General features: G+C 42.7%; 55 protein-coding genes and 1 CRISPR repeat array (1 of these 56 running past the window's edge). Of the genes, 18 read left to right on the forward strand and 37 right to left on the reverse strand.

Going from position 1 to position 57,671, the window contains the following annotated elements; all coding sequences use genetic code 11:
- Positions 1-176: 176 nt before the first annotated feature.
- Genes AC2A4J_RS19145 through AC2A4J_RS19160 form a run of 4 tightly spaced genes read right to left on the reverse strand, consistent with a single transcriptional unit; the run spans position 177 to position 4,736 of the window.
- The gene (locus tag AC2A4J_RS19145; protein ID WP_484177122.1) at positions 177-590 is read right to left on the reverse strand and encodes an FAD synthase family protein; all 414 of its coding nucleotides are present in this window, start codon (positions 588-590) and stop codon (positions 177-179) included.
- A gap of 18 nt (positions 591-608) precedes the next feature.
- A complete protein-coding gene (locus tag AC2A4J_RS19150) occupies positions 609-1,676 on the reverse strand; it encodes a CDP-glycerol glycerophosphotransferase family protein (RefSeq protein WP_484177123.1) in 1,068 nt (355 codons plus the stop codon).
- Between the two features lie 24 nt (positions 1,677-1,700).
- A complete protein-coding gene (locus tag AC2A4J_RS19155) occupies positions 1,701-3,542 on the reverse strand; it encodes a DUF3413 domain-containing protein (RefSeq protein ID WP_484177124.1) in 1,842 nt (613 codons plus the stop codon).
- Between the two features lie 24 nt (positions 3,543-3,566).
- Positions 3,567-4,736, reverse strand: a complete 1,170-nt coding sequence (locus AC2A4J_RS19160) for a nucleotide sugar dehydrogenase (protein ID WP_484177125.1) — start codon at positions 4,734-4,736, stop codon at positions 3,567-3,569.
- 170 nt (positions 4,737-4,906) lie between these two features.
- On the opposite strand from AC2A4J_RS19160, the gene AC2A4J_RS19165 reads away from it, so the two are divergent.
- Positions 4,907-5,224: a hypothetical protein gene (locus tag AC2A4J_RS19165; RefSeq protein ID WP_114410435.1), complete on the forward strand. Its 318-nt coding sequence runs from the start codon at positions 4,907-4,909 to the stop codon at positions 5,222-5,224.
- A gap of 73 nt (positions 5,225-5,297) precedes the next feature.
- Here AC2A4J_RS19165 and AC2A4J_RS19170 read toward each other — a convergent pair whose 3' ends face one another.
- On the reverse strand, positions 5,298-6,134 hold the full coding sequence (locus AC2A4J_RS19170; RefSeq protein WP_484177126.1) for a sulfurtransferase: 837 nt from the start codon (positions 6,132-6,134) through the stop codon (positions 5,298-5,300).
- 120 nt (positions 6,135-6,254) lie between these two features.
- On the opposite strand from AC2A4J_RS19170, the gene AC2A4J_RS19175 reads away from it, so the two are divergent.
- Positions 6,255-7,019: a TlyA family RNA methyltransferase gene (locus tag AC2A4J_RS19175; protein WP_484177127.1), complete on the forward strand. Its 765-nt coding sequence runs from the start codon at positions 6,255-6,257 to the stop codon at positions 7,017-7,019.
- Positions 7,020-7,032: 13 nt separating this feature from the next.
- Here the strand turns inward: AC2A4J_RS19175 and AC2A4J_RS19180 are convergent, their stop codons facing one another.
- Both AC2A4J_RS19180 and lon read right to left on the reverse strand, forming a co-directional pair.
- Positions 7,033-8,412 (reverse strand): MATE family efflux transporter, encoded by a 1,380-nt coding sequence (locus tag AC2A4J_RS19180; protein ID WP_484177128.1) that lies wholly within the window; start codon positions 8,410-8,412, stop codon positions 7,033-7,035.
- Between the two features lie 150 nt (positions 8,413-8,562).
- The gene (lon, locus tag AC2A4J_RS19185) at positions 8,563-10,998 is read right to left on the reverse strand and encodes an endopeptidase La (protein WP_484177129.1); all 2,436 of its coding nucleotides are present in this window, start codon (positions 10,996-10,998) and stop codon (positions 8,563-8,565) included.
- A 291-nt stretch (positions 10,999-11,289) separates the two neighbouring features.
- Between lon and upp the strand changes: the two genes are divergently transcribed.
- Positions 11,290-11,946 carry a uracil phosphoribosyltransferase gene (gene upp / locus AC2A4J_RS19190; protein ID WP_255826066.1) on the forward strand — a complete coding sequence of 219 codons (657 nt, stop codon included), beginning with the start codon at positions 11,290-11,292 and terminating at the stop codon, positions 11,944-11,946.
- An 89-nt stretch (positions 11,947-12,035) separates the two neighbouring features.
- Here upp and AC2A4J_RS19195 read toward each other — a convergent pair whose 3' ends face one another.
- From AC2A4J_RS19195 to AC2A4J_RS19205, 3 genes are all read right to left on the reverse strand, one after another.
- Positions 12,036-12,656 carry a LysE family translocator gene (locus AC2A4J_RS19195; RefSeq protein WP_255826067.1) on the reverse strand — a complete coding sequence of 207 codons (621 nt, stop codon included), beginning with the start codon at positions 12,654-12,656 and terminating at the stop codon, positions 12,036-12,038.
- A gap of 27 nt (positions 12,657-12,683) precedes the next feature.
- Positions 12,684-13,325, reverse strand: coding sequence for a TetR/AcrR family transcriptional regulator (locus tag AC2A4J_RS19200; protein ID WP_255826068.1), 642 nt, complete (start codon positions 13,323-13,325; stop codon positions 12,684-12,686).
- A gap of 458 nt (positions 13,326-13,783) precedes the next feature.
- On the reverse strand, positions 13,784-14,938 hold the full coding sequence (locus tag AC2A4J_RS19205) for a GGDEF domain-containing protein (RefSeq protein WP_484177130.1): 1,155 nt from the start codon (positions 14,936-14,938) through the stop codon (positions 13,784-13,786).
- 110 nt (positions 14,939-15,048) lie between these two features.
- On the opposite strand from AC2A4J_RS19205, the gene AC2A4J_RS19210 reads away from it, so the two are divergent.
- The 3 genes from AC2A4J_RS19210 (at position 15,049) to AC2A4J_RS19220 (ending at position 19,135) form a co-directional block, all read left to right on the forward strand.
- Positions 15,049-16,020: a glutathione S-transferase family protein gene (locus AC2A4J_RS19210; protein ID WP_484177131.1), complete on the forward strand. Its 972-nt coding sequence runs from the start codon at positions 15,049-15,051 to the stop codon at positions 16,018-16,020.
- Positions 16,021-16,202: 182 nt separating this feature from the next.
- Positions 16,203-17,069 (forward strand): glucosaminidase domain-containing protein, encoded by an 867-nt coding sequence (locus AC2A4J_RS19215; RefSeq protein ID WP_484177132.1) that lies wholly within the window; start codon positions 16,203-16,205, stop codon positions 17,067-17,069.
- 149 nt (positions 17,070-17,218) lie between these two features.
- A complete protein-coding gene (locus tag AC2A4J_RS19220) occupies positions 17,219-19,135 on the forward strand; it encodes a beta-ketoacyl synthase (protein ID WP_484177133.1) in 1,917 nt (638 codons plus the stop codon).
- Between the two features lie 38 nt (positions 19,136-19,173).
- Here AC2A4J_RS19220 and AC2A4J_RS19225 read toward each other — a convergent pair whose 3' ends face one another.
- Positions 19,174-20,070, reverse strand: coding sequence for a LysR family transcriptional regulator (locus tag AC2A4J_RS19225; RefSeq protein WP_484177134.1), 897 nt, complete (start codon positions 20,068-20,070; stop codon positions 19,174-19,176).
- A 137-nt stretch (positions 20,071-20,207) separates the two neighbouring features.
- Here AC2A4J_RS19225 and AC2A4J_RS19230 point away from each other — a divergent pair, with 137 nt between their 5' ends.
- Positions 20,208-20,747, forward strand: coding sequence for a YceI family protein (locus AC2A4J_RS19230; RefSeq protein ID WP_484177135.1), 540 nt, complete (start codon positions 20,208-20,210; stop codon positions 20,745-20,747).
- Positions 20,748-20,780: 33 nt separating this feature from the next.
- Positions 20,781-21,659, forward strand: coding sequence for a hypothetical protein (locus AC2A4J_RS19235; RefSeq protein WP_484177136.1), 879 nt, complete (start codon positions 20,781-20,783; stop codon positions 21,657-21,659).
- An 11-nt stretch (positions 21,660-21,670) separates the two neighbouring features.
- Here the strand turns inward: AC2A4J_RS19235 and AC2A4J_RS19240 are convergent, their stop codons facing one another.
- The 4 genes from AC2A4J_RS19240 to AC2A4J_RS19255 all read right to left on the reverse strand — a co-directional run bounded on the left by AC2A4J_RS19240 (position 21,671) and on the right by AC2A4J_RS19255 (position 25,443).
- Positions 21,671-22,087 (reverse strand): hypothetical protein, encoded by a 417-nt coding sequence (locus tag AC2A4J_RS19240; RefSeq protein WP_484177137.1) that lies wholly within the window; start codon positions 22,085-22,087, stop codon positions 21,671-21,673.
- Between the two features lie 36 nt (positions 22,088-22,123).
- Positions 22,124-23,002 (reverse strand): SDR family oxidoreductase, encoded by an 879-nt coding sequence (locus tag AC2A4J_RS19245; RefSeq protein ID WP_484177138.1) that lies wholly within the window; start codon positions 23,000-23,002, stop codon positions 22,124-22,126.
- Positions 22,999-23,778: a TatD family hydrolase gene (locus AC2A4J_RS19250; protein ID WP_484177139.1), complete on the reverse strand. Its 780-nt coding sequence runs from the start codon at positions 23,776-23,778 to the stop codon at positions 22,999-23,001. Before AC2A4J_RS19250 ends, AC2A4J_RS19245 begins: the two co-directional genes overlap by 4 nt.
- A gap of 108 nt (positions 23,779-23,886) precedes the next feature.
- On the reverse strand, positions 23,887-25,443 hold the full coding sequence (locus AC2A4J_RS19255) for a phosphoenolpyruvate carboxykinase (RefSeq protein ID WP_484177140.1): 1,557 nt from the start codon (positions 25,441-25,443) through the stop codon (positions 23,887-23,889).
- Positions 25,444-25,989: 546 nt separating this feature from the next.
- Between AC2A4J_RS19255 and gndA the strand changes: the two genes are divergently transcribed.
- Positions 25,990-27,513: an NADP-dependent phosphogluconate dehydrogenase gene (gndA, locus tag AC2A4J_RS19260; protein WP_484177141.1), complete on the forward strand. Its 1,524-nt coding sequence runs from the start codon at positions 25,990-25,992 to the stop codon at positions 27,511-27,513.
- Between the two features lie 139 nt (positions 27,514-27,652).
- Here gndA and AC2A4J_RS19265 read toward each other — a convergent pair whose 3' ends face one another.
- The gene (locus AC2A4J_RS19265; RefSeq protein WP_484177142.1) at positions 27,653-28,375 is read right to left on the reverse strand and encodes an RNA methyltransferase; all 723 of its coding nucleotides are present in this window, start codon (positions 28,373-28,375) and stop codon (positions 27,653-27,655) included.
- A 258-nt stretch (positions 28,376-28,633) separates the two neighbouring features.
- On the opposite strand from AC2A4J_RS19265, the gene AC2A4J_RS19270 reads away from it, so the two are divergent.
- Positions 28,634-29,422, forward strand: coding sequence for an inositol monophosphatase family protein (locus tag AC2A4J_RS19270; protein ID WP_255826085.1), 789 nt, complete (start codon positions 28,634-28,636; stop codon positions 29,420-29,422).
- A gap of 94 nt (positions 29,423-29,516) precedes the next feature.
- On the opposite strand, the gene AC2A4J_RS19275 is transcribed toward AC2A4J_RS19270, so the two are convergent.
- The 5 genes from AC2A4J_RS19275 to AC2A4J_RS19295 all read right to left on the reverse strand — a co-directional run bounded on the left by AC2A4J_RS19275 (position 29,517) and on the right by AC2A4J_RS19295 (position 33,856).
- On the reverse strand, positions 29,517-30,572 hold the full coding sequence (locus AC2A4J_RS19275; protein WP_484177143.1) for a Gfo/Idh/MocA family protein: 1,056 nt from the start codon (positions 30,570-30,572) through the stop codon (positions 29,517-29,519).
- 115 nt (positions 30,573-30,687) lie between these two features.
- A complete protein-coding gene (locus AC2A4J_RS19280) occupies positions 30,688-31,359 on the reverse strand; it encodes a YceH family protein (protein ID WP_484177144.1) in 672 nt (223 codons plus the stop codon).
- Between the two features lie 8 nt (positions 31,360-31,367).
- Positions 31,368-32,180 carry a sterol desaturase family protein gene (locus AC2A4J_RS19285; RefSeq protein WP_484177145.1) on the reverse strand — a complete coding sequence of 271 codons (813 nt, stop codon included), beginning with the start codon at positions 32,178-32,180 and terminating at the stop codon, positions 31,368-31,370.
- Positions 32,181-32,239: 59 nt separating this feature from the next.
- Entirely contained in the window at positions 32,240-32,629 is a 390-nt protein-coding gene (locus AC2A4J_RS19290) for a DUF1801 domain-containing protein (RefSeq protein ID WP_255826089.1), read from the reverse strand.
- 72 nt (positions 32,630-32,701) lie between these two features.
- Positions 32,702-33,856: a MalY/PatB family protein gene (locus AC2A4J_RS19295; protein ID WP_484177146.1), complete on the reverse strand. Its 1,155-nt coding sequence runs from the start codon at positions 33,854-33,856 to the stop codon at positions 32,702-32,704.
- Positions 33,857-34,192: 336 nt separating this feature from the next.
- Here AC2A4J_RS19295 and betI point away from each other — a divergent pair, with 336 nt between their 5' ends.
- From betI to choV, 4 genes are all read left to right on the forward strand, one after another.
- Positions 34,193-34,780, forward strand: coding sequence for a transcriptional regulator BetI (gene betI / locus AC2A4J_RS19300; protein ID WP_484177147.1), 588 nt, complete (start codon positions 34,193-34,195; stop codon positions 34,778-34,780).
- Between the two features lie 151 nt (positions 34,781-34,931).
- On the forward strand, positions 34,932-35,867 hold the full coding sequence (locus AC2A4J_RS19305) for a choline ABC transporter substrate-binding protein (protein WP_484177148.1): 936 nt from the start codon (positions 34,932-34,934) through the stop codon (positions 35,865-35,867).
- A gap of 77 nt (positions 35,868-35,944) precedes the next feature.
- On the forward strand, positions 35,945-36,790 hold the full coding sequence (gene choW, locus AC2A4J_RS19310) for a choline ABC transporter permease subunit (protein ID WP_484177149.1): 846 nt from the start codon (positions 35,945-35,947) through the stop codon (positions 36,788-36,790).
- 3 nt (positions 36,791-36,793) lie between these two features.
- Positions 36,794-37,984, forward strand: coding sequence for a choline ABC transporter ATP-binding protein (gene choV, locus AC2A4J_RS19315; RefSeq protein WP_484177150.1), 1,191 nt, complete (start codon positions 36,794-36,796; stop codon positions 37,982-37,984).
- Positions 37,985-38,108: 124 nt separating this feature from the next.
- Here the strand turns inward: choV and AC2A4J_RS19320 are convergent, their stop codons facing one another.
- The gene (locus tag AC2A4J_RS19320) at positions 38,109-39,446 is read right to left on the reverse strand and encodes a glutamine synthetase family protein (RefSeq protein WP_484177151.1); all 1,338 of its coding nucleotides are present in this window, start codon (positions 39,444-39,446) and stop codon (positions 38,109-38,111) included.
- A 492-nt stretch (positions 39,447-39,938) separates the two neighbouring features.
- Between AC2A4J_RS19320 and AC2A4J_RS19325 the strand changes: the two genes are divergently transcribed.
- Complete coding sequence (locus tag AC2A4J_RS19325; RefSeq protein WP_255826098.1) at positions 39,939-41,222, forward strand: MFS transporter; 1,284 nt, start codon at positions 39,939-39,941, stop codon at positions 41,220-41,222.
- 32 nt (positions 41,223-41,254) lie between these two features.
- Here AC2A4J_RS19325 and AC2A4J_RS19330 read toward each other — a convergent pair whose 3' ends face one another.
- Positions 41,255-41,863, reverse strand: coding sequence for a LysE/ArgO family amino acid transporter (locus AC2A4J_RS19330; protein ID WP_484177152.1), 609 nt, complete (start codon positions 41,861-41,863; stop codon positions 41,255-41,257).
- Between the two features lie 101 nt (positions 41,864-41,964).
- On the opposite strand from AC2A4J_RS19330, the gene AC2A4J_RS19335 reads away from it, so the two are divergent.
- Both AC2A4J_RS19335 and galU read left to right on the forward strand, forming a co-directional pair.
- A complete protein-coding gene (locus AC2A4J_RS19335; RefSeq protein ID WP_484177153.1) occupies positions 41,965-42,843 on the forward strand; it encodes an ArgP/LysG family DNA-binding transcriptional regulator in 879 nt (292 codons plus the stop codon).
- Between the two features lie 90 nt (positions 42,844-42,933).
- Complete coding sequence (gene galU, locus AC2A4J_RS19340) at positions 42,934-43,770, forward strand: UTP--glucose-1-phosphate uridylyltransferase GalU (protein ID WP_484177154.1); 837 nt, start codon at positions 42,934-42,936, stop codon at positions 43,768-43,770.
- Positions 43,771-43,876: 106 nt separating this feature from the next.
- Here galU and yjfF read toward each other — a convergent pair whose 3' ends face one another.
- From yjfF to AC2A4J_RS19370, 6 genes are all read right to left on the reverse strand, one after another.
- A complete protein-coding gene (yjfF, locus tag AC2A4J_RS19345; protein ID WP_484177155.1) occupies positions 43,877-44,845 on the reverse strand; it encodes a galactofuranose ABC transporter, permease protein YjfF in 969 nt (322 codons plus the stop codon).
- On the reverse strand, positions 44,842-45,900 hold the full coding sequence (locus tag AC2A4J_RS19350) for an ABC transporter permease (protein ID WP_484177156.1): 1,059 nt from the start codon (positions 45,898-45,900) through the stop codon (positions 44,842-44,844). The genes yjfF and AC2A4J_RS19350 overlap by 4 nt, the downstream gene beginning before the upstream one ends.
- 32 nt (positions 45,901-45,932) lie before the next feature.
- Positions 45,933-47,486: a sugar ABC transporter ATP-binding protein gene (locus tag AC2A4J_RS19355; protein ID WP_484177157.1), complete on the reverse strand. Its 1,554-nt coding sequence runs from the start codon at positions 47,484-47,486 to the stop codon at positions 45,933-45,935.
- Between the two features lie 76 nt (positions 47,487-47,562).
- Entirely contained in the window at positions 47,563-48,549 is a 987-nt protein-coding gene (locus AC2A4J_RS19360) for an ABC transporter substrate-binding protein (protein WP_304941365.1), read from the reverse strand.
- A gap of 219 nt (positions 48,550-48,768) precedes the next feature.
- Positions 48,769-49,716 (reverse strand): AEC family transporter, encoded by a 948-nt coding sequence (locus AC2A4J_RS19365; RefSeq protein ID WP_484177158.1) that lies wholly within the window; start codon positions 49,714-49,716, stop codon positions 48,769-48,771.
- A gap of 55 nt (positions 49,717-49,771) precedes the next feature.
- Positions 49,772-50,674 carry a LysR family transcriptional regulator gene (locus AC2A4J_RS19370; protein WP_484177159.1) on the reverse strand — a complete coding sequence of 301 codons (903 nt, stop codon included), beginning with the start codon at positions 50,672-50,674 and terminating at the stop codon, positions 49,772-49,774.
- Positions 50,675-50,806: 132 nt separating this feature from the next.
- Between AC2A4J_RS19370 and AC2A4J_RS19375 the strand changes: the two genes are divergently transcribed.
- Positions 50,807-51,505, forward strand: a complete 699-nt coding sequence (locus tag AC2A4J_RS19375; RefSeq protein ID WP_484177160.1) for a pirin family protein — start codon at positions 50,807-50,809, stop codon at positions 51,503-51,505.
- 516 nt (positions 51,506-52,021) lie between these two features.
- On the opposite strand, the gene AC2A4J_RS19380 is transcribed toward AC2A4J_RS19375, so the two are convergent.
- From AC2A4J_RS19380 to cas6e, 8 genes are all read right to left on the reverse strand, one after another.
- Complete coding sequence (locus AC2A4J_RS19380) at positions 52,022-52,528, reverse strand: hypothetical protein (protein WP_484177161.1); 507 nt, start codon at positions 52,526-52,528, stop codon at positions 52,022-52,024.
- A 220-nt stretch (positions 52,529-52,748) separates the two neighbouring features.
- Positions 52,749-53,726 carry a Fic family protein gene (locus tag AC2A4J_RS19385; RefSeq protein WP_484177162.1) on the reverse strand — a complete coding sequence of 326 codons (978 nt, stop codon included), beginning with the start codon at positions 53,724-53,726 and terminating at the stop codon, positions 52,749-52,751.
- A gap of 154 nt (positions 53,727-53,880) precedes the next feature.
- The gene (locus AC2A4J_RS19390; protein WP_484177163.1) at positions 53,881-54,141 is read right to left on the reverse strand and encodes a GIY-YIG nuclease family protein; all 261 of its coding nucleotides are present in this window, start codon (positions 54,139-54,141) and stop codon (positions 53,881-53,883) included.
- A 411-nt stretch (positions 54,142-54,552) separates the two neighbouring features.
- Positions 54,553-55,130: a CRISPR direct-repeat array (repeat unit 29 nt; unit sequence CGGTTTATCCCCGTGTGCTCGGGGAACGC).
- Positions 55,131-55,212: 82 nt separating this feature from the next.
- Positions 55,213-55,503, reverse strand: a complete 291-nt coding sequence (gene cas2e, locus AC2A4J_RS19395; RefSeq protein ID WP_484177164.1) for a type I-E CRISPR-associated endoribonuclease Cas2e — start codon at positions 55,501-55,503, stop codon at positions 55,213-55,215.
- Positions 55,504-55,505: 2 nt separating this feature from the next.
- Positions 55,506-56,426: a type I-E CRISPR-associated endonuclease Cas1e gene (gene cas1e, locus AC2A4J_RS19400; RefSeq protein ID WP_484177165.1), complete on the reverse strand. Its 921-nt coding sequence runs from the start codon at positions 56,424-56,426 to the stop codon at positions 55,506-55,508.
- Positions 56,426-56,959 (reverse strand): KilA-N domain-containing protein, encoded by a 534-nt coding sequence (locus AC2A4J_RS19405; protein ID WP_484177166.1) that lies wholly within the window; start codon positions 56,957-56,959, stop codon positions 56,426-56,428. Before AC2A4J_RS19405 ends, cas1e begins: the two co-directional genes overlap by 1 nt.
- Before the next feature lie 38 nt (positions 56,960-56,997).
- Positions 56,998-57,249, reverse strand: a complete 252-nt coding sequence (locus tag AC2A4J_RS19410; protein WP_484177167.1) for a KilA-N domain-containing protein — start codon at positions 57,247-57,249, stop codon at positions 56,998-57,000.
- A gap of 34 nt (positions 57,250-57,283) precedes the next feature.
- A protein-coding gene (cas6e, locus tag AC2A4J_RS19415) for a type I-E CRISPR-associated protein Cas6/Cse3/CasE (RefSeq protein ID WP_484177168.1) crosses the window boundary here: on the reverse strand, positions 57,284-57,671 show its 3' portion. Its footprint extends 317 nt past the window's final position; 388 of the gene's 705 nt are visible here — the last part of the coding sequence; its start codon lies beyond the right edge, outside the window — the gene reads right to left on this strand; it ends in the stop codon at positions 57,284-57,286.

Below are 57,671 nucleotides of genomic sequence, written 5' to 3' on the forward strand. Positions count from 1 at the left end.
AGTTCTTTTTTGTTCATTTGCATCTACCTATCCTTAATTCTCAATAGAATATGTTGTGATAGGCAGTTACACAAAATTAGTTACAGTCTCTTCAAAGGGCTCACATTTTGAGCCCTTTTTTATTTAAAATTCTAAAACAGTGTTCGCTTTAAGCATATAAAAAAGCCTCAAAACACTCAGATTTTATCTAAAATCTCTCTCAGTTTGGTGCTTGAGGTATGAGAAGTGTATGAAAAATAATGTATTTCGACATTTAGCTTCTTAAAGTCTTCTTCTAGTTTATTCCACTTATCACTTCCCTTCCAATCATCACCAACAAACATTTTGTCAAATTTTAGATTATTCCAAGCCTCTTCCTTATCGTAGTTAACTTGCGGCACTACCTCATCGACAAACTTAATAGCTTCAACAATTTCCATGCGCTCTTGAAATGGAATAATGGGTTTCTTATTTTTTGCTTCCATACACAATTCGTCAGTTGAGACACCTACGATTAAATAATCACATTCTAATTTCGCTCTTTTCAGAACGTTCAAATGCCCGATATGAAACAAATCAAAAACACCTGTGGTATAACCTATTTTCTTCATATAAAACCTAAAAAATCATTATATTTTTTTCGTTAAGTACTCAACAATTCTCTTACTCGAGCACCCGTCCAGCTTCCCAGCTAATTTCTCAGATAGCTCCAATCTAATTGACTCTAGCTCTTTAGGGTTTTCTAACTGTTCTTCTACCAACAGCTTAAGATCTTGGTATTTTTTAGCATGAACAGCAATTGCAGCATAATCCCCATAATCTTGATCCATACGTCGCTTAAACTTGTATGAAAAAATTCCGCGATAATTCCACCTCAACTTCAAAAAATCACACCAAATCACAGGTTTATTAAGCAACGCAAACTCAAAAAGTGCTGAAGAAGCATCACTAACAAGTACATCAGCCACCTCTAAAAATGGTAACAGTGAATAATCTTCAGTTTTAGCTAAGTAGACATTTTCAAATTTAGACCATCTGTTTAAAAGACCTAGTTGTTTACTATACTGCTTCTTACTAATTGAAAAATAGTGAGGCTTAATAATAACATTATAACCCTGAAAATCAGCAGGCCAGTCCTTTGGAAATTTTTCAATACTGCTAGGATAAAAGGTTGGCGCATACAAAATGGTTAACCGTTGCTTGTTAAGGCCATATCGTTTGAGTAAGTCGTCTTTAGATAGCTCACCATTCAAAATGGGATCCATTTTACAAAAACCAACGTTCATAAATTCATCGTCAGGAAACATACTTTCTAACCGCTTCTTACGATAGTCCCCTTCAACAAATCTTACACTCATGGAACGACTAGATTTGGTATAGTAACTAGCTTTAGGACCAATTCCATGACCTAATTGTGCAGACCTAGAGACCTTATGTAGCCTATCAAGGTAGGAAAAAGTGTTGGCAAAAAATATCCAATCAGCCTGCTCTTTTTCATAAAAATCAATCGCCTCCTCATCACTCTTAACCCATGTAGAAGAAAGACCACTATCCAACGCCAACTGTTTAATAATAGAGTCATGAATCCCTTCATAGAAAACAAATATCGTAGCAATACCAATCGCATTCAACTCTTTATTAACAGGTAGATATTGCGGCAAATAATATAAGCTTTTAGTGTCAAATATTACTTTCATATTTTTTAACCTCTCAATCAAAGCTTATTTCTTTTTAAACCGGCTCAGATGCTCTAAAACATCTTTCAAATAAAGAAAATTTGGCTCTTCATTTTTTTTCGTACGGTTAGATAAATCTAAATACTGATACTGACCACTGGCCCCAACCTCAAGAATACTATCCTTTGTAATCATGGCATAACTAGAATAACTAGAACTTATTAGCCAGTCTCGCCCTTCTGCTTTTTCATCCAATAAGTCCATGCCTGTTGAATAATCTTCGGACTTAATATCCTTACCACCTAGATAATGCTTCATCAATGTAGGAACAACGTCCTCATGTGTCGACAGTTTATCAATCGACATCAAGTCATCGACAGAGAACTTAGGCCCAATTATAGCGAAAGGTACATGAGTCTGAGCAGGCGTAAAATTACCATTATGTCCCCAGTAATTTAATCTATTATCGTTAAACTCCTGACCATGATCTCCTGTAATAACAACAAGTGTATTATCTAATTCTCCAGATCTTTCTATAGCATCTAAAACTGTCTTAGAAAGGTCATCAACAAAGTGAACACTCGTTTTATAACGGTTAAAGAAAGGTTTCGGGTCCATATCATTATCCAATGCTAAATAATTGATATCGTTAAGCATTGGTTCGTAGCGTTTCGGATAGTCACTTGGGAAATCATAACCATGAGGCGCATCATAAAAAAGAAACGAAAAATTCGGCCTAGATGTATCCCGGTCCTGATACCACTTCAACCAATCCTCTGTCAGATTCTCATCTCTTTTTGAAGGAGTGTCACCAGTCGATCTTAACCTCAATTCCTGAACGTTAGAAAAGACGGTGCGGTTAAACTCAGGATCCATTAAAGATGCCGAAGCAAAGACACCAATTTGATAATCTAACTCTTGCAATCTATCCATCAAAATAGGTGAACGCCCATTCGTCAGTATATTTTGCCAATATGTACCAGGCATGCCATAAAACAAGCCAAAGATACCAGTTCTAGTAGAATTACCTGTAGAAAAATGCTGATCGAATACAACTCCATTCTGTGCAAACGACCACAAATGAGGTGTGTTCTCAGCATTAAACGTGTCATAGCGCCATGAATCTATAACTAAAAAGACAATATTGACCGGTTTATTAACCTCTGAATAATTCAATTCTGATAAAGGGTAATGCAAATCACTACTTACCTTAATTGACATCGCCCTCTGCTTTGCTAGAGCTTCCTCATCGATCCAACCATACTTCTGCATTAAGCCATTAGACGTAGCAGGCTGGAAAAGCGGCAGGTAGTTTTTCACGATTTGTACAGGCTGATAAGCATTTGCGGCCGCCCAAATATGAATAAAATTGAACATTAAAAATGACACTATAAAAACAGTCACGAAGTCTTTTTTTCTTATCGGTTTCTGTTGTGCGAACCGCTTTTTCAAGCGAAGCAGGATCATAAACTCGATTAGCAGCATCAATAAAAAAGATAAAGCAGCGATTAACCAAGTTAAAAACGAAAAATCGACAACATCGCCAGACAATACAAGCTTTAAAACCACTTCATTAATGTGGAATCGATACTGTGAAAAAACAAAGGTATCGATAACTAAAATCGATAACATAAGCGAAGCTAAAAAACTCGATAAGAAAAAGAAAACTCGTTGCGGAAGCAGTGTCGTCACCCATCCAATAACACCAATTAAACCTCCTAAAAGAGACATTTGGCCAATAAGACTAGAAACAATAAAAGCTGGCCCTAATACTCCACTAGGAAGCTCAGGTATAAAGAAAAAATACCGGATCGAAATAACAATAGAGAACAGAATATTTATAACTAAAAAGTCTGCATAAATAGACAATTTATTTTTATATTTCATGCAATAACCCTAGAAAAACAACAATTAAGAATCTACGCCAAACAAATCGCGTGTATAAACTTTACCTTTCACATCTAACATATCATCCGTCATTCTATTCGCTACAATCACATCAGATATCGCTTTAAACTCTTCTAAACTTTTAACCACTTTCGAGTTAAAGAAATTATCTTCATGAAGCGCAGGTTCGTAAACAATGACTTCTACACCTTTGGCTTTTATACGCTTCATGACACCTTGAATAGCCGATGCCCGAAAATTATCTGACCCAACTTTCATCACTAGACGATAAATCCCGACAACTTTAGGATTATCTTTCAAGATAGATTCAGCGACAAAATCTTTGCGAGTAGCGTTGGCGTCCACAATTGCTCGCACCAAGTTGTTTGGCACCTTGTCATAATTAGCAAGCAACTGTTTGGTATCTTTCGGTAAGCAGTAACCACCATAACCAAATGACGGATTGTTATAGTGATTGCCAATGCGTGGATCAAGCCCCACACCTTGAATGATTTGGCGGCTGTCTAAATGATGGGATTCAGCATAGCTGTCTAGCTCATTGAAAAATGCAACTCGCATCGCCAAGTAGGTGTTTGCAAACAGCTTAATTGCCTCAGCTTCAGTAGACCCTGTTAACAATACCTCTATATCGGTTTTTTCAGCACCTTGAACAAGTAAATCGGCAAACACTTGCGCTCGCTCAGAAACTTCACCAACGATAATACGTGAAGGGTATAAGTTGTCATATAGAGCCTTACCTTCACGTAAAAACTCAGGTGAAAATAAAAGATTATTGGTAGAAAAACGCTCGCTCGCAGATTTAGTAAAACCAACTGGAACAGTAGATTTCACCACCATAACTGCGTTTGGATTGATACGAATCACATCCTGAATGACAGATTCAACATGGCTCGTATTAAAATAATTCGTTTCTGGATCATAATCCGTAGGCGTTGCAATGATGACATAATCTGCATCAAGGTAAGCTTCTTCCTTGTCTAGCGTTGCAACAAAGTTCAGCTGTTCTTCCGCTAGGTAGCGCTCTATATCATTATCTTCAATAGGTGACTGTTTTCTATTGAGCATATCAACTTTGGCAGCCACAATATCCAATGCAACAACATGATTGTACTTTGCCAATAGCAGAGCATTTGAAATGCCAACATACCCTGTTCCTGCCACTGCTATTTTCATTAGCTTGATCCTTTACTTTAAAGATATAGAGTTTGTGTTGAAAAGAGGCTATTTTACAGTTTGTACCGTAATTAAAAATGCCAAAACATGTCTTTTTTATGAATTACATTAAGAAATACAGCAAATAAAGAACACCACAGCTAATATTAATAAAAAACAAGGAGTTCTATATGAAGTTTGAACTGGTCGACCGTCAAGGCTATATCCCTGATCTTAACTATGGTGCCTCAGGGCAGGAGCTTTCCTGCTTTATTCCGAGTGACTATTCCTTCCAACAAGTGAGCTACAACAATGGTGAAGGCGAAGCTGTCATTGATAAGCACACTTGGCATTTTTTCTTTACTCAAGAGGGCATTGGCATCAAATTAATGGATGGAATCGTAACCCTAAAAGAGGCAGAGCATTTCTTACATGCCGTTAAATCGCATATCTGGGGGGAAACACACCAACAAGTACAAATTTTCATGGCTGGAGCCATACCAAAATAACTAAATTGTATCTAAACCGCTCCCCCTATATCTAAGAGGGAGCGGTTTTATATACAAATAAAAAGTCGCTATTCTACAAAGCCGTCGCTCGCAGCATCCTTTTTGACCATTGACTCCACGATCCAACATAAACCTGCCTAGCCTCTATTCCGGCATGGTTTAAGGCCAAAACATTGTGACAAGCGGTCACTCCAGATCCGCAATAATATACATAGGAATCACTGCTATTAGACAACCAATCTTGCCACTCCACATGCAATTGCTCTGCAGGTTTAAAGCAGCCATTTTCATCTAGATTATCTGAAAAAGGACGGTTAATGGCACCAGGAATATGTCCAGCAACGGGATCCATAGTTTCATTTTCGCCATTAAAGCGATCTGAGGCTCTAGCATCCACCAGCTGAAATTGATTGGTCTCAAAGTTCTCAACTATCACTTGTTCACTAATCGCCCAAGGAAACGAAACCTTAATATTATTAGATGTCGCCGTCGGCGTTACGCACGCCAATGATACTTCTTGCCCTTGTTTTAACCATTCAGGAAAGCCGCCATTTAAAACGCGCACATGAATATTTTGCTGGCTTAGCATCCACCAAGCACGCGCAGCAATTGCACCTCCCATATCGTCATACACAATAACCTGAGCATTAGAATCTATCCCCCAAGCCTTTAATTGTTCCGAAAAAACAAGATCATCGGGCAACGGGTGTCGGCCAGTCAGTTCCGTCTCAGGCCCTGCAAGCTCTTGATGAACATCCACAAAGATAGCGCCAGGAATGTGGCCTTTATCATATTCTGACTTACCTTTAGCATGATCGGTCAAATAGAACCGACAGTCTAAAACAACCACGTTTGGCTGCCCAAGCAGTAGGGCCAGTTCATTTGTATTAATTAGTGTTTTTAATAGCACAGGCTTTCCTCAGACAATCACCAATGGTTGCAACAAGACCTATTCTGTTACTTTTAAATCTACTTTGGTTATTCATTTTTTGCTAATATTCGCGACAATTATCTTACTGCTGAGTTTTCTATGTTACGTATTGACCTAATCCTGACCGAGCAAGGCCTTGCTAAATCTCGCTCTCAAGCACAAACCTTTATCAGTGAAGGACGAGTCTCATACAAACAAAACCAGCAATGGATAACCGCAATCAAACCTAGCTTAAAACTACCATCAGATATTGAGCTAAAGATCACCTCAGACGAAGCCGACAAATACGTTTCCCGTGGTGCTTTGAAACTTGAAGGTGCTCTACTTCATACAAAACTAAATATAGATGGTTTCCTTGTATTAGATATCGGCCAATCTACCGGAGGCTTTAGCGACTGCGCCATTCAACACGGCGCTGCCCATGTTGTGGGCGTTGAAGTAGGACATGACCAGCTGGATCCTCGCTTACGAGGCCATCATAATATAACTTGCTTGGAAGGCATCAATGCTAGAAACCTGAGTGCTGACGATCTAAATGAGCACTTTCCAGAAAACGGCTTTGATCTAGTCGTTATGGATGTTTCTTTTATCTCTCAGACCAAGATTTTGCCACAACTGCCCAGTTTACTAAATAAAGCAGGGCACCTGATTACGTTAGTAAAACCTCAGTTTGAAGTCGGCAAGGAGTTCATCGGAAAAGGAGGAATAGTAAAAGACAAGCAACGTGTGAAACAGCTAGAACAGGACATACAAGTCTTTGTCAAAGAGCTCGGTTTTGAAGTGAAATGCTATATTGAAAGCCCAATAAAAGGCGGAGATGGCAACCAAGAGTTTTTACTTTGGGCAACAAAAAAAGACGCTTAAGACAGAACGTCTTTTACATTATCTCTTCATAACTGTGATTATTAGCAGGCAATATATCACGGGCTTCTTTCTCTTCAAGCTCAGTAATATAGCTTCTGGCCATATAAAAACCTAAACAACCAAATATAACCGACCCAATGGCTTGACCGAAAAGTATCCCCTCTGCCCCCATAAAGAGAGAGAAAATAGTAATAAGCGGCCATGTCCCTAGCGTCGCACGACCAAAGTTCAATAAAGTACTGTTTAAGGGCTTACCCAGATTATTAAAAACAGCAATCGCAATAAACAATAAACTCTGAAAGAAAAAGCTAAAAGACGCAAAAGTAGCAAAAAAACGGATCAGATCAGCACTGCCTTGAGAGGCATGAAAAACAGACACCAGCCAATCCTGCATTTGATAAAGGCAAAAGCACAACACCAAGCAATACCCGAAAGCATAAACCACAGCACTACTCATCGCACTGTGCATTCTATCAAAACGCCCTGCGCCATAATTTTGTCCTAAAATAGGCCCAACAGCACCAGACAAAGCAAATATTCCGCCAAATACCACAGGGATAATCCGACCAATAATAGCGACAGCGGCAACGGCATCATCGCCAAACGACGCAGTATGCGCCATCACAATGGCGTTCGCCAACGGAGAAGACATATTGGTCAGCATGGCAGGAATGGCGATCATGGAAATCGATTTTGCGTCTTTAAAAAAATCGATTAAATCGAATTCACCCAACATTTTATGGATATGAACCACACCATAATACGACACAGCAACCATGGAAAAGCGCGCAATCAAAGAAGCAATGGCCGCACCTTGCACCCCTAAGCCGAAAGCAAAAATAAAGATAGGATCTAATAGCGCATTAACCAAGCCACCAACCATAGTCGCGTACATTGCACGTCGTGCATCACCTAACGCTCGCATAATGCCAGAGCCAATCATGCCTATCATCACAGCGGGCATACCTATCACTAAAATCTGCAAATAACCTGTTGCCAAATCAAGTGTTCGACCTGTAGCACCAATATACAAAAGAATATGAGGAATATTAGGCCATAAAAACCACACAACACCCGTTGAAAAGAAGATGCCAAATGCCAACACATTCACAGCGCGGCGCTTAGCCAACTCAATCTGACCTTCACCAACAGCCCTTGATACCAATGCAGTTGCTGCAATAGAAACAGCGATACTCAATGATATGGTGAAAAACATGATGGTGCTGGCAAACCCTACGGCTGCAACGGCTTCTTTTTCCCCCAACATAGAAAGGAAAAGCATGTCAACTAGATCTACCAAAAACATACACATCAGCCCAAACGCTCCGGTGGCAGACATGCTGACAACATGCTTAAAAGTTGAACCTTCTGTAAGCTTGGCCGGACCAGGCATTTGCTTCCCCTAAAAATGACGCATTGAGCATCTAACAAACAAACGTAAAAAAACGCGCCTTAAAATAAAAAACCGGGCAAGCTTACACTTGTCCGGTTCGGTATTTTCTCATGTATGACGATTTGAGAAAATGCTTACATTGTGGATAACCTAATGAAGATGATTATTTGATCGATTAAAGACAACTTTTTCAACATCGGCAAAACGCTCGGCAAAATGAACGGTCATCCCCTCTTTCACGGATTCAGGCAACTCCTCAAAGTCACGACGGTTTGGCTCAGGTAAAATCACTTCACTAATTTTACTACGCTTGGCAGCGATAATTTTCTCACGGATCCCACCCACAGCCAGCACCTGCCCGGTCAGTGTTAATTCCCCTGTCATTGCCAATCCACGACGAACTGGCTCACCTTTTGCTAACGACAACAATGCTGTTGCCATTGAAATACCAGCACTTGGCCCATCTTTTGGTGTTGCCCCTTCAGGCACATGCAAATGCACTAAACTTTTATCAAAGAATTCAGGGTGTTTCTGATAGCTCTTTGCATGAGAGAAAACATAAGAATACGCAATTTCAGCCGATTCCTTCATTACATCACCAAGCTTACCAGTGAGTTTTAAGCCACGCGTCAGTTCATGGACTTTATTAGCTTCAATAGGCAAGGTTGCTCCACCCATAGAAGTCCAAGCCAAGCCAGTCACTACACCGACACCTTGCAATGTTTTTTCAGGTCGGAAATAAGGCATACCCAATAAGGTTTCAACGTCTTTCACGCCAACATTAATATGCTCTTTTTCTCCCGTCATTAGCTCAACTACACTCTTACGCAAAATCTTTTGCAGCAATTTATCTAGGCCACGAACCCCAGCCTCGCGGGCATAATGCTCGATAATATGACGCAACGCAGCATCGGTAATGTTCAATTTTTTCTTCAGCAGTTTGTTTTTCTTCAGCAATTTCGGCCATAAATGCTGCTTAGCAATTGCCAGTTTTTCATCGCCAATATAACCAGACAAACGAATGACATCCATTCGATCTAACAAAGGCGCTGGAATCGTATCTAGCTGGTTTGCCGTACAAATAAACAGCGCCTTCGACAAATCAATACGCATATCTAAATAGTGATCAAGGAACTCAACGTTTTGCTCTGGATCAAGGGCCTCTAGTAAGGAAGATGCTGGGTCACCTTGAAAAGAAGAACCAATTTTATCGATCTCATCCAACATGATGACAGGGTTTTCAACCTCAACGTCTTTCAATGCTTGCACAAATTTACCCGGCAAAGCACCGATATAGGTACGTCGATGGCCTTTGATTTCCGCTTCATCTCGCATACCGCCAAGACTAAAGCGATAGAACTTACGATTCAAAGACTCAGCAATCGATTTACCAATGGATGTTTTACCAACACCTGGCGGGCCAACCAGCAACAGAATACTACCGCCCATTTCGCCACGGTGCGCTCCCAACGCTAAGAACTCAACAATGCGGTCTTTTATGTCACCAAGACCCGCATGATGAGATTCAAGTACCTCACGGGCTAATTTAATATCTAAGTTATCTTTCGAATGCACACCCCAAGGTAGAGACGTCGCCCAATCCAAATAATTACGCGTCACGCCATACTCAGGAGAACCAGTTTCAAGAATACTGAGCTTATGTAGTTCTTCTTGAATCTTCTCGTCCACTGCTTTAGGTAAGGTCTTGCTTTCTAATCGAGCCTCAAATGTCTCTACATCTGAAGTGCGATCATCTTTCGAAATGCCCAGCTCTTTCTGGATGATTTTCAACTGCTCTTTAAGAAAGAAATCACGCTGGTGCTTGCCAATTTTATCGTTTACTTCAGCACTAATTTCGTTCTGCAATCGCGCAATTTCAAGCTCTTTTCTAAGCAAGGTTAGCGCCAAATGCATACGTGCATTGACTGGAATCGTTGCCAACACATTGTATAAATCTTCTACATCAGCAGAGGTAATAGAGGCCGCAAAGTCGGCTAATAAGCCCGATTCATTAAAAGAGAATCGCCCTAGATACTGCCTTAAATCTTCACTAAACAAAGGGTTTAAACGAATTAGCTCTTTAATCGCATCCAAAATAGCAATGGAATAAGCCTTCGACTCATCATCATTCGACTTCACATCATTAATATAACGAACACGAGCTAGGTAAGGCGCTTCTTCACTAAGCCATTCTATTACCTCAAAGCGTTTTACACCTTGGGCCAAGAAGGTCAATTTGTCATTTTGCTTCTCAGCTTTATGAACTCTTGCGACACAACCTATTGAACGAAATTCATCCACAGAGGGCGTTTTTTTCGTTTTTTTGTCGGCATAAACCAAACCAACAACGGCTTGAGGATGTTCTGCAATTCGCTCTAACGTATCTTCCCACTGCTCAGCATCCACCATAACTGGCTGAACCTGCGCAGGAAAAAATGGGCGGCTTGATACCGGTAGAACAAACAGTGTTTCAGGCAACACATCGTCAGGAAGAGCCAAGCCTTTCGGATCACTTATAACAACTTCCTCTTCCGCTACTTCAACTTGGTCTTCTTGCGCATCTAAGTATTGTTCGCCATCACTCATAATCAACTTCTCAATATATCTATGTGTTTGTAATAAATGGCACTTAAAATATCTGTGCTATTTCTTATAAGCTTTTGCTTTTGATATATCTTATGTAATGACGATATTGCCGAAAACAATGCTCTAAGCCATTTTCCCAAATGCTTGCTCACTTGATGAAACAAACTAACTCATTGGACAAGATTAGTTATTTGGCCTATTCGGACTTAGTGTTATTATAGGCCCATGAAAAAGATATAATTTGCACGATTTCACACTCTCGACTCAGAGTTACAAAAAAAGGAAAGGCTAATGACCCGCGATGAACTCCTTAAGGCTTACAACGATATATTTGTGATCAAACACCCTTTTGTTAAACACAAGTTAACCAGTCTTCGCGATAAAAACACCAGCACTCGTGAATTTCGTATGCTAGTAGAAGAACTAGGTACGCTTATTGGCTACGAAGCAACACGTGACCTAGAAACCATGGATATTGAAATCGAAACCCCCTTAGAAAAAGCCATGTGCCCTGTACTAAAGGGTAAGAAGCTTTGTATCGTAACGATAATGAGAGCGGGCAATGGGCTTGCTGAGGGTGTACTGAAACTATCGCCTAGTGCTCGAGTTGGTCACGTTGGTTTGTATCGTGATCCAGAAACAAAGCAGCCTGTTGAGTACTACTTGAAAATGCCACATTCAGTAAATGAGCGAACCATTATTGTGGTTGACCCAATGCTGGCTACTGGTAACTCAGCGATTATGGCCATCGAAAAGATGAAAGAGATGGGCGCAACAGACATTCGTTTCATCTGTCTATTTGCTGCACCTGAAGGGATTCAAGCATTTAAAGAAGCGCATCCAGACGTTGCTATGTATATTGGCTCAATTGACCGCGGTCTTGATGAGCATGCTTACATACGCCCAGGCGTTGGTGATGCTGGCGACCGCATTTACGGCACACGCTAATACTATTATAAATCTATAAAAAACCGTCTCTTGATGACATCAAGAGACGGTTTTTTTATTAAAAGACAGCAAGATTTATAGATTAAAGACTAACCCTTTAATGCAAGAAAAGCCCCTGCGCTTGCCATTATTCCACCAGCTGTCTTATTCAATGTTTTCATAGAACGCTCTGACTTCATGAAACGCCTAGCCTGAGAAGCGCCCACTGAAATAATCGTTAACCCCAGTAACAAGGCAACAAAAGTAAGAAACGCAGCTAACACAATATCCGACGCACTTAAAACGGTTAGATCCATAAATGTCGGTAAAAAAGCGATATAGAAAAGTATCACTTTTGGGTTAGAAGAAGAAATCATAAAGCCTTGGACAAAGCTCGCCATCTCGTTATTTCTCTCTTGCAAATGACCGTCTGTGGGAACAGAAGAGACAGGAGCCTTCCACATTTTCCAACCCAGATAAATAAGGTATGCAGCACCAGCGTAACGTATAACTAAAAACACCTCTTCCCAAGCCGACGCTATTGCCGCTAATCCATAACACGCCATGACCAAATAAGCGATGTCACTCATTACCATACCAAGGCATAGAGAGAAACTGGCGCGCGCGCCTTTAGCAATACTTCTCGCCAAAATGGCAAAAATCCCAGGACCTGGGGTAATGCCAAAAATAAAAATAGCGATAAAAAACGTGATTCCACTTTCTAACGTCATACTTAGCTCTCCGCTAATTACCAACAATCACTCAACAACACCACAACCCGCTAATACCATGCGAGTAATAAATTGCTTTGCCTCTTCATAGTCATTTTCTTCAAGCTCATCTTTCTGCAGCATAATCTTTACTTGAGCATCAAAATCAGCATAAGTCTGGGTCATTGCCCAAATACTAATAAAGAGATGCTCTGTTGAAACTGGCTGCATTAGCCCTTTATCAACCCATACCTGAATCGTTGCTTTTTCACGACTTAGCTCAGTAACAAAAAGACTTCTAAGGTAATCTAAGACGAAGGTTTCTTCGCCAATTAAAGCCATTGCAAAAATCTTTGACGCATTCTTATTCGTGCGCGATTGGTCTATTTTTTCACTAATATAACGGGACAGATTAAGCTTCGGCCCTTCTTCAGCGTTAAATTCGCTGACAGAGTCTAACCAAAGACGAAGAATACGCTCTAAGACGGCTTCTAATAAATCTTTTTTTGAGCGGTAATAATAATGAACATTTGCTTTCGGCAAACCCGCCTCATCAGCAATCATTTGAGTCGTTGTCTTAGCCAAGCCTTGTCGAGCAAAAACACGCTCTGAGGTCTCTAAAATAAGGGTTTGGTTTTGAGCACGAATATGCGCTTTCAATTGGTCTTTTGGTCGTTTAACTTCGCTCAAGGATTGGCCTCGCTGATCACAACATAACTAAAGGGGGAAGTATTTTTATATCGGCTTACCATCCTGTGCGATATGCCCGAAGAATATCATTCTTTACAATAGGCACGAAGCCTTAAGAAAAATTTCCATAAAAAAAGGGAGCCGAAGCTCCCCATTTCCCCTCGCAGCAGAGACGTTAATGACTATAGGCATTCGTCATTAGGCTAACTGCTACACCACGTTGGCTCTGTGATCAAGGCGCAATCATATCAATCACGACCCTCAATGTTTTTGTACAGAGGCGATAACCTAATATCTACCGCCCGGTTACTAAATCAGTAAACCGAAAAGACCCTACCACTTTCAAACAAGCGAATACGACCTTTGATGTAATCTAGTAATAGATTATAGACAGGTGAATCAGCAGTGCAATAGATGAGAGCAAAAAAACTGATCGATCGGTCAGTTTTTTTGAGACTTTAAGTATTTTTAGGGGATGGTGACTTAGAAACGCGATTTCTTCCTTTCTTCTTCGACTGATATAAAGCTTCATCCGCCCGTTTTAAGACAGAATCTGGGGACTCACCAATAGCAGCAAAAGCCACACCGACGCTAGCGGTCACGTTAACAGCTATCTCTTGCTTCTTTTTAGGATCAAACACGTCGACCAAAGCAGATTCAATACTTTCACGAATCAACTCTAAAACCTCTTCAGCATCACCAACACGCTTCCCTCGAAATACAATAGTGAATTCTTCACCACCAAAACGAAAGGCCTTACCTGGACTGGAAAATTGCTTTAACTGAGAGGCAACACTTTGCAACACTTTATCGCCCATATCATGACCATAAGTGTCATTAAATTTTTTGAAATGATCGACATCAATCATAGCAATGGCATAGTGCTTAGACAGCCCAACAAGTTGTTCATTCAAAGCACGCCTACCTGGCAACTTGGTCATGTCATCTAAATAAGCCATGCGATGGCTTTCCATCAGCAAGAACCAAATCCATAATAAAAATTGTGCGGATAGCAGAGCATCAAACTGAATATCAGAAGAAACAAACTGACTAGCAACCAGCAAACTAACAATACTAACCAGGCCGCTTGCTCGAAATGTGTCGCCACTTAACCACCATGCAAAACCAATGGCCGAAGTGCTAATAAACAAAACACACCACAATAAAACAGTCGACCAGCTTACCCTGCTACTTAAAGCTGCATGATCTAGAAATGCAAAAGACACCCAGTTGCGCTCAATGGCATAGCACCAGCAGACAAGCATCAAGACAAATAAAATACGATTCACAGCAAAGCGATTGAAAAAACCACGCTCAGGTACAAACCCCAACAAAGCAATGCAGAAGCAAGTCACAACCAAGTAAGCCGTCAATGATGCAGCCTGATCAGAGTCTCCATATAGCTTTGGAATCAACAAGAGCAAAACAAGAATCAGCACTCGACCTTTATTAAAGTGCCAAGCCAATAAAATTGCGATACCAGCAAAAATAAGGGGAAGCAATGGTAGCAAGCTGAACCACAAAGGTGGCAACAAACCGACATACAAACTAGCATAGATGCTAACTAGTAAAATAAAACATGGAACCAACAATGAACTCAGACGTTCAGACATAAAGATAACAAACCCATCGAATCATTCGATTAAATACGACCAATATATTGCCCCGAAAACGATTCAATTTCATTAATAATAACACTGAACCTAAATTAGAGGAAAAAACAATGGGATTACTTGTAGACGGTCAATGGGTCGATCAGTGGTATGACACCAAAGCAAGCAAAGGAAAGTTTGTTCGCAGCGAGTCAGAGTTCAGAAACTGGATCTACCCAGATAGCGAATACCAATCCAGTGACCCAAGTCATTTCCCCGCACAAGCAGGACGCTACCACCTGTATGTTTCACTTGCCTGCCCATGGGCACACAGAGCGTTGGTTTTTATTAAATTAAAACAATTAGAAGACATCATAAGTATTAGCTGCGTGCATCCAGACATGCTAGAAAATGGCTGGGAATTTAAGCAAGATGATAAATTTAAAGACCCTAATATTGATATTGGAGATCCATTACACCAGTTCAATTTTGCTTATCAGCTGTACACAAAAGCCAAGCCAAATTACAGCGGTAGAGTAACCGTCCCCATTTTATGGGACAAAGAGCGCCAAACCATTGTATCTAACGAATCTTCAGAAATTATCCGCATTTTCAATCGTGCATTTAATGAAATGACAGGAAATACGTTAGATTTCTATCCAGAAAACAAAGCTAACGATATTGACCAATTAAATGAGCGCATCTATAACACAGTCAACAACGGCGTCTATAAATGTGGCTTTGCGACGACCCAAGACGCCTACGAAGAAGCTCTAATACCACTTTTTGATACCCTGGATTTTTTAGAAGAAAGATTAACGACTCGTACTTATTTATTAGGAGAGGGACAAACAGAAGCAGACTGGCGTCTTTTTACCACGCTGATTCGTTTTGATGCGGTCTACTTTGGTCATTTTAAGTGCAACCTTAAGCGAATCTTAGACTACCCTCACCTTAATGCTTATTTGAAAAAACTTTACGACGTACCCAACATTTCAAGCACCGTAAACTTACAACACATCAAACGACATTATTACTACAGCCACAAAACAATCAACCCAACTCAAGTTGTTCCGGTAGGCCCAGCTAAATTATTTCCTTAAACATCAATTAACTAAAAAAGGAATTAAGGCAAATTAAAGAAGCCTGAGTTAAAGTCTATTAAAGTGAGCCATTTTTAAGGATAATAGGCTCACTTTTTTTATTTACGCCCCCTTAGTTGTTCGCTATTAGTTAGAAGCAAACGTCGACTAAAAATATAAATACTTGAGACTTGTGGTTTTTTATGGAAAAGAAAATACTCTGGATTATCTCTTTTGCTCTGATTTTTATTCTATGGGTAAAAGTTGGTCCATTTAAAAGTGATTTAAACGATACTCAGGATGAGTTATCTGAAACAAACAGCCTTCAAGAAGAATCAGGCGAAGCGACGCCGGATGAAAAAAGCTACTTTAAATCCCACCCGATTAACAAGAGCAGTCCTGACTTTGCGGCAATAACCGATGTAAAAGAACGTAAAAAAGCCTTCTTTGACTATCTTACCCCTTTTGTAAATGAGAAGAATAATCTCATTTTAAAAGATCGTGAGCGCTTAAATACCCTACTTAACAGCAACAAAAAACTTTCAGCAAAAAACAAAAAATGGATTTCGTCCCTTCGTCAAAACCATAAACTAAAAAAACTTGAAAGCTATACAAAAGAGGATATTAAAGCACTACTTAATCGCCTAGACATCATCCCAGTATCACTCGTTTTAGCACAAGCGGCGAACGAATCAGCCTGGGGCACCTCTCGATTCGCAACTCAAGGCAACAATTATTTTGGCCAATGGTGTTTTAGAAAAGGCTGCGGTCTTGTACCTGAATCTAGAAACGAAGACGCTGATCATGAAGTTCGAAAATTCAACGACGCTCGTGAATCTGTTTTTGCTTATATTGACAACCTAAATACCAATAGAGCCTACAAAAAGCTCAGAGCCACCCGAGCTCAACTACGTCAAAATAAAGAAATCGTCACTGGTCTAGCTCTTGTACATGGTTTAGAGCACTACTCTGAACGAGGTCAAGCCTACGTAGAAGAGATTGAAGGCTTGATTAATTACAACAAACTATGGCGTTTCAATAGAACTCAACCTAAACCAGAGCCACAATAGGTAACAGCGCTTTTCTAAAAGCAAACTAAGATAAATGTAATAGAATGCAATTTATTGTTACGAAATTACTTTATGTGGGGTGGCTAAGCGCCACCCCCTTCATTACAATACCGTAATATTTCACCCACTCATCAAACGAGGAAATTCAATTGGCCCGTTTACCTGTTATTGTTGGCTTTGGCGGAATCAATTCGGCTGGTCGTACTTCTTCACATCAAGCATATCGCCGCATTGTCTTTGATCTTCTTCCAAGCACAATCCAGCAGGATGTTTTACTCGATCTTGCCACTATTACGAATATGGCCGAACACAAAAACGGCCTCTGGTATACCGATGGTGGTGAAGCTCTAGACGCTGCCGCACTTGTCGACAGCATTGGAGAGTCTCTTCTTGCTCGCACTTTGATTCGTCGCATTCACCCTAGTTTATTTGACGTTGACCGTGTCGTTTTGCACAAATCCACAACACTGCAGTCAAACAAAAGCGAAGAAAAGCTCAGCTTTACAATAAAAACACGCTCTCTTCCAAATGATCGACCAACGAACTGGCAGGTGACCGAGCTTTCAGACAACCTAAGCGAAGTCGTGGTTGATGGTAATTTAGAAGCCTTCATAAAAGACACTCGTGCGCTCTCTGTAAAAGCAGCAGGGCAACTACCTACCGGTTTCGATCCATCTAAACTATACCAAAGCAGAAACCACCCTCGCGGTTTACAAATGACAGTTTATGGTGCGTCAGACGCTATAAAAAGTAGTGGTATTGATTGGGAAACGATTCGTAGCAAAGTGGCTCCAGATCAAATGGCGGTATACGCAGCAAACTCAATTGGTCAAATGGACGACTTGGGCTTTGGCGGTATGCTCAAGTCCGCTCTAATGGGGAAGCGTACGACATCAAAGCACTTGCCTCTTGGCTATGCTCAAATGCCCGCAGACTTTGTAAACGCTTATCTTTTAGGTAGTGTCGGCAATGTCGGAACCGCAATTGGCGCCTGTGCAACGTATTTTTTCAATCTAGAAAAAGCCATAGATGGCATCAAAACAGGGAAATTTCGTGTCGCCATGGTTGGTGGCAGCGATGCTCCGATCACCCCTGAAATTATCGAAGGTTTTAGAACGATGGGGGCATTAGCTGAAGATACCGCCTTACTCGCTCTCGACCAAATAACAAACCAAGAAGAACCAGATCACACTCGTAGTTGTCGACCATTTGCTCAAAACTGCGGTTTTACCATTGGTGAGTCTAGTCAATGGACTCTTCTTATGGATGATGAGCTTGCCATTGAACTAGGTGCAGAAATATTTGGTGCTATTCCTGCCGTTTTCTCTCACGCAGATGGCCATAAAAAATCCATATCAGCTCCAGGAATCGGCAACTATTTGACCATGAGTAAAGCCATGGCCTACCTGCAAAACATAATAGGCAATGACGGCTTAACACAACGTACTTTCATTCAAGCACATGGTACAAGCACGCCACAAAACCGCATTACCGAATCTCATGTACTAAGCAAAGCAGCAACAAGTTTTGGCGCAACTGAAATGCCCGTTGTAGCAATGAAAGCTTTCCTTGGACACTCCCAAGGTACGGCAGGTGGTGATCAACTTCACCTATCCTTAGGGGTATGGAAAGATGGCATCCTGCCTGGGATCACAACATCACACGCTGTTGCCGATGATGTTTATCAAGAAGGCTTAAAGTTCCAACTTAAACACGAAGCCTACGGAAAAGACTATTTTGATGCAGCACTACTAAACTCAAAAGGTTTCGGTGGCAACAATGCTACAGCCGTTTTGCTATCTCCACTGCAAACTATGAAAATGCTGAAAAAACGTTATAGCGCAGAGCAAATGAGTACTTACCAAGCGAAAAACGTTGATATTATTGCGACAGCAGAAGAATACAACCAATCCGCCATTCGCGGTGAAACCCTTCCTATCTATAAGTTTGGGTTTAACGTGTTAGGCGGTGAAGAACTCGATATCAGTGATCAAGAAATCCGCTTGCCTGGTTACGATATGCCGGTAAATCTTAATATAGAAAATGAGTTTAGCGATTTAAAATAATTGCTATAACCAGACCAAAAAGGCTGACTAATACATGATTAAAATTTTGTATTGGCCAGCCTTTCTTGTAAAAAATCCAATAATAATCGAGTCTTCCTAGACATCAGTTTGCGCTGCGGGTAGATAGCATAAAAGCATATTTCGTAGCCTTGATAGTGAGGCAATAAGTTCACCAATTCACCTGAGGCAATGTATTTAGCTACCAAAAAGTCAGGCTGATAAATTATTCCTAAACCAGCTAAAGCAAAGCGTGTCAAAGCCCCACCATTATTGACAACAAAAGATCCAGAAACAGACATTGTCTGAGAGATACCTTTGTCATTCGTCAAGGTCCAGCGATTTGGCGACAGCGCGTTGCTGTATAAAAGACAGGAGTGGTCAGCTAAATTCTCGATACAATCAAGCCGACCATGCTTTGCAATGTATTCAGGCGACGCACATACGTATCCTTTGGAATAACACAAAGGGCGTGCGACAAACTGATCTCCACCTAAATCACCACCTCGAATGGCGATATCCACACCAGATTCCGTCATATCAACACGCTTATCACTGAAATCCACATCCAACTCAATTTCAGGATATATGCGGCTAAAATCATCCAGTAATGGCACAACATACGATAGACCAAAATCCATAGGCACACTTATTTTCAAAAGCCCTTTTGGCTTTTGTGTTAAATCACCTATTTCGCTTTCTGCTTCCTCAATCGCATCAAGGATCGCAACACAGTGCTGATAATACTTACGCCCAGCATGAGTAATACTGATATTACGCGTATTTCGCTGCAAAAGTTTAGTGCCTAACTCTTCCTCTATGGAGTTTATATAACGAGTCACCATTGGCCGAGAAATACCTAAAGAGTCACTGGCCAATTTAAAGCTCACCGCCTCATAAACACGACAAAATACCTTCATTGCTTGCAGCTTATCCATTCATTCACCTGAAAAATAAAAAGTTCCTCTATTATCATTTCTTTTTAGTGAATATTGAATTGTTTTTTGGGTTGATTATTTATCAAAAGAAACAATTTAAACTAGCCACATCTTTAAATCTAATAGAGGAACGTAAAATGAAAGCAGTTACTATCAGCGCATTAATGCTTGCATCAAGCCTAACGATGGCAGCAGATTACAAAATTGATCCAGCTCATTCTGGAGTTGTATTTAAAGTAGGTCATTTGGGTGTAAGCACAACAGTTGGTCGCTTTAATGAATTTGAAGGCAACTTTGAATACGCTGAGAACGGTAAATCAGGCAGCGCATCACTAACAATCAAAGCGGACAGCATAGACACCAACCATGATGCCCGTGACAAACATCTTCGTAGTCCAGATTTTTTAGATGTTAAACAATTTCCTACGTTGACATTCAACAGCACTAAGTTTGAGGGCGATACGTTAACTGGAGACCTGACAATACACGGCATAACAAAGCCAGTTAGCTTCGATGTTAAAAAGATCGGGGAAGGCAAAGATCCATGGGGCGGTTACCGCGCAGGTTTTGAAGCAACAACCGTTATTCAACGCAGTGATTTTGGCGTAACTTACTTTATCCCTGGCGTAACAGATAAAACAGAAATTGAAGTCTACGTGGAAGGCATTCGCCAGTAATCAATTTAGAAAAAAGCACCAAGGAAAGCGATCATGTACGAAGAAGCCAGCAACTCTACTCTTTTAATGCTATTACATACGGCAGTTTACCCCTTTCTCGCCGCACTAATAGTCAGCATTGTTGCTGGCAAATTGTTACGTGCATCCTCTTACCTTGGTTACCTTGGTGGCTTTATTGTCGGACTCAGCCTGATTCATTCAGGCTTGAGTTTCCCACCCAAACAGGCAATAGACTATTACAGCGTCACAGCACTAATCGGCATAGCAGCAATATTTTGCTTAGCCCTAATTAAGTCAACAGCACTGCGTTTAAGCACTTTTTTTGTTCTATGCGGCTTGTCATTTTACTTTTTACTAAACCCTGTATTAAAGCACTCAGGGACTGTTATTAGCCTAAGCTGGGCAGCTGGTTGCGCATTTATCACACTGATATACCTACTTGTGATACAAGGAAAAGCACAAGATTCAGTTGAATTAGAAACAAGCAACGAAAGCAGAATCTCTCCATTACTTTTACCAATAGGATTGATGATTTCTGCAGGAGCGTCAGCCCCTGTTATATCAATTGGTGGAAGCTTACTGATAGGGCAATTATTAGGTGCACTGGGAGCAGCCCTATTCGGTTACATAGTTGTTAATTACTTCCTAAACACGAATAAAAGTAACTCAAGTATCCCTGCCCTTTTAATAATCGGCGGGCTAATTACCCAAAGCCACATTCTCGCCGACATTCCGTTAAGCGTCATGCTAATGCTCACTGCAGGCTGCTTTGTAACACCGCTAGCAACGGCATTAGGAAACAAATTAAGCAGTAAACAAAGCATCTACATCATTTTGGCTCAAATTGTAATCAGCACAATCATTAGCGGCTTAAGCCTATGGCTAGTTTGGCCAGAAAGCAGTTTATATTGATTGAAAGATATCTAATCTTTAAAGATAGACCTTGATGAGCGCCATAGTGGTAATATAATCGCCGCTATGGTGCTGCTAGCTACACCATATGACAGCAGATACAATATGTCCGAATTATTCAAATGAAGGTTAATAAAGACAAAGATCTGGTTAGGTACAACAATGAATAGCCATATACCAATGACGATAAAAAACCGTCCAAAACCAGATAAGCCTTTAATTCTCACCAAAAGCCAAGCCGTAAAATACAAATACACAAAAGACGCTAATGCGAACAATAAAACCACGCCAACAGTAGGTTGCTTAGCCATATCCTCCAGAGCAGAGCGCTCTAAGAATGACAAAGGTGTCGAAGCATACCAAGCTACTCCAGCAACAATTTGAAAGACAAAAGCCAACACAACAGCTTTATGATTTATTTTGTACACATCATCTCCTATTCAATATCGACCAAAGGTTGGTCATTAACTAGCTTGGTATAATTCTTTCACTAAGCTTCTTAATTTTGAACGCCATGGGCGCTGCTTTATCCCAAAATGATTAAAGATCTTTCGACAAGATAAAGACTGTCGTTTCATAGTAGAGGCTTCTTGTACTTCTGGAAACGAATCGCCAATTGCTTCCACCTCTACTTGTGCTTTCGGATCAAACTGGCTAGAAGTAGCTAGAATTGCCTCAACCAATCGAATCCAGCTAATTTCTTCTGCACAACAATAATGGTAAACACCTTTATTTTGAGCACCATAATGCCCTTGGTTAACCATGGATAAAATCACCCTGACCAAATCAGATACAGGTGTCGGACTGCCAATTAGGTCATCTTTGTAAGCAAGATTAACGCCATCCTGAATCAAACCAAGCGTTCTACAGACAAAGTCATCCCCTTTGCCGCTAAATAACCAACCCGTTCTCAAGACAATGTTATTTGGGTTGTTCAATACAATAGACTCAGCCTCAATCAGAGCTTTTGCATAAGGCTCTAAACTATCTGGCACATCCATCTCGGCATAAGCGGCATCTTTATTGCCTGAAAATACTCTAGCACTACTAATCATAATTAATGGCGCACCAGTCTGTTCGCTCAAATAGCGTAAAGTAGATTGAAATTTCCCATAATCACTTTGTAGTGCATAGCGCAAACTTAACGCATCAATAATCACGTCAAACTGCATATCATCTAACTCTGCTCTTCTTTCAACATCTAGCAAAAGCGATTCTTCTGGACACAGCCATTCAAATTCAGTTTTTGCTTCAGAAAGCAGCAACAATGACGAACCGACTTCTGTCCCACTTCCCAAAAGAAGAATTCGAATCGGGGCATTAATATCTTGTGTGTTATTCAAAGCAAGTCCTCGTTCCACTTAGGAAAAACCCTTAATAGGTTATCATATGTCTGCACTGCTATCTGCTCCACGCTCTCCCCCCTTATCGCGGCAACAGAATGAGCAATAAGAGGAATAGAAAGTGGCGTATTATTTTGCCCCTGATAACCATGTAGTGGCATATCAGGTGAATCTGTTTCAAGGACAAACGCACTATCACTAAGTGCCGCCAATACCCTATGAGCTTTTTTAGCCCTCGGATACGTCACTGTACCACCAATTCCTAATACAAAACCCTGATCTATAAATCGCTTAGCTTGTTCAAGACTGCCATTAAAGGCATGAACAATGCCGCCATCACTAAACCCCACCTCTCGAAGGCACTTAAACACCAAATCATAACTTTTTCTAGCATGCAAAATAACTGGCAGTTTCAATGATTTAGCAATTTTTAGCTGGCGAGAGAAGAACTCTAACTGAATTTTCATATCGACAGAACTAGGCCAACAATCTAACCCTATTTCCCCCACCGCAACAACTCTACGCGAATCACACTGTTCAGCGAGAAAATCGATCTGCTCTAGCAAAGACTCTTTTAAAAAATAAGGATGTAAACCATAGGCAGCACGCCATTCAGGATAACGCTTACTCAATCTTTCTAGCTTTGACCAACTAGAAAAGGTCGTCGCAGGCACCAAAAAGCCGCCCACTTTATTTTCTCGACAGCGCTGCATTAACGAGTCACGCTGCTCGTCAAACACATCGAAATCTAAATGGCAATGGCTATCAATAAACATACACAAAAGATTACATTATTTAGACACTAAGTGTTAGCGTATAAATCACTAAAAACAAAAAAGCCGTGCTAAATGCACGGCTTTTTAAAAGGCACTATTTAAAATAGCTTACAGATATGGACCAGCCTTAACAATAGCGTCGGATACAGTATCGAATTTCTTAAAATTCTCAACAAATTGAGAGATTAAGTTTTTTGCTTGAGCTGCATAAGCATCCTGATCAGACCAAGTTTTACGAGGGTTCAACAATACACTATCAACACCCGGTACCTGTGTAGGCACATCTAGATTAACATCATCCAGATGCTCAGTTTCTGCATCCGTCAGCACACCAGATTGAATCGCCGAAATAACCGCACGGGTTGTTGGAATACTAAAACGTTTACCGCCTTGACCATGAGCACCACCAGTCCACCCCGTATTCACTAGATAAACCTTGCTACCAAACTCTTCAATACGCTTGATCAAAAGATCTGCATACACATCAGCAGAACGAGGGAAAAAAGGTGCACCAAAACAAGTAGAGAAAGTTGACTTAATTCCTGTGCCTGCTCCCATTTCTGTTGAACCAACCAAAGCCGTATAACCACTCAAAAAGTGGTATGCCGCTGCCTCTTTCGTCAGGATAGAAACAGGAGGAAGAACACCAGTCAAATCACACGTTAAAAAGATAATAGCATTTGGCTCACCTGCACGATTACCAGCGGCACGCTTTTCAATGTGCTCACGAGGGTAACCAGCACGACCATTCTGAGTTAAAGACGTATCAGCGTAATCTGCAACACGCGTTTCAGGATCTAGCACCACGTTTTCAACGATAGTTCCAAATTTGATCGCATCCCAGATAATCGGTTCATTCTTTTGAGAAAGGTCAATCGTTTTTGCGTAGCAACCACCTTCGATGTTGAAAACCGTATCTTTCCCCCAGCCATGTTCATCATCACCGATCAAAAAGCGCTCAGGATCTGCAGACAGTGTTGTTTTGCCTGTGCCAGATAAACCAAAAAACAAGGTTACATCTTCTTCTGTACCGACGTTAGCAGCACAGTGCATTGGCAGCACATCATGCGCTGGCAATAAATAGTTTTGTACAGAAAACATCGCTTTTTTCATTTCACCAGCGTAACGCATACCCGCAATCAACACTTTACGCTCGGCAAAGTTTAGAATGACACAACCGTCAGAGTTAGTACCATCACGCTCAGGCTCACAAACAAAATTTGGCGCATTAAGAACCTGCCATTCACCTTTGCTTGATGGGTTATAAATATCAGGACGAATAAACAGGTTACGACCAAATAACTGATGCCACGCCGTCTCAGTACGCATAATCACTGGTAAATAATATTCATCGCCCGCACCGACATGAATGTTAGATACAAACGACTCTTTACCATCAAGATACGATGCCACACGATCCCAAAGCGGAGCAAATTTCGCCTCAGGAAACGCACGGTTAACAGGTCCCCAATGGATACTATCTTTACTGGACGCTTCTTCTACAATGAAACGATCCATAGGAGAACGACCAGTACGAGCCCCTGTTTCAACGACAAGCGCGCCATTATCGGCAAGGACCCCTTCGCCATTCTGCAGAGCTTTTTCAACCAACTGCGGCGTCGTTAAATTTGTATGAATAGTCGTTACGTCTGATGCGGAGTTCATGTTACTAAATCCTCTGAGCGATAAAGATTGTCTGATCATTCTTATAAAAATGCCTTTATACGACAATATTACTTGCAATGTCGCATAAAGCATTCTGCTATACGAAGTTTTTTTTCGGTGAAAACATAGTAACAAAACAATCTAAAAAAAAATATTGTTATAACAATATGTTATTTTATTACTTTTCTGAAACTTTCCAATATACATTAAGTGTTTGTTTTATAAGACGTTTAATCAAAAACACCAATAGAATTGAGCATTTTTTGATTAAACTACAATTAATCAACGCTATATTTCTGTAGTTTTCTTTCTTTTTTGTCACCTTTCCTCTAAATGGAAAGCTACTTACTGATCCAAAAACCATTAAACTCATCACATGACTATTTACGACAAAACCACCTAAGCTATAAGGTTTCTATCAAGAAAGCTCAAAAAAACACAATTATTTGAATTTTTCTTACCTCTAGTATGTCCTGAATCATAGCGCTTCATGGTAAGATTCTTTCTTCAATTTCCCCCAATTGTTCAAAAGGTTGATCGATATTTATGTTAAAAACGAATCAGAACTGCAATATTGGATTTGTCGGCCTGGGTGTCATGGGTAAAAACTTGGCCTTAAATTTAGCTGACCATGGCTACCGAGTTGCAGGTTTTGATCTTGACGCACATAAAGTACAAGACGTTTTAGACACTGAAAAAGCAGAACGTCCAGATCCATCAGCAGCCGCACGAATCATTGGCTGCTCCAACATGGGAGACATGCTAAAAAACTTAGTAAAGCCTCGCGTGATCGTAGTTTTAGTTCCTGCTGGAAGCCCTGTTGATGCTGTCTGCAACAGCTTGATTGAAGCTGGCTTAGAATCAGACGATATCGTAGTAGACTGCGGAAACAGCCAATGGACAGATACCATTCGCCGTGAAGCTGAATACAAAGAAAAATTCAAATTCTTTGGTACTGCTGTATCTGGTGGTGAAGTGGGTGCGCGTTTTGGTCCATCACTAATGCCTGGTGGCGATGCCGATTCCTGGCAATACCTGCAGCCTATGTGGGAAGCCGTTGCAGCAAAAGTTGACGAAAACGGTAAACCTATCGTTAGTAATATTCCTGGCAAGCCGGTTACAGAAGGCGAGTCTTGTACTGCTTACCTTGGGCCAAATGGCGCGGGCCATTATGTAAAAATGGTTCATAACGGCATTGAATATGCCGACATGCAGCTTATTTGTGAAGCTTATCACCTACTACGTTCTTTGCTTGGTTACGAACCTGAAGAGATTGGTAAGTTGTTTGAAAAATGGAACCAAGGCGTTTTAAACAGCTACCTTGTTGAAATTTCAGCCGACATTCTTCAACAATACGACCATAAAACAGGCGCTCCGCTCGTTGATATGATCTTAGACAGCGCTGGCCAAAAAGGCACTGGTCGTTGGACATCGATTAGTGCGACACAAATGGGCGTTCCTGCTGGCATCATCAGCGAATCTGTTTATGCTCGTGCCCTGAGTACATTAACTGGCGAACGTGAACTTGCAGCAAGCAAACTTGTTGCAGATGTAGAAAGCGGCGAGATTGAAGCTGAAGACGTCGAGAAAGCAATCGAAGAGGCACTTTACTGCGCAAAAATCTGTGCTTATGCTCAAGGCTTCCAACTCATGCGTGCGGCTGAAAAAGAATATGACTGGAAATTCAACTTCAGTGATATCGCGAAAATCTGGCGCGGCGGCTGTATCATTCGCGCATCTTTCCTACAGAAAATCGCCGATGCTTTTGTCGACAATCCAGAACTTGAAAACCTATTGCTAAGCGATTATTTCGCTGACGCAATGGCGAGCAAGCAAGCCGGCCTTCGTAAAGCCGTTGTCCTTGCTGCGCAATCAGGTATACCAACACCATCTTTCTTCTCAGCATTGGCTTACTTTGACGGTTACCGTTCTGAAGTATTACCTGCTAACTTGCTACAAGCGCAACGTGATTACTTTGGTGCTCACACCTACGAACGCGTAGATGCAGAGCCTGGCCAAAAATTCCACACTTACTGGCAAGAAGAAGGTCGTCCTGAGCGTAAAGCTTAAGACCAACATCTAGTCCAAACAAAAAACGCTGACTTAGCAATAAGTCAGCGTTTTTTTGTTTCAGCTTAATATGCTGACTCATGTTTTTAACAAAGCCCTGTCGAGCACAGTCGTCCGCATGACGAATCGTGCGCTGCTGTCATGGCTTCATTTTCTTTTCCATAGAAGACAACATACCTCTCAACATGCCCACTTCCTGCTGATCCAATCGCGAACGCTGAAACATACGACGAAAACGCGTCATGACTTGCATCGGCGTTTCAGGATCAAGAAACTCCGTCTGCACTAAGACTTTTTCTAGATGTTCAAGCAAATAATCGATCTGCTCCACATTGGCCGCAGGCACATCCCATTTACTTGCTACCACAGGCGCATCTTTCATCAGCAAAGATTTCATTCTTAGCTCGTACGCGATAACTTGAACGGCAGCACCTAGATTCAAGGAACTAAAGGTTTCAACGGAAGGAATATGCACATGATAATTACAGCGCTGCAGTTCTTCGTTGGTTAGCCCTCGGTCTTCGCGACCAAACACAAACGCCGTAACCAAGCCTTCATCAAACACCAAATCTGCTGCCTGTCTTGGATCAACCAAAGGCCAAGGAATATTTCGCTCACGCGCACTCGTACCAATCACTAACTGACAATCCGCTAACGCCTCTTCTAAAGTATCCACGACAACCGCGTTATCTAAAATATCCGTCGCACCAGAAGCTCGACTCACGGCTTCGTCACTGGGATACTGCTTAGGGGCAACAAGATAAAGATCCGCCAACCCCATATTCTTCATGGCGCGAGCAGCGCCACCAATGTTGCCAGGGTGCGATGTATTAACAAGGACAATTCTTACTTTATTTTGCATTTTATGAGGTACCAATAATAACGGTCAGACAATGCCGCGTATCTTAACAGAAATTTAGAACAAAGCCGCAAACGATCAGTTTTTAACCAAAACTTCACTAGTAAAAAGAGCGCCATTACGCTAGAATTCGCGCTCTTATTTAGGCACTCGGTTTTAATCGCTAAAACGGAGAAGCCCGCTCTTTAACACTTTATTTAGCAACTTATCGTCTTATGGACGGTATGTGCATTTTAATGACGGAATAATTGACGGTAAATTATGCAACCTAGAATCAATGTCGCACTTAAAGCAGCTCGTGCCGCTGCAGAATACATAGTTCACTCGCAAGAGAAACTGCTTTTTGACAAAGAACAAGGCCAATCTGCTGAACAGGTATATCAAACTGTTTGCTCTGGCGCAGAACGTAGCATTGTTTACCACCTAGAAAAAGCTTACCCAGCAGACACTATTACAACTCGCCTTCAAGGCTCAGTACAAAATGGTGAGGAAGGTGAATGGATCATTGATGCCATTCAAGGTCAGCATTTATTTTCACGCGGCCTAACTGGCAACGTCATTACTATGAGCTATTTAGTTGCTGGTAAAGTGGAGCACGCTCTTGTGCTAAACCCTCACACCAAAGACGAGTTTTACGCAAGTAAAGGCCGTGGTGCATACTTGAATAATTCACGCATTCGTAGCAGTACTGCTCGCACGTTAGAAAACGTAACGGTAGCGGCGCAATTCCCAGCAACAGATCGTCTTATGCCTTCTCTATCAGGTCAATTCGCTGTACTCACGGAAATTGCAGAGCAAGGCGCGCGCGCTGTAATGCAAGACTCACCTGCTCTAATGCTAGCTAACGTAGCAGCTGGTCGTCTTGATGCTGCTTGGGGTATCAAACTTCAAGAGTGGGAAATGCAAGCCCCTCTGTTTATCGCGAAAGAAGCTGGCTGCCTATTCGCTGGCTTTGATGGCTCACCAAGCCTAGAAAAAGGCGATGTATTATGTGCGGCGCCTCGCTTGTTCAAAGTATTGCTACCGACGCTTAACAAGCACCTTAGCTAAGGGCTTATAAGCACAAAGCATACAGTAAATACAAAAAAAGGACTCTTTTCCATTATGGAAAGAGTCCTTTTTTATGAGTCAAATAACGACCAAATCAATGCTTATGATGATGACTATGCTCATGGTGATGTTCATGCAAATCTTCTTCATCATGATGATGCCCTTCACTCTCCTCTCCTGGATAGTACAAACCTATGTCTTGACGAATCTCATCTAGCGTTGCAATCAATTCTAAACTGTTCTGCCAGCTGTGATTAGGACTTTGAATTAATCCCTCTTCAAGACAGCGGTTCACCTCATCCACTTCAAATTGGTAACCATTTCCAGGAAAGTCAAATTCTACCGCTCGCTCTTTATTATCTGCACTAACAACGCGACAGGATTTTGCTTTGAACCATTCAGAATCGATCTCAATATAGCCTTTAGAACCAGAAAGCATAGCGCGGTTCGGGTTACATGAAATCAAAGACGCATCCAAAGAAGCAAGCTGTCCACTTTCCCACCCTAATAGTATCTGCTCGAACAGATCCACTTCTGTGTCGCCAATAACGGCTTGGTTCTGCACAAAGTCCGGCTTACCGAAAAATAATTGTGCTAAGAACACCGGATAAATACCAATATCCAATAAAGCGCCGCCGCCAAGCTCAAGATTCATCAATCGATGATTAGGATCAGTCGGGCCAACAAAATTAAAGCTTGCTTGAATGCTGTTTAAATCGCCAATTTCGCCCTCTTCAACCCACTCTACCACTTGCTCTATAACAGGGTTAAAGCGCGTCCACATAGCTTCCATAACAAACACGTTATGCTCTAAGGCTAAATCGTAAAGCTCCTTAGATTGCGCCTCATTGATAGTGAAAGGCTTTTCACACAATACCGCTTTACCCGCCAAAATACAGGCTTTGGTCAGGTCGTAGTGATACACATGAGGCGTTGCTATATAGATAGCATCCACTTCATGACTATTAATCAGCGAAAAGTAATCAATGAATGCCAACTCGATATCAAACTCGGCCGCAAAAGCATCCGCAGACGCCTTATCACGAGAAGCAACCGCACGAAGTTCGCCCGCTTTGACATGACAAAAATCACTGGCAAATAAATGCGCGATTTGACCTGTACCAATAATACCCCAGCGTACCTTCTTCATAGGATTCTCCCCATAGACTTAATCAAAGCATTAACGCCCACAACACCTCTTACGCATACTTAGGCATCGAACACCGCGACATTAAAAAACGCAGTAAGTTTGACGCTAAAAAAGATTATAGTCCACTGGCATTTTCAAGCTGTTGAATATATTCATTTAATTCTTGAACCTGTGCCTCTAACTCAAGCACTCTTGCTTCCAGTTGCTGTGTATATGCATCATTTTTATTAGAGATCACCGCACTGTTAGAATCTGTATTTAGCGGTTGTTCCGTTTCCGAACAGAAACATTCTTGGTAGCGCTGTTCACGCTTACCCGGCTCCCTTGGTAATTGGCAAACATATGGGCCACCGGTTTTCGTCTGCAGCGACTGTAAGGCCAATTCAACCTCATCACGAGACTGGAAGCTATGTAAACGCCCACTGCGTGAACGAAGCTCTCCCGGCGTTTGAGCGCCACGCACAAACATCAGACAAATAATAGCCGTTTCTGCTGGCGACAACTGCAAATCGGAAAACTCCGTATTACAAAATCGATGCTGATATTTGCTAACTCGACTATGAGAAGCATTAAGTTCAGTCACCAAACCACGAGCCAGCAACGCATCCAATGCGTCTTGCACTTCCATTTCAGATAGTTGAGTCACAGGTTCACGATTGGACTTTTGGTTACAGGCATTCACAAGGGCATTCAAACTAAGAGGATATTGATCGGGTGTGGTAATCTCTTTTTCCATAAGACAACCAATAACACGCATTTCGATAAAATTTACTTCGTGATAACTCATGGTTTTTCCTAACTGCTTCTTCTATTCGTCTTTAACGAAGCCTTCTTATATAATTTAAAAGGCATCACCAATACTTCCTTTAACGATGTGGGTTGATACGTGACCGTATCGGGCATTCCAATTTTTAAATTTTCATCTCCCTGTAGTGCATCATTTCTTTTAGTCTTAAAAACCGTATCCCAAATACTTAGGAAAAAACCGTAGTTACTGTTTGCTTCGACGTTCACTCTTGAGTGATGTATGCGATGCATATCTGGAGTGACAAACACCTTCTTAACCCATGTTTCGATACTAACAGGCAATCTTGCATTAGTGTGGTTAAACATGGCGGATGCATTCAATAAAATATCAAAGACCAAAACAGCCGCCACTGGAATACCCAACAACCAAACAGCTAAGGCCTTAATAAATAGAGACAATATAATTTCGACGGGATGGAAACGTAACGCTGAGCTCACATCTAATTCAGGGTCAGAATGATGAACTCGATGGAAACGCCAGAAAAAAGAAACTCGATGAAATAATCGATGCTGCCAATAAATAAGGCAGTCTAATAGAAAAACACTCACCAACAAAACGACCCAGAACGGTAAGTCTAATACCCACAAAAGACCAAAATTTTGGCTAAATAAAGCGACAACCGACAGTAACAAAGGCTGAACGATTCGAACGCTCATCGCGCCAACGACCAATAAAGAAAGGTTGTGAAGCCAACGTTGACGCCATTGCAAAAGCGCCCCTCTTGGCCAATTCCATTGCCAAAAAACCAGCAAGCTAAAGATCAGAACAAAAACACCTATACGAACAGTGAAATCTATCATTTAGCAAATAACCTGAATTAAAATCTTTTAAAATCAAAGTATAAAGGTTTCTTTTATAATTAAATCAGTTCGAAAGGCTCTCGATGATTCATTAAAAAATGGACTTTAATTTGCCCAAGAAGTTCCATAAAAACATTGAGATTGATGTCATCTAAACGATAAATAACAAGACAATCATCACCAAATTGAGCCTTTGGCAAACGACTCCGAAAAGAATGTAAGACACTCAGATCAGAGAAATAAATACATAAATGATCAACACGCGCAGCAACACCGTATAACCAGCCTGCGTTCATCTTAAAATATGGAATCCCTAAATCATTTACCAACTCAGCTTCAGGTGCCATCGATCTCATCATCTCGATAATTTTCAACAAATCCTCGCGCCTTGCTGGGGAAGCCTGTTGCACATATTGATTTACAAACTCATTCGACACGGACGTCAGCATAAGATCGCCTCCTCTTGATAAATAATAGAAAGAGCCCGACCTTACTGTCTTAATCAATGATAACCGAATGATTCACATGAAGTTGTGCTCTTTTAATGCCTCTTCAATGCGAGTCATAGCTTGATCGAGAATAGATTGGGGACATCCAAAGTTTAGGCGAACATAGTTAGGATTACCAAAATCTTTACCATCAGAAACACCGATACCGGCATCCAGAAAAAATTGGTAAGGATTATCAAGAGACAAAGCAGACACATCAATCCAAGCAAGATAAGTTGCTTCTAAATGCACCATGTTAAGCGGCGTTGCTGCAATCCTTCTTGCTAATAGATCTCGATTACTTTTCAAGTACATTAATAGCTCATCGTGCCATTCCTGACCTTCATCATACGCTGCAGTGGCAGCCGTCAAACCTAGCATATTGGGTGACGGTATTAAGCCAGCTCTTTCTTGATTAAACGCTTGACGCAATTGAGCGTTTTCAATCACAGCAAAAGCATAACCTAAGCCCGCAGTATTAAACGTTTTACTTGGAGCCATTAAAGTAATGGTGCGATTCGCAGCGTCGCTGTTTAAGCCAGCAAACGGCACGTGAGGTAAATCATCCAAAATCAAATCGCAGTGTATTTCATCACTCACCACCACCAGATCGTACTTTTCTGCCAATGCATGAATGCTTAACAGCTCTTCTTTGGTATAGACGGTTCCACCTGGATTATGGGGATTACATAACAGAATCATCTTACTTTTAGGGTTGGCGCAAGCCGCTTCAAATTGCACCATATCAGGGAGCCAGCGACCATTTTGAATGACCATATCCACATTTAGTAAATCGCGTCCAGACAGCGCCGGTGCTTTGGTTAAATGGTAATAAACAGGTCCCGGCACAATGATGCCATCTCCCTCGTTTGAATAAACGCGAACACTTAAATGTAGTGCACAAACAAGACCCGGAAGATGAACTAAATGGGCTGAAGAAACATTCCAACCATAGCGACTGGAAAGGTGGGACTGGATAGCTTTCACCAACGCTTTTGGTGTATATGTATAGCCAAACACACCCTTATTAACCCTTTGATTTATAGTTTCTTTTATACAATTCGGTGAATCAAAATCCATGTCCGCTACCCACATAGGGATGACATTTTCAGGGTATTTTGACCACTTATCACTGCTCATATCTGATCTATCTATCAGGGTATCAAATACCGAAAAGCCGACATCCATTAAATAACACTCCAACCTTTAATTTAGCTTTATAATTAACACTATCGCGCCTGAAAATTCCAGCCATAATAGCCAATAAGGGAAACGAAAAAGAGCAAGTCAAAATAGTACATTAAGTAAGATATGAGCACAAAAATACGCATTTTTTATCTTATACCGACAGAATATCTCTAAAAAAAAAGATAAAAAAAATTTAAAGACCAATTAACCCTTTAAAATCATATAGTTAAATTAATTAGAGAACTAAGTTTCCTAATTGTCAAGGGTTGACCTAAATTACACAATCAGCCTAGTATAGTTTTCATTAAACGGCTGTTTAATAAAAAAGGATCCAAAATGCCAAAAGTTGGAATGCCCGAAATACGTAAACCTCAGCTCATCGAGGCCGCAATAAAAGCCATAGATAAATATGGTTTTGCAGGGGCAACAGTCAGTGTTATTGGTAAAAAAGCAGGCGTTTCTCCAGCCATCATCAACCACTACTTTGGTGGCAAAGATGGCTTGTACGAAGCAACAATGAGAAGCCTGATTCGTGAATTTTTTGAAGGTTTATCTCAAGAAGTCACAAAAGCGAAAAATAAATCGGCTAAACATAAAGTCATGGCTATAGTGAAAGCCAGCTTTAGCCAATCTCAAACACACCCCCAAGTCGTCAAAGCTTGGATGGGATTTTGGGCATCAGCCATGCACACGCCCTCTTTGTATCGACTACAGAATATCTATTCTAATCGTTTACAAACATCGCTGGTGTGTGTACTAAAAGAAGAATTTGAAATTACAAAAGCTCGTCGCATCGCACTTACTGTAGCTGCGCTTATAGACGGTATGTGGCTACGCGGTTCATTAGCTGGCGGCATCAACAAACAAGAATCAGCTGGGCAAATACAAGATTATCTGGATCTCGTGTTTCAGGACCACATCTAAACACACCAGTGCACAGCTTTTTTCATCATACATATTGTTTTAGGCAGCCTACAAAACACGCTGTCCATGTTTTAGGAGTTCACTTTCAGTGCCTGTGTTCGGCACTGTATTCGCTCATTGGTTTTGAGTTCAATAGAAAGAGGGTAAGGGTATGTTAAATAAGACAAAAAAGACCGCAATAGCTATAAGTATGGCAAGTGTATCGGGACTAACCATGGCGGCAGATTGCTCTACCGTTCGCTTTTCCGATGTGGGTTGGACTGACATTACGGCCACCACAGCAGTAACCAGTGAAATCGTCGAAGGCCTAGGCTACAAAACCAAAACACAATTGCTATCTGTTCCTGTTACTTACACTTCGCTAGCAAATGGTGACATAGATGTCTTTCTTGGCAACTGGATGCCAACCATGCAGGCAGACATCGAACCTTACCTAAAAGCAGGCACTGTTGAAGACCTTGGTGCAAACCTTGTCGGTGCCAAATACACACTAGCGGTTAGCAAAGACGCTTTTGACGCTGGCGTAACGGACTTCTCCGACATTGCAAAACACCGTAAAGAATTTTCAGGTCGCATTTACGGTATCGAACCTGGCAATGACGGCAACCGCATCATCCAAGACATGATCGACACTAATGCTTTTGATCTCGGCAATTTCCAATTAGTTGAATCCAGCGAAGCTGGCATGTTGTCTCAAGTTAGCCGCAATACTCGTCGTAACAAATGGATCGCTTTCTTAGGCTGGGCACCTCACCCAATGAACGCCAACTTTAAAATGGAATACCTTTCTGGCGGAGACGACTACTTCGGCCCGAACTATGGTGGTGCTGATGTCCACACTAACGTTCGTAAAGGCTATACCCAACAATGCCCTAACGTTGGCAAACTGATCACAAATCTAAAATTTTCTTTACCGATGGAAAACCAAATCATGGGCGCCATTCTTGATGACGGCAAAAAACCTAACATCGCTGCAAAAGAATGGTTAAAAGCAAACCCTGAAGTTTTAGACGCTTGGCTTAAAGATGTAACAACGAAATCTGGTGATAATGGCTTGAACGCCGTGAAATCTCACCTAGGTTTGTAATACCTCACTGCACACCACGACCCCCTTAACGACACACCGTTAAGGGGGTGTCATTAAACTATCGGGAGAACACATATATGAATTGGCTGACGGATAATAAGATCCCTCTTGGCGCTTGGATGGAACACTTTGTCGACTGGCTGGTTACTGCAGCTTCCGTGTTTTTTGATCTGGTCTCCATAACCTTAGAAACCATGATTGTAACCATGGTCGACGCGATCGACTCACTTCACCCATTCGCGGTTATTGCCATTATTTTAGTGGGTGTTTGGTTTCTTCACCGTAGCATTGGATTACTGATTTTTATTACCTTATCTCTATTGCTAATCATCAACATGGGCTATTGGGTCGAAACGATTCAAACCCTAGTGCTTGTCGTCTCCGCAACCGCAATAAGTGTATTAATTGGTGTGCCTATTGGCATCGCAGCCGCTCATCGACCTTGGCTATACACTACATTACGTCCGATTTTAGATTTAATGCAGACCATTCCAACCTTTGTTTATCTTATTCCAACCCTTATTTTATTTGGCTTGGGCTATGTTCCGGGTTTGATCTCGACCATTATCTTCGCCATTGCCGCGCCAATTCGCTTGACCTATTTAGGGGTTAGCAAGGTGCCCAGTGAACTTATCGAGGCTGGCTTAGCCTTCGGTTGTACAAAATCAAAACTGCTATACAAAGTTGAGCTGCCAGCAGCCATGCCAAATATCATGGCCGGCGTAACACAATGTATTATGTTGTCTTTATCCATGGTGGTTGTCGCGGCTCTAGTCGGGGCAGATGGCTTAGGAAAACCGGTAATCAGAGCACTGAACACGGTGAACATTTCCCAAGGCTTTGAAGCGGGTGTCGCCATTGTCTTGGTTGCCATCATGCTAGACCGTATTTGCAAATCACCATCATCTAAGAGCGAGGGATAAATTATGGCTGTTGTAACAATTGAAAACGTCGACATTGTTTTCGGCAACAATAAAGCAAAAACACTCCCTCTAATGGACCAAGGTCACACTCGCGACCAGATTCTAGGCATGACTGGTGACGTTGTTGGTGTACAAAACGCCAACATCGAAGTCAACGAAGGTGAAATTTGTGTATTGATGGGACTGTCTGGATCAGGCAAATCCACCCTACTGCGAGCCGTTAATGGCTTAAACAAAATCGCCCGTGGTCGCTGCCTTGTAAGAGACGGTGACGATATGGTTGATATGGCGAAATGCGATGAAGCGACCCTGCGTCACATGCGTACTCGTCGCGTATCTATGGTATTTCAAAGTTTTGCCTTAATGCCATGGCTAACCGTACTGGAAAATGTGGCTTTTGGATTAGAAATGCAAGGCATGCCAAAAGCGGAACGACTAAAAAAAGCACGCGAACAGTTAAAAATGGTGAGCTTAGAAAAATGGGCCGATAAAAAACCCGATGAATTGTCAGGTGGTATGCGCCAGCGCGTTGGTTTGGCTAGAGCGTTTGTAATGGACACAGATGTGTTGTTAATGGATGAACCATTTTCAGCCCTTGATCCACTAATTCGCTCTCAACTTCAAGACGAGCTAATCGAACTGCAAAGACGCTTAAATAAAACCATTATTTTCGTTAGTCACGATTTGGATGAAGCACTGAAAATCGGCACTAAGATTGCCATCATGGAATCCGCTAGAATCATTCAGGAAGACGCGCCTGAACAAATTGTTCTTAACCCAGCTACTGAATACGTGGAGAAGTTCGTTGCTCATACAAATCCTCTGAACGTGTTATGCGGCAACTCTTTAATGACACCATTAGCAGATTTAGCCGTGCAAGACGATCATGTTGTTATCAATGATGACATTAAAATGACTCTAGAGAATGGCAAAGTAGCTTCTATCCAAGGAGCAAACGGTGATATCCCAACCGCTCGTTGGACACCAGAAACCATCCTTGCCAACGTACCAGATAACACGGTTTTCATCGTGCCTGCCAACATTGCCATGCGCGATGCTGTCGAGATCCGCTACCACTCAAACCAATTTATGGTTTTGGAAGAAGCAGGTCAATGCATCGGCATACTCAACGATCATAATTTTTACCACGCCCTACTTGGTAAACACTTTGGACGCGAAGAAGCCGCGGCTTAGCGCTTTTCTCTAGATAAGACCAAATAAAGAAATAAGACCAATTTGAAATACAGATAAATAAAAAGGCCAGATGTTTAATCCATCTGGCCTTTCTTGTTTTGACGCTGCTCTCACACCTAAATCATCAAACGTTCAGTAACAAGTGCTCTCGCTCCCAGGAACTAATGACTCGGTTGAAAGTTTCAAACTCGCTGCGTTTTACGCCCATATAAGCTTTCACAAAATGTTCGCCCATGATGTCACAAAGCGGTTGGCATTCTTCCAAGAGACGCAAGCCTTCTTCAAGAGTCCGGGCGATTTCAACTTCTTCCGAAGGTGGCTTTTTCCCCTCCACAGGGGCAGTAGGATGCAGCTTCTCTCTAATACCGAGATAACCACAGGCCAATGTCGCTGCGATGCCAAGATAAGGATTGCAATCAGCACCAGGGAAACGGTTTTCAATACGCGTCGCTTCCGGCACGGAGAACGGAACTCGTAGTCCTGCCGTACGGTTATCAAATCCCCACTGCATATTGATTGGTGCCGCCATGTCTGGTGAAAAACGACGATAAGAGTTAACGTTTGGCGCAAAAAAACTAATCGCATTAGGCGTGTATTTTTGTAGCCCGCCCAAATAGTTATAAAACAGTTCACTTGGGCTGTCGTTGTCATCAAACAAGTTTTTACCTGTTTTGCTGTCCACCAAACTCTGATGAATATGCATGGCACTGCCCGGCTCATGCTGCATAGGCTTCGCCATAAAGGTCGCATACATACCGTGTTTCATGGCGGCTTCACGTAAAGTACGCTTAAAAACAAACACCTGATCGGCCAAGTCTAATGGATCGCCGTGAATAAAGTTGATCTCCATCTGCGCTGCGCCAGATTCATGGATCAAGGTATCCACGTCCAAGCCTTGCGCTTCACAATAGCTGTAAAGCGTATCAATCACTGGGTTAAACTCATTTACCGCGTCAATACTATAAGAACGACGTGAAGTTTCCCGTTTACCCGAACGCCCTACAGCTGGCTTTAACTCGTAATCTGGGTCGGTATTTGGGTCGATCAGGTAAAATTCCACTTCTGGAGCAATCACCGGCGTGATGCCTTCTTTTGCATACAGAGCAAGAATATTTCGTAAGATGGTTCGGCTCGACAACGGATGCAGTTGGCCGCTTTTATCGTAACAATCATTAATGATTTGCGCCGTCGGCTCATCTGCCCAAGGCACTAAACGGAAAGTATTCGGGTCAGGATGAAGCTCCATATCTCGATCGCTTGCGTCCACCAGCTCGTAATGATTGTCAGCCCAATCACCAGTGACACTTTGCACAAGAATGGTTTCAGGGATACGTCCGAACAACTCTGCCAAGAATTTATACGTTGGATAAAACTTGCCTCGAGCATTGCCCGTCATATCAGCCAACGTTGACTCAACTTCCGTAATTGAATGTTCTTTCAAAAAAGCTTCAAACTCTGTCATAACCCACCTTGTACTAACAGATTCCTTAATTAAAACAGCTAAAAATGCCTATTGTGGACACTGTTTCGTTGTTTACTAAACTTAATCTTAGTTTGGCTTTGAACATATTTTAGTTAATCCACTAAAGCAACTGCTTTTACCATATGCAACAAAATAAAACCGACCTCTAATTAAGCATCAAAAATACGAATACACCTCTTGAGCGAAGTTATAAATCAGGCACTTTTTGTGCATGTTTTAAAACTAACTAAGTCGAATAATGAAACACTGTATTCCCTAAAAAAAACACCTGATTTCCTGAGGGGATTACTCCTAATCACCCGTAACGTCATAATTTATGGTCTATGATATGTTCTGATGTTAAAAATACGAATTCACCACTTGCTGATCATTGCAATCAGAGGCTCAATCCGTATAGTCAGCCGAAATAATGATCAACCAGATCATGATGATTTTTATGTTTAATCATTAGAGAACCCAAAAGGACACTAAATGTTAAAGCAAACCCTGTTTCCCATCTGGAGTCTGCTCATAGGTATTGCCGTTCTCACCATGGCAAGCGCCTTGCAAAGCTCACTGATCGGTATTCGAGCCTCTATAGAGGAGTTCAATACGACGGCGACAGGTTTGATCATGTCAGCCTACTATCTTGGCTTTATTCTTGGTTCCCTTTTGGTGCCAAGCTGGGTCAAGAACGTGGGCCATATTCGAGTGTTTGCCGCAGTAGCGTCTTTGGCTTCTATCACCATTTTGATGCAATCCGTTGTGGTTAATCCTTGGTTCTGGATGCTGATGCGGATGGGAACGGGGTTGTGTTACGCAGGTCTTTTTATTGTTACCGAAAGCTGGTTAAACGACATTGCAACAAACAAAACTCGTGGCCGTTTATTCTCGATTTATATAATAGAAATATGGGCAAGCCAAACCATCAGTCAGTTCTTATTGAACTTGTCCTCGCCTAGTGGTTATGGCCTGTTCATTTTAACGTCCGTACTAATTTCCTTGGCAGTCGTTCCTCTATTATTAGTGCGTACACCATCACCCACTATTAACGTGCCGGAAAAACTCAATATTCTAGGGTTAATTAAAACGGCACCTCTTGGTGTAACCGGTGTCACCATTGCTGGGGCAACTTCTGGGGCCTTATTGGGTCTGGGCGCACTCTATGCAAAAAGTATCGGTATGAACATTGCCGAGATTTCATTCTTTATCGGTGCCAGTTACGTCGGTGGGATGTTGCTGCAATGGCCAATTGGTAAACTATCTGACCGTCAAGATCGTCGTGTCACCATACTCTGGGTTGGCGTTGTTGGGGCGCTGGCCGCATTCATTGTGCCGCTCGGAGGCACAATGAATAACCAAATATTGATGATGATTGGCATGTTTGCAGTCGGTGCATTTACCTTCCCAATGTACTCACTCGCTTCCTCTCACATGAATGACCAACTTCGCCCAGAACAAATTCTTTCTGCCAGTAGCGGTATGATATTGCTAAATGGTATTGGGGGTATGTTAGGGCCTCTAGCCGCGGCAGCATTGATGGATACACTTCGTATTGAAGCGTTATTTTGGTTTGTTGCTGGACTCAATATAACCGTAGCACTGTTTGCTGTGTACCGAATCAAGCATCAGCCAGCCATGATTATCGAAGAGCAAGGGGATCAAATTCCAGTGGCGCTTACAGTATCTTCTGTAGCAACCGCAGAAATGCTTGTCGAAGCTGACTCCTCTACTCCAGTGGAAGAAAAAAGCCACGAGGTGGAAATCAAACTTTAGCATTTCAAAATTACCACACAGTCCTTGCTCTATTAAGACAAGGGTTGTGTGGCGATTTTAAGCGCAATACTCCAAATCAAGATAGCATTAACACGATTAAACCAACGCCAAAAAGCCGCTTTTTCTAACCACTTTGCACAAAGCTTTCCCACCAGAGCCAAAGACAAAAACCACAACACAGACGCGCACACACCACCGAAAACAAACTCCCACCTTGCGCCTTGCCACTGGTTCGCCAGACTGCCCATCAAAATCATGGTATCTAAGTAAAAATGCGGATTAAGCCACGTCACCGCAAACCCCATCATCACCAGCGGCCACAAGGCTAAACGCTTACTGTATTGCTCTAAAATTAAATGTTCTTCTTGAAACGACGCCCGCCATTTACCCAAGGCAAACCACACCAAGAAAGCCACGCCAGCCCAACGAGATACCGACAACAGCCAGTCATGACTTTGCAAGATCAAACCTAAACCAAACGCCCCAAGCGCAATAGAAATGGCATCACTCAAAATAAACAGCAAGGCAATCGGAAAGGCGTAATGTCGCTTTAATGCCTGCTCCAATAAAAAACTATTCTGTGCCCCAACGGCGACAATCAAACCGCCACCAGTAATCGCGCCACTCACAAATGCCAACACAACCTTCTCCAATATCTCAGTGTTCTTTAAAGAAGCTTGATCTTACGTAAGGCAACCATTAAATTAAAATTAATTAAACTAAATTTATATTAGATAAATTTATGATGGATTATAAAGCACTATCCTCACTTCACGCTGTTTTGAAGTTCCAAAGTTTTGACAAAGCAGCAGAATATCTTCACCTGACACAATCTGCGGTGTCACAAAATATCAAACGCTTAGAACAAGTCTGCGGCCGCCCTCTACTGATTCGTGCCAGACCTGTGGTTGCCACACCACTTGGCGAGCAACTACTAGCGCATTTCAACAAAGTCGCCATGCTCGAAGAGGGACTACAAGAAGCAATCCAAGGCAATCAAGCTACACAACCGATAAGCATTGCGGTCAACAACGATGTGCTCGCGACTTGGTTTACCGACGTGGTCAGACAATTCTCTGCAACAGACTTCACCAAGTTACATATTAAAGCCGCCGACCAAGCCAACACTCGCGCTCTATTACAAACGGGCGAAGTGGTAGCTTGTGTCAGTCAAATTGGTACACCAGTAGCGGGTGGGGATTCTATCTTTCTTGGCAACATGCATTACGAACTGGTCGCCACACCCAGTTTTATAGAAGAACACCTGAAAGGAGACCTCAGCGCCGAAGCCGTTTTAAAATCGCCGTCTTTGATTTACGACGAACATGATGAACTTTGGGCGCGATATCAGAATGAATGCTTAAACGTAACAACCGATGTGAGCCACAGTCATTGGTATCCCTCTTCACATGGCTTTGTTGAACTTGTAATGGGTGGCACAGTCTGTGCTTTAATTCCTAGTATTCAAATCAAACAGAAAATAAAAAGCAAGAAACTGGTATCCTTACTGCCAAACAAGCGCCTAGCCTTGCCTCTTTATTGGCATTGGTACAAACTCAACTCACCTGTATTAGATCGATTAACTAAGGTGATATTAAATGTCACACGAGATGCTATATAATAAAGTCATCTTTAAAAACTGACTGGCGATATGCATATGTTCAGTCGCTTTTTGGGCAGCCATTTAACAAAACTATTTTAAGGAAAAATTATGATTCGAAAATGTCTATTCCCTGTTGCTGGTTACGGCACCCGTTTTTTGCCTGCCACTAAGTCCATGCCCAAAGAAATGCTTCCTATCGTAAACAAGCCTTTGGTTCAATACGGCGTAGAAGAAGCGGTCAAAGCAGGCTTAGACAATGTCACCTTCGTAACGGGTCGTGGTAAACGTGCCATTGCCGACCATTTCGACATCAGCTATGAACTAGAACATCAAATTGCCGGCACCAATAAAGAAAAATACCTAGATGGCATACGCCACCTGATCGACAACGTAAACTTTTCTTTTACTCGTCAAAACAACATGTTAGGTCTAGGCCATGCGATCCTCACTGGTGAACCACTTATTGGTGATGAAGCCTTTGGTGTGGTACTAGCGGATGACCTTTGCTTCGGTGAAGATGATGGCGTAATGGCACAAATGGTTAAACTGTATAACCAATTCCGTTGCACTATAGTTGCGATTGAAGAAGTACCAGAAGACGAAGTGCACAAATATGGCGTCATCAAAGGCGAATCCATGATGGACGGCCTATACCGTGTTACCGACATGGTGGAAAAACCGGCAAAAGAAGATGCACCATCAAACCTTGCTATCATCGGCCGCTACATCCTAACACCTGATATTTTTGACAAGATCCGTAGTACGCCAGCAGGTCGTAATGGTGAAGTACAAATAACTGATGCCATCTTGCAGCAAGCACAAGAAGGCTGTGTATTAGCGTATAAATTCAAAGGCAAACGTTTTGACTGCGGTAGCGTTGACGGCTTCGTTGAGGCAACCAACTTCTGCTACAAAAATATTTACCAAGATCCTACAGAAGCGTAACCTTGCCAAAGCATTAAAACGCACCAAATTGGATCAAAAAAGCCAGTACATCAAATGTACTGGCTTTTTTTGCGCCTGATTACACTAGCAAGCTCAGTGTAAACCCCTAAGCCGCTGAGCGTTTTTTCACCCAATACACGATGCCTTTTTGTAGCAAGATAAAGAACAACAACAAGCCACCCACAGCTAATTTGGTCCACCAGCTATTTAACGAGCCATCAAAAGTAATCAAGGTTTGAATAATGCCTTGGATCATTCCACCCAAGAAAGTACCAAATACATAACCCACTCCGCCCGTTAACAAGGTACCGCCAATCACCACTGCGGCGATAGCATCTAACTCGACCCCAACCGCTGCAAGTGGATAAGCCGAGCCTGTATATATCGCAAAGATTACCCCAGACATAGCGCTGTAAAATCCGCTCAAGGCATAGATTTTAATAATAGTCTTTTTCACTGGCACGCCTAGCAAGGCTGCCGAATGACTGTCTCCTCCCAGCGCATACACACTCATACCAAATCGAGTTCTACGAGCAATCAATATACCCAACGCAAGCAACACCAACATAGCCATGGCAATGAAAGTCAGACCTCCGCGCCCAGGTAACGGCACATAAATATCATACAAGCCACTGATAAACGGGTGATCAATCGGCACCGCGTCTAGGTTGATCAAATACGCCAAACCACGAAACAAAAACATCCCTGCTAAGGTTACGATAAAAGCCTGAATCTCGAAGAACGCAATAATAACGCCCATTATCGCGCCAAAAGCCACACCCACAATCAAAGCGATACCAATAGCAAACAGAGGATGCATGCCAGTATTGGTAATCAGATAGGCCATCAAAACACCGATAAACGCGATCATCGACCCGACCGATAAATCGATACCACCAGACAGGATGACAAAAGTCATACCGATCGCAGTGATGATCAGAAACGCGTTATCCGTCAATAAGTTTGAGAATACTAAGGTGTCACGAAAGCCCTTGTACTCATACATGCCAAAACCATACAAAAGGATAAAAACCAATAGCGTTGCCAATATCGGCAAATTACGTTCATTAATCATGGTTTTATGCTCCCTTTACCGGTATCCGCTTTACCAGTACTACTATTAGCTGCACGCTTCTTTTTCGTGAAAAAATCAGATATCCATTGACGAGTCTTTGGTGATTGAACCAACAATACCGCGAGAATAATGGTTGCTTTCACCACCAAATTATATTGAACAGGCAAACCACTGGTCAGAATCGCCGTGGTTAAAGTTTGAATAATTAACACGCCAACAATCGTCAGCAGCAAATAAATACGCCCGCCCGCTAACGAAGCACCGGCTAACACCACCGCTAAAATGGCATCCAGTTCTAGCCATAAACCCGCATTATTGGCATCGGCTCCGCGAATATCGGCCGCGAGAATAATGCCGCTCATCGCAGCACAAAGCCCCGAAAAAACATATGCAGACAAAACTAACAAGCGCGCCTCGATCCCAACCAATCGGCTGGCTCGCACGTTCGCCCCCACCGACTCAATAAACAAGCCCAGCGCGGTTTTACGCATCACCAAAACGGTTAAAGCAATCATGCCTATCGCAATCCACACGCGAATAGGAAATGCCAAGAAATATCCGTTGCCAATGGCATCCAATACATCAGAATGGAAGGTGACGATTTGCCCTTCCGTAATCATCTGCGCGATACCACGTCCTGCCACCATCAAAATTAACGTGGCGACAATCGGCTGAATATTAAATACCGACACCAAAATGCCATTCCACAAACCGCACAGCATGCCAGCGCCTAAAGCACATAAAATCACCAATCCTACCGGCCAATCGGTATTCACCGTCAGCACAGCCGTCACCGCACCAGAAATTGCAATCACCGCACCGACCGACAAATCAATACCACGAGTACCAATGACCACCGCCATCCCCAAAGCCACTAACGCTGTAGGCGTTGCGCGATGAAGGATGTCCAATAGACTACCAAACAGGTGGCCATCGACCATTCGAATGCTCAGAAAACCCGGCGTTACCGACGCCGTAACCAAGATGATCAGCACCAAAGACAACAAAGGCGCGAGCGTTTTTTGATGTTTATGCAAAAAGTTATTTTTTTTCATATGAACAGCTACTTTGAATACTTAAAAAATGACTAGCTCGCAATGGTGCGTAATATAGCCTGCTCCGAAACCTCATCACCATGAAGTTCAGATACCTTGTGATGGTCTTTCATCACCACCACGCGATGAGCAAACATCACCAACTCTTCTAACTCAGAAGACGCAACTAATAGCCCCATACCTTGCTCACACAGTTCTTTAATAATTTGAATGATTTCGTGATGAGCACCGATATCAATGCCCCGTGTTGGCTCGTCTAGAATTAATAATGCCGGATGCGTAATCAACCAACGAGCAAGGATAACCTTTTGCTGATTACCACCACTTAATTCACCAATTGGCTTATCCATATCAGGTGTTTTTATTGCCAAGCGCTGAATCATTTCTTCTACTAGCTTTTGTTGCTCAGCCATAGAAATTGGCGACCACCAACCTTTGCTCGCCTGCAACGCAAGGATCATGTTTTCCCTAACGCTCAATTCCGCCACTATGCCATCTTGCTTGCGATCTTCTGGGCAATACCCCATACCAACCTGAATGGCACGACGCAAAGAGGATTTTGTTAATGAATGATTACTTAGTGTCACTTCCCCTTGATCCGGTTTCACCGAACCATAGGCCAATTCACACAACTCCGTTCGACCAGAACCTAATAGGCCCGCCACACCAACAATTTCCCCTGCGGCGATATTCAAATTCAACGGCTGGAGATAACGCTGTTTACCAACATTATTTAGCTGTAGCAGCTCAGTGCGCTCTCGTTTGATGGAATGATCGTGAGCGGTTGGCGCAAGGTCCTCTAGAGATTTCCCTACCATGTGACTGACCAAATCGGAGCGAGACAGCTCCGCAGTTTTGAAGGTGCCAATGCACTCACCATTACGCAATACAGTAATACTATCGGTAATGCTGTAAACCTGATCCAAGAAATGCGTTACAAAAATAATACCCAAGCCTTCGGATTTCAGCCGTGCCATTAGGTCAAACAACTGCTTAATCTCGTCACTGTCTAAACTGGCCGTCGGCTCATCTAAGATCAGCATTTTGGCTTGAGTACTTAACGCACGAGCAATCGCGACGAGTTGCTGAATCGCAATCGAATAGGTATCTAGCTGACTCAATGGATCTATGTCTAAACCCACTTGCGCCAATAATTCTCTAGCGCGAATTTCCGCTTTCTTCCAGCTAATCAGGCCAAAGGTTTTTTCTTGATGCTGTAACGTCAGGTTTTCCATTACAGACATGGTAGGAATAAGGTTCACTTCTTGATAAACCGTGCTTATCCCTAAGCGCTGTGCATGACCGCTATCAGAGGCACTGATCAAGCTGCCATCTAATAGAATCTCACCGCTGTCACGCGGATAAACGCCCGTCAGTACTTTTATCAGAGTGGATTTACCGGCACCATTTTCACCCAGCAAGGCGCGAATCTCCCCCTGTTGGATCTGTAAAGACACATCATTCAGGGCTTGAACGCCGGTAAAAGATTTAGATAGGTGTTTGATTTCAAGCAAGGGACGAACTGCGCTCTGCCCCGCTTCGACCGTTTCTTTGGCTATCAAGGTTTCATTAGCTAATTGCGACATACCGCTGTCTCCGTTTCGCTAGCATAAAACAATAATCCACACCTAGAAGCGCCTTGCTTCTAGGTGTGTCGTTCTATTATTTACGCTTCGCGTATTCCGCAGCCGCTGTATCAGGTAGGTACAAAGGACCGTTTGCTTTGATCCACTTATCGACTTTTTTACCATCCTGAGACGCTAGAATGGCATCAAATGCAGGGCCACCAAGATGAGGATTCAACTCGATAGTCGCATTCGCTTCACCGTCAGCCATGGCTTTAAAGATATCTGGCACCGCATCGATAGACACAACCAAAATGTCTTTAGTTGGTTTTACACCCGCTTCTTTCATCGCAAGGATCGCGCCCAATGCCATGTCATCATTATGAGCAAACAAGGCACAGATATTCTTCGCACCGCCTTCTGCTTTCAAGAAACTTTCCATGACTTCTTTACCGCCTGCGCGAGTAAAAGAACCCGACTGAGAGCGAGTAATCGTCATATTAGGGAAATTGCCAATCACCGCATCAAAACCAGTCTTACGGTCGATCGCTGCAGAAGAACCAACGGAACCTTGCAATTCGACGATATTACAACGGCCATTGGTTTTCGCCGCCAACCAAGATGCCGCCAACGCGCCTTCCTCTTTGAAATCAGAAGCGACTTTCGTTAGATACATGCTGGGATCTGCCGCCACACCACGGTCAATTAGAACAACCGGGATTTTAGCGCGCTGCGCTTCTTTCAATACTTGATCCCAACCGGTTTCCACCACAGGAGCCAGCAAAATGCCATCAACGCCTTGCGCGATAAACGAACGCACAGCTTTGATTTGGTTTTCTTGCTTTTGTTGAGCATCAGAGAATTTTAGGTCATAACCACGGCGTTCTGCCTCGGCTTTAATGGATTCGGTTTCAGACGTTCGCCAGCCACTTTCCGAACCAATTTGCGAAAAGCCTATTGTGAGGTCTGCTGCCATCGCCGAAGCGGACAACACAGGAAGTAATACAGAGAAAGTAGTTAACACAGCTTTGCGTTTAAATGCACCCAGCCATGGCAACGATGGGCGAATAGAGAGAGATTTCATACTAGATTCCTTTTTGTTTTTGTTGTGATCAGTACTGAGCATCATCTACCTGTATTTACAGATAAACCAACACCCTACAATTCACAATATATCCCCCCTTCTAACCTTTCAAATGCAAGTTACAGCGAAAACCATATCAATATTGATATGCAAAAACACCCTAACATGACTTTTTTATTCACCATATGGTATTTTTCAGCCATTAAATAGATCTTTACATCACATCAAATATAACTGACTTAACCAAATGCTCACAGGCAAAGTCACCACAGACAATAAAGTCTGCATCGTAATATAAGCTGACATCCTATCAGCATCTCCGCCCAACTGACGGGCCAAGGCGTACGCCGATGTTGCCGTTGGTACCACACCAAACAACACAGCAACTAACGCTGGTAAGCCTCGCACATCTAGCCACCAGCACATTAAGCCAATCACCAAAGGAAACACCACAAAACGTGCAACTGAAGACATCACAAAGGTCATCCCCACAGAGCGTATCGCTTCTAAACGTACACTCGCGCCAACGGCCAGCAATACCAGAGGCAACGCTGCTTGCGACAGCATACTCAATACATCGGAAACCAGAACAATCGGTGTTAACCCTAACAAATTCAAACTGCTACCCAGTACAATCGACACGATCAAAGGATTGCGAATCAAAGCGCCACTTAACAAACGAGGCAAGGAATTGGCTGACGAACTATCAGCCGACGACGTCCCATGCATCAAGGTCATAGACACCACCAGAAATACATTAATAGAAGGAATCAACACAGAAGCGCCCAACGCCGCCAGCACCAATCCGTCATTGCCGTACAAACTGCCCGCTAAAGCCAACATAACAAAAGTGTTAAACCTCACGCCCGCTTGCAACATAGACGAAGCCGTCGGAGCAACCACCTTCATTAACCAGGTACTGACAAACACAAAAACCGCCGTCACAAACAAAGCAAACAACAAAATAAACGCATATTTTGGCAGCATGGGATTACTGAAATCGATCTGTGACGTTTTACTAAACAACAAAGCAGGAAACAGCACCCAATAAGTAAACTTATCAACGCCAGACCAAAAGCCTTCCATCGGAAAACGCCAACGCTGGCAAACAGCCCCCGCCATCAAAAGCAAAAATACTGGTAACACCGAAAGAGAGAGAGAAAACACAAATACCCCTAATAAACCTAAAGTCTAAAGTAGAAACTTTTTAGATGGCGATAACTCAGACAGAAAGCAGTTGCCAGTCTTGCGCGGCTAATTGCTCAACAAACCAAGACAACCCTTTGCCTGGGTCCTCTTTACGCCATGCCAAATACGCCATCTGATTCGGCCTTGGCAACTCACATTGGCGTAGCACCAAACGCCCAGAGCTTAACTCGTCAGCAATACGATGTTTTGGCAAATACCCAACTCCCAAGCCCAGACATTGCGCCTGAATTTTACTGCGCATGGTATCGACCCTGAGCACCTGACGACTCTCAAAAATCCCACTACTACGCGCTGGCAAAATTTTTGAACTATCCGCCACGACAATAGAAGGATATTGGCGTAATTGCGCCGCTGTAATCGGCCCATCGGTCAACGCCAACGGGTGCGTTGGCGCGACAGCAAAAACAAATTCTATTTCACCAATGGCACGAATATGAACATTCCCCTTTGGCAACTCACCCGTCGCACCGATCACCAAATCCGCTCTATCGTCTTGTAATGCATCCCAACCTCCACCGACCGCTTCTTCAGACAAGGTCAACTCCACCGGTCGATTCTGCGATAAAAAATCCCCAACAACAGACATCAAGGGGAGTTCCAACAGTGCCGTATCTCGGGCGATTCTTAGCTTCGGCTCCCAGCCAGACTCAAATTGCTTAATTGAATCTTCTAAACGCATGGCCGCTTCTAAAATGCTCCGACCTTGCTCCAGCACTAGGTGACCCGCCGGGGTTAATACAGCTTTTTGTCGTGAGCGATCAAACAAAGCCACGCCCAAATCGTCTTCCAATTTTTTTACTGTGTAGGTCAAGGCAGACGGCACTTTGAACAAAGCATCTGCCGCGGCCGCAAAACTGCCCAACTGATGAATCGCCTCTAACACCCGTAATGCTTCCAATGTCACCGCGTATGCCATAACTCAACCTTTATTCAAATTTTTTGAAATACTAGCTCAAAACCTTCCGATTTTCTTTCTTTTCTTCGACGCCTACACTCATTTCATACACCGCAAGCACCTTTGCCTTCGGTAGCCATTAGGAGAAACAACATGATCACTATTCGCAACGCACAAGACCGTGGACACGCTAACTTTGGTTGGCTAGACAGCCATCATACGTTTTCTTTTGGTAGCTACTACGACCCTCAACATATGGGCTTTTCAGACCTACGCGTCATCAATGATGATACAGTCACCCCAGGCGCAGGTTTCGAAACTCATGGCCATAAAGACATGGAAATACTAAGCCTAGTATTAGAAGGAACCATCGCCCACAAAGACAGCGCAGGCAACGTAAAAGAATTACCAGCAGGCGAATACCAACTCATGTCCGCAGGCAAAGGCGTTTACCACAGTGAATTCAACGCCTCTGGAACAGACATGCTGAAATTCCTACAGATCTGGATCATGCCAAATAAACTAGGTGGAGAGCCAGGCTACCAACAAAAGGAATTTAGCCAAGCACAAGGCTTCACCACCATCATCACACCCGATGGCGCACATGGCACCTTGCAAGTGAAACAAGACATGCAACTCATCCAACTGATCCTAGAAGATCAGCAACAAGCCACATGGCAAGCAGACAGCAAACGCCACTACTATGTGCACCTGATCGAAGGCGAACTGTCCCTAGGCGACGGCATCACCATGCAACCTGGCGACGGTGCAAAGATTGAAAACGTATCAGAAATTAACTTTGAGAGACTAAGCGAGCAACGCGTCAAAGCACTGCTTTTTGACTTGGTGTAACCCCACCAAGTCAAAAAGCACCCCAACAAAACGTAGGGCGGCATGAGCGTGAGGGAAGCAAAAAAGAGCAACGACCGTGACCTGCCGTCCTCTTTCAACCTCACAAACACCACACCACCAAACCGTAGGGCAGCATGAGGGAGGAACGACCGTGATCTGCCGCTCTCCCTCAACCTCACAAACACTAAACCACCAAAACGTAGGGCAGCATGAGGGAGGAACGACCGTGATCTGCCACAGCGGCCCAGTATGATCTCAACTTAAACCAGTCGAATTCAACGGGTTTAGCCAAACGAAAGCCTGTCGATTCTAGGATAGCTACTCGACAACAAAGATTAAACACATCGAATTCGATGTCTTTAAAAACGTCTAAACCACGTACGCGGCAATGAAACTTTGCTTAATAACATTGCCTAATATGGGTGCAGACTAATTAAAAAGCTGATTAATAACAGCCGCATTACGTTTCAAAGTAGCAATACTTCCAGGATGAAGCGTGCTAGAACCATGGGCAAGTTAGTTTCGAATTTTAGCTGACGCTTCTACCGTACAGCCAACTGGATCTAGTTCATTTAATGCTTCTAACACTTCAGCTTCACTTGGCTCATCTATAATAATAGGTTCATGATTTTGCCCAGTTGCAGAAAGTGTCCTTATTACTTTTTTATGGTGTGCATTTGCGACTGCCTTTTCCATGGCAGTTGGGAATTTCTCGTTTGACAGCCATTTTTTCTGTTTTGCATGGTTTAACAAACCTTGCAGTGCAGGCACTTCTTTTTCTTTTTTATTAGGATGCTCTAAAAGATAGCGGTGTCTTAATGCCATTTCTAATGCTGTATAGCTCATCAATTCAGCTACTTGATGAAAACGATACATAAACCAAGAATAGAGACTTAAGTTTTTCGATGTCTCAAACAGTTGGTAGACATCATCGGGGACCTCATCGTTAAGCACAATATCATCCAACAATTGATGCATTTCTTCTAATGTACACAAATGCTGCTGCCTAATATCTGGCTCCATTACCGAGTCCAATGATTTTAGATGATCAATCGTCCCTTCCCTTGCCAAACTACCTTCCTTACTTCAATAAAACGAATCTATAAATTTAGCGATTTGATAATTGGTGAGAAAACCTCATAAAAAGCTTCTGATTGCTCTTTTAGGCAAGTATGTAAACTCGACCTTATTAAGAGTTTGTAACAGTGGTGTGTTCCAAAATGGAACCAGCCAGTACATCGCATTATTCAGTGACTTGCCAATGGCCGGTTTTATCTGAGCCTATTCGGGTTAATTTACCTTCTTGTTGTAATTTGCTAATGGCGCGGCCAATGGTTCTAACGTCTTTATTCAAGGTATCAGCGAGTTTTTGTCGGGTCAGCTCAGGCGTGCTACTCAGCAATGCTAAAATAGCCTCAGGTGTTTTAAGGCCAGTTAAATTTACAAGGGCATTTACAGGGGTATTTACAGGGGCGTTTTGCGTTAACGTTTGCTGAATAACCGACAAGATAAAATGTATAAAAGGCGTGCTATCCGCTTGGCTATCGGCCTGCTCAAGGGCGTGATAATACGCTTGCTGATGATCTTTAATCACACTTTCTAGCGGCAAGGATAAAAATAACGGATGCCACTTAGACAAGATCAGCGTTTGCCATAACCGCCCCATACGACCGTTACCATCAGCAAACGGGTGAATAAACTCGAATTCATAGTGAAATACACAACTGGCGATCAATGGGTGATCTTTTGTTTGCTTGAGCCATTGGATTAAGTCAGCCATTAAACCGGATACTTGATGGGCAGGCGGTGCAACGTGGTGCACGACACCACCTTTATGGATACCCACCCCTTTACTGCGAAACTCACCCGCATTCACGAGAATATCTGACAGCATTAAACCGTGAGCTGTGAGTAAATCGTCAATGGCACTAGGTGTGAATGTAGGAAGGGCATCATAAGCCGCTATCGCACCTTTTACCTCGGCCAGCTCGCGCACGCTACCCAACACGGGTTTACCTTCAACAATGGCAGTGATTTGCTCTTCGGTTAAAGTATTGCCTTCAATCGCCAGCGTGCCAGTAATGGTTTTTATGCGGTTTTGTTTACGCAGTTGCGGCGAGGCATTGAGCTGGCTGGCGTTTAATTCACCGACCTGCTGGCTGATTTGTGCCACTAAATTCAAAATATCGGTGGTGATGGTAAAAGGCGGTTGGTAGGCCATTAGGTTGCCTCCTTATGCTTGACATCGTTGGTAGTTATTCGAAAATCTCGAATAACTACCTTTGATACTTCCTTTAGCGTTTTACTCATTTATACCCCACACTGTTGTCATTTTGCGCGTTAGTCGCAGAATCCATAAATCCAATACTTAAATCCTACCATTCAGGATTATCCTTTTCTATCAAGGCTATTTTCCACTTCCTGTTTCTATTCTTTATTTTCTTTTCTAATGCTATAGCTGAACTAATATCCTCGCCAGCAACATACCATACTAATATATGCACACCGTATTTAGCGGAAAAACTATTAGAATGCAATTGCGTTTTGTGCTGATACATACGTTTAACAAGGTCACTGGTTACACCTTTATAAAGCGTTCCATTCTTTTGACTAGCAAGAGCTTGTTTATTGTTCACTATCCCTGTCATGCCGTTAATTTGTTAAAAAATAAGCAAAAAGCTGGAGGCTGCGACTGCGTGAGACGCGACCAGAAACAGTTGATAAACCTCAGTCTCTGTCTGTGTTTCAATCCCCACGGCTGTGGGGAACGCAGCTCTGCACGCTGAGTTTCTGATCCGCCAGCCGGTTAATCCCCACGGCTGTGGGGAACGCTGGCTTCCAATCGTTAACCGGAAATTTAGCGTCGGTTAATCCCCACGGCTGTGGGGAACGCTAGATGGAATCAAGCAACAGGTGATTTTTTGCCGGTTAATCCCCACGGCTGTGGGGAACGCTCTACAAGACTCTGATCAAACGCTATGCTTATCGGTTAATCCCCACGGCTGTGGGGAACGCCCAGCAACAAGCACAGCAAAATCGTCGCGTAGCGGTTTATCCCCGTGTGCTCGGGGAACGCCGAAGATGGGTCGCGGGGAGTTACGTTAAAATCGGTTTATCCCCGTGTGCTCGGGGAACGCTGACTGATCATCGCCATCACTAAAGGCTCAACCGGTTTATCCCCGTGTGCTCGGGGAACGCCAGAGGTGCCAGCTGTATTTTCTAATACTGGGCGGTTTATCCCCGTGTGCTCGGGGAACGCTTTACCCGTTCGAACAAATGCATTCGGATAGACGGTTTATCCCCGTGTGCTCGGGGAACGCCGTCTGGCATTTTGTAGTAGTAATAGGTCCCGCGGTTTATCCCCGTGTGCTCGGGGAACGCCAGAGAGGAATCTAAAGTACCTGAAAACATATCGGTTTATCCCCGTGTGCTCGGGGAACGCCTATGTGGAAGATGTGGTTGATGGTGTAAATGCGGTTTATCCCCGTGTGCTCGGGGAACGCTTCATCAACTGATTTCTCGGTGCGCTCAGCGGCGGTTTATCCCCGTGTGCTCGGGGAACGCAAAATCATTACTAAAAAAGGAAAAGTGAAAATCGGTTTATCCCCGTGTGCTCGGGGAACGCTCTAAATGTATACTATTGTTCTATAAAGAGAAATAATCTCTTAAAATTTCTACCAACTTTTTAAAGAGCAATATTTCTGTATTTATTCGTGATCCGGCGTAAATATAACAAGCCTTAATCCATCTAAATCGATGGGCATTCGGCGGTTTGTACCATAGGTAATAAAGTCAAAACCTGATTCTGTATTAGTCGCCCATGCCATTACCACATTACCCTCTTCTGCCAATACTTCTATTTGCTCCCAAATCATTTCTCGGACACGTCTTGTCACATCACCAACATAAACGCCCGCTCTAACTTCTAATAACCAAACCGCTAATCGACCTCTTAATCGAGGAGGAACGGCTTCTGTAACAACTGTAATCATCGCCATCGTTACTTATTCCTATGTCCAGTATCACCAGTGGATTCAGGCTCTGGTATGGCTGGAGGTTGTGAGTCTTCTGGCGGTTTCGGTGGTTCTATTTCTCCTGCAGCCAAGACTTCTTCAATAAGAGGGATCAGCCTTTTGAGCACTTTTTCCGTCCGAAATGCTTCACGACAAGCGATGCGCACTTCTTTATCTGGCTGGTAGGGAGATTTTGCGGCTATTTTGAAAGCAATCGGAACAACGGTTTCAAATTTGATTAAATCGGCAATGTCATACACAAAGGAGAGTGGTTTACCTGTATGCAAGAAACCAATAGCTGGCGCATAGCCTGCGGCCAAAATAGCCGCTTCTGTAACACCATATAAACACGATGTTGCTGCGCTCAAACACTGATTCACTTTATCCCCAGCCTCCCAGTCTTTTGGGTCGTAACGCCGACCATTCCACTGAACGTTATATTGCTTGGCTAACATTTGGTAAATTTGTCGAACTCTTGCGCCTTCAATACCACGAAGTTGATCGACGCTTCTTCGTTGTGGTGCTTCGCCAAAGCGAATTTCAAACATTTTACGAACAACTTTTAATCTTAAGGATTCGTCCAAAGCGAGTTGAGCTTGGTAAAGAAGCTTATCTGATCTAGCCCCGCCTGGCTGCCCCGCTGAATAAAGCCGGACTCCCGCTTCGCCTACCCAAATAACTAAAGTTCCGGTGGTTGAGGCAAGCTTTATCGCGGCGTGGCTAATTCTCGTTCCCGGCTCTAACATTAGGCATGCAATTGATCCCACAGGAATATGCATTCTCTCGCCGTTAACGTCATCAATGACAACAAAGGCACCATCTCGCACATCAATTCGTCCCATACCGACGAAGATCATTGAGTTTCGATCTTTTATTGGAATAGGCTTTAACGGTATAAATCCAGCCATTATTCTGCCTCCATCTGAGATAAAAGCATTAAATCATTCGCCGTCAAAATCCCCATTTGACGAATGGCTAATTCATTTAACTTAACCACCCGTTCTGATTGAGGAACACCTTGCTCTATAAAATGCGCGTTAAGTGATTCGAGGTTCGCAAGACAGACTAATTGATGGACGTTGGCGTGATCTCGTATATTGCCAGTTAAAGAAGGGCTTTCATCTCGCCACTGTTTAGCAGTGACGCCAAATAAAGCGACATTAAGCACATCGGCCTCACTAGCGTAGACAAATTGAATTTGTTGTTGGGTTAACGAATCTGGAATGAGATTTTCTTTGATGGCATCGGTATGAATAAGATAATTTACTTTCGCTAAATTTCGACGAATATCCCAGCCTAGATGCTGGAACTCTTGTTCTTTAAGACGTTGGAATTCTTTAATAAGGTAAAGTTTAAACTCGACAGATATCCAACTTGCAAACTCAAAGGCAATGTCTTTTTGTGCATAAGTACCGCCATAACGACCCGCTTTGGAGATCAAGCCGATAGCAGAGGTCCGCTCGCTCCATTGCTTAGATGTCAGGGTGAAGCTGTTGAGCCCGGCCTGATTTTAAAGTCCTCGAATTCGAGGACTTTAAAATCAGGGTTATTCAACTGCTCCCAAATACCCAGAAACTCAACAGTATTTCGATTACGCAGCCAGTTGCCGATGATGTGCGCGGCTCTGTCATTTCCTTTGTATTTGGCGATATCGGTGATACAGATATATTCATTACCATCCTTGGTAGTGGTTGAAATGTCTTGTTCAAGTACTTGTAGTTTGGGGTTCATGGCATCCTCCTTGATTGAGTTGTTTGTTTCATGGTTATAGTCGACGGATTAACATCAAACCGCAGCCGAAGGCTTTGGCTTTGCCGATTCCATGAAATAGGAAATTTCCGAAGAGTTCAGGGTTAACAACTTCTAATGCACCCGAAAAATCTACCGTACTAAAACGAATTCCCTTTTTATCTGCACGCTGCTGCAAATAGCCATCAACACGCAATTGTTTTCCATCTTCCGCATCAAGCAAGCGGAAACCGCAAGTTTCTGCGCGTCGAGCAAGCCAGTGTGTGCAGGACTCCTGCACCAAGTCATATAACAATGGCTTTTCAGTATCGGCATCACTCCAGTCCGACCAGCGATTTAACCCGCGCTCTGCGAGCAACTGTTTTTTTCTGTGCATCACCACATCATCACGGCGCGATTTGCCA

It is taken from the genome of Marinomonas sp. ATLA20 (assembly GCF_057180105.1).

Coding starts and splice junctions, on each gene's coding strand:
- AC2A4J_RS19145 (WP_484177122.1), bottom strand. CDS start 590: ATGAAGAAAATAGGTTATACCACAGGTGTTTTTGATTTGTTTCATATC.
- AC2A4J_RS19150 (WP_484177123.1), bottom strand. CDS start 1,676: ATGAAAGTAATATTTGACACTAAAAGCTTATATTATTTGCCGCAATAT.
- AC2A4J_RS19155 (WP_484177124.1), bottom strand. CDS start 3,542: ATGAAATATAAAAATAAATTGTCTATTTATGCAGACTTTTTAGTTATA.
- AC2A4J_RS19160 (WP_484177125.1), bottom strand. CDS start 4,736: ATGAAAATAGCAGTGGCAGGAACAGGGTATGTTGGCATTTCAAATGCT.
- AC2A4J_RS19165 (WP_114410435.1), top strand. CDS start 4,907: ATGAAGTTTGAACTGGTCGACCGTCAAGGCTATATCCCTGATCTTAAC.
- AC2A4J_RS19175 (WP_484177127.1), top strand. CDS start 6,255: ATGTTACGTATTGACCTAATCCTGACCGAGCAAGGCCTTGCTAAATCT.
- AC2A4J_RS19180 (WP_484177128.1), bottom strand. CDS start 8,412: ATGCCTGGTCCGGCCAAGCTTACAGAAGGTTCAACTTTTAAGCATGTT.
- lon (WP_484177129.1), bottom strand. CDS start 10,998: ATGAGTGATGGCGAACAATACTTAGATGCGCAAGAAGACCAAGTTGAA.
- upp (WP_255826066.1), top strand. CDS start 11,290: ATGACCCGCGATGAACTCCTTAAGGCTTACAACGATATATTTGTGATC.
- AC2A4J_RS19195 (WP_255826067.1), bottom strand. CDS start 12,656: ATGACGTTAGAAAGTGGAATCACGTTTTTTATCGCTATTTTTATTTTT.
- AC2A4J_RS19205 (WP_484177130.1), bottom strand. CDS start 14,938: ATGTCTGAACGTCTGAGTTCATTGTTGGTTCCATGTTTTATTTTACTA.
- AC2A4J_RS19210 (WP_484177131.1), top strand. CDS start 15,049: ATGGGATTACTTGTAGACGGTCAATGGGTCGATCAGTGGTATGACACC.
- AC2A4J_RS19215 (WP_484177132.1), top strand. CDS start 16,203: ATGGAAAAGAAAATACTCTGGATTATCTCTTTTGCTCTGATTTTTATT.
- AC2A4J_RS19225 (WP_484177134.1), bottom strand. CDS start 20,070: ATGGATAAGCTGCAAGCAATGAAGGTATTTTGTCGTGTTTATGAGGCG.
- AC2A4J_RS19230 (WP_484177135.1), top strand. CDS start 20,208: ATGAAAGCAGTTACTATCAGCGCATTAATGCTTGCATCAAGCCTAACG.
- AC2A4J_RS19235 (WP_484177136.1), top strand. CDS start 20,781: ATGTACGAAGAAGCCAGCAACTCTACTCTTTTAATGCTATTACATACG.
- AC2A4J_RS19250 (WP_484177139.1), bottom strand. CDS start 23,778: ATGTTTATTGATAGCCATTGCCATTTAGATTTCGATGTGTTTGACGAG.
- AC2A4J_RS19255 (WP_484177140.1), bottom strand. CDS start 25,443: ATGAACTCCGCATCAGACGTAACGACTATTCATACAAATTTAACGACG.
- gndA (WP_484177141.1), top strand. CDS start 25,990: ATGTTAAAAACGAATCAGAACTGCAATATTGGATTTGTCGGCCTGGGT.
- AC2A4J_RS19265 (WP_484177142.1), bottom strand. CDS start 28,375: ATGCAAAATAAAGTAAGAATTGTCCTTGTTAATACATCGCACCCTGGC.
- AC2A4J_RS19270 (WP_255826085.1), top strand. CDS start 28,634: ATGCAACCTAGAATCAATGTCGCACTTAAAGCAGCTCGTGCCGCTGCA.
- AC2A4J_RS19275 (WP_484177143.1), bottom strand. CDS start 30,572: ATGAAGAAGGTACGCTGGGGTATTATTGGTACAGGTCAAATCGCGCAT.
- AC2A4J_RS19280 (WP_484177144.1), bottom strand. CDS start 31,359: ATGAGTTATCACGAAGTAAATTTTATCGAAATGCGTGTTATTGGTTGT.
- AC2A4J_RS19285 (WP_484177145.1), bottom strand. CDS start 32,180: ATGATAGATTTCACTGTTCGTATAGGTGTTTTTGTTCTGATCTTTAGC.
- AC2A4J_RS19290 (WP_255826089.1), bottom strand. CDS start 32,629: ATGCTGACGTCCGTGTCGAATGAGTTTGTAAATCAATATGTGCAACAG.
- AC2A4J_RS19295 (WP_484177146.1), bottom strand. CDS start 33,856: ATGGATGTCGGCTTTTCGGTATTTGATACCCTGATAGATAGATCAGAT.
- betI (WP_484177147.1), top strand. CDS start 34,193: ATGCCAAAAGTTGGAATGCCCGAAATACGTAAACCTCAGCTCATCGAG.
- AC2A4J_RS19305 (WP_484177148.1), top strand. CDS start 34,932: ATGTTAAATAAGACAAAAAAGACCGCAATAGCTATAAGTATGGCAAGT.
- choW (WP_484177149.1), top strand. CDS start 35,945: ATGAATTGGCTGACGGATAATAAGATCCCTCTTGGCGCTTGGATGGAA.
- choV (WP_484177150.1), top strand. CDS start 36,794: ATGGCTGTTGTAACAATTGAAAACGTCGACATTGTTTTCGGCAACAAT.
- AC2A4J_RS19320 (WP_484177151.1), bottom strand. CDS start 39,446: ATGACAGAGTTTGAAGCTTTTTTGAAAGAACATTCAATTACGGAAGTT.
- AC2A4J_RS19325 (WP_255826098.1), top strand. CDS start 39,939: ATGTTAAAGCAAACCCTGTTTCCCATCTGGAGTCTGCTCATAGGTATT.
- AC2A4J_RS19335 (WP_484177153.1), top strand. CDS start 41,965: ATGATGGATTATAAAGCACTATCCTCACTTCACGCTGTTTTGAAGTTC.
- galU (WP_484177154.1), top strand. CDS start 42,934: ATGATTCGAAAATGTCTATTCCCTGTTGCTGGTTACGGCACCCGTTTT.
- yjfF (WP_484177155.1), bottom strand. CDS start 44,845: ATGATTAATGAACGTAATTTGCCGATATTGGCAACGCTATTGGTTTTT.
- AC2A4J_RS19350 (WP_484177156.1), bottom strand. CDS start 45,900: ATGAAAAAAAATAACTTTTTGCATAAACATCAAAAAACGCTCGCGCCT.
- AC2A4J_RS19355 (WP_484177157.1), bottom strand. CDS start 47,486: ATGTCGCAATTAGCTAATGAAACCTTGATAGCCAAAGAAACGGTCGAA.
- AC2A4J_RS19360 (WP_304941365.1), bottom strand. CDS start 48,549: ATGAAATCTCTCTCTATTCGCCCATCGTTGCCATGGCTGGGTGCATTT.
- AC2A4J_RS19370 (WP_484177159.1), bottom strand. CDS start 50,674: ATGGCATACGCGGTGACATTGGAAGCATTACGGGTGTTAGAGGCGATT.
- AC2A4J_RS19375 (WP_484177160.1), top strand. CDS start 50,807: ATGATCACTATTCGCAACGCACAAGACCGTGGACACGCTAACTTTGGT.
- AC2A4J_RS19380 (WP_484177161.1), bottom strand. CDS start 52,528: ATGGAGCCAGATATTAGGCAGCAGCATTTGTGTACATTAGAAGAAATG.
- AC2A4J_RS19385 (WP_484177162.1), bottom strand. CDS start 53,726: ATGGCCTACCAACCGCCTTTTACCATCACCACCGATATTTTGAATTTA.
- cas2e (WP_484177164.1), bottom strand. CDS start 55,503: ATGGCGATGATTACAGTTGTTACAGAAGCCGTTCCTCCTCGATTAAGA.
- cas1e (WP_484177165.1), bottom strand. CDS start 56,426: ATGGCTGGATTTATACCGTTAAAGCCTATTCCAATAAAAGATCGAAAC.
- AC2A4J_RS19410 (WP_484177167.1), bottom strand. CDS start 57,249: ATGAACCCCAAACTACAAGTACTTGAACAAGACATTTCAACCACTACC.